A 57,671-nucleotide genomic window follows, 5' to 3' on the forward strand; every position below is an offset into this window, starting at 1 on the left:
GTGGAGCAGGGACGAAAGTCGGGCTTAGTGATCCGGTGGTACCTCGTGGGAGGGCCATCGCTCAACGGATAAAAGCTACCTCGGGGATAACAGGCTGATCTCCCCAAGAGTTCACATCGACGGGGAGGTTTGGCACCTCGATGTCGGCTCGTCGCATCCTGGGGCTGAAGTAGGTCCCAAGGGTTGGGCTGTTCGCCCATTAAAGCGGCACGCGAGCTGGGTTCAGAACGTCGTGAGACAGTTCGGTCCCTATCCGTCGCGGGCGTAGGAAATTTGAGAGGAGCTGTCCTTAGTACGAGAGGACCGGGATGGACTGACCTATGGTGTACCAGTTGTTTCGCCAGAAGCATAGCTGGGTAGCTAAGTCGGGAATGGATAAACGCTGAAAGCATCTAAGTGTGAAGCCAACCTCAAGATTAGATTTCCCATAGCGTAAGCTAGTAAGACCCCTTGAAGACTACAAGGTTGATAGGTCAGAGGTGTAAGTATGGTAACATATTTAGCTGACTGATACTAATAGGTCGAGGGCTTGACCAATATATAATCAAGTTGTAAAATATACATTAATTCTATATGCAATTTTGAAAGAACATAGTTTTTTCAAATCTCGTGATGATGGCATAGAGGTAACACTCCTTCCCATTCCGAACAGGACAGTTAAGGTCTATTACGCTGATGGTACTGCACGGGTGACTGTGTGGGAGAGTAGGAAGTTGCGAGGTAAGATGGCTCGATAGCTCAGTCGGTAGAGCAGAGGACTGAAAATCCTCGTGTCACTGGTTCGATTCCAGTTCGAGCCACCATAAATGGCGCTATAGCCAAGTGGTAAGGCAGAGGTCTGCAAAACCTTTACCCCCAGTTCAAATCTGGGTGGCGCCTCCAAAGAACCTTGAAATTTATATTTCAAGGTTTTTTTATTGTCTTTATAAGACTAAATGTATATTGTGTTCATACCGTTGGATAAAACAATAAGGTGACAGAAGTATACATAAACAATGAAATAAAAAAATATAGGATATATATCGGTTCTAAAAATTAAAGAAGATATAGGACTTTGAAAGATATAAAATATACCATATAGAGTAGACTTTTTTTGATATCTACTCTATATGGTATATTTTACTTAAACATATCTTTTTTATATAATACAAAGGCCACGAGACCACATATTCCAACCGTTAATCCCATAACTATTGAAAATCCATTTTCATTACTTGGAGATATTGGCAATTTTATATTCATGCCAAATATTCCGCCTATAATAGTAGGTATTGCCATGAGTATTGTGACTGATGCAAGAACCTTCATTACTATATTTAGATTGTTAGATATTACGGAAGCAAAAAAGTCCATTGTACTAGCTAGTATGTTACTATAAATTTCAGTCATTTCTATGGCCTGCTTATTTTCAATTATAACATCTTCTAAAACATCTTTATCTTCTTCGTATTTTTGCATTAATTCTAATTTCAACATTTTCTCCAATGTGATTTCATTAGCTTTTAAGGAGGTAGAGAAATAGACAAGAGATTTTTCTAAAGAATGCAATTGAATGAGTTCTCTATTTTTCATTGATTTATGAAGTCTTTTTTCAATCATTAAACTTTTTTTATCAATTTGTCGTAAATATAATAAGTAATATGTTGATATTCTGTTTAAGATTTGCAATGTAAATCTTGATTTTTTGAATGTGTAAAATGATTTAATTTTATCATTAGTAAAATCAGTCAATATTTTACTGTTTTTTAAACAGACAGTTATTAATTGTTTATTAGTATGTATTATTGCTAATGGATATGTATCATAGGTTAACGAGTTATCTTCCATTTCCGTAAAAGGAATATCGACTATAATTAATAATGCATCATCTTCAATATCAATACGTGAAGTTTCTTCATCATCTAATGCTGCTTTCAAGAATTCAAGATCAACTCCAGTTTTTTTTGATATTAATATTAATTCTTCATCAGATGGGGCAACTATATTTATCCAAGATCCATTTTCTATTGTATCCAGTGCCTTTAAAGTTGGCTTGAATTCACTTTGACTTTTATAAATTTGAATCAATTTACAACACCTCCTAAACAGTTCAACTAATATTATACTATTATAAGGTAGTTTGTAAACATAAAGTATTGGTGATTACTTTAACATAGTAATTATTATTTTAGAATTAAATATATTAAGTCTATGAAAGGAAAAATAAATGTGAATTTTATTTGTTAAGTTATTTTGGTTGGCTAATGACAAGATGAAAGCCTATGAAAATAAGAAATTCCATAGACTCTTAATGGTTAATTATAAATTTGTTACCTTAATTATTTCTGGTGTTAAAAAATTCATCTTTAACTTCGTTAAGCAAACACTCATTTTCTATTAAATCAATAGCTGTTGATGCAAGTGATGCGGCTACAATAGTACATTGTTTAATGGCAAATGGAGATATAGTTGCTTTCGCAAATTCTAAACTTCCATATTTTATATCAGTATTGTCTACTATAGATATATAAGGATGTATACATGGAACTTTATGACTTACATCACCAATGCTTAGGCCTGCATATATATCTTTTGCAGAGTTAATATTTATTATTCCATTTTCCTTTAAATTGTGACTAAACAACCTATTTAAGGTACGATTTGTAATTAACTCCTTATTTGGAGATTCATATAAGAAGAAGGTATTAGGTATGTCTAGTAGTTTAGTTATATAATTTGCAATTTCTCTTATTTTATCATAAGCATAGTTAGCAGTTTTTGTATCAGATGCACGGATACAAAATTTGATTTCAGAATTTGATGGTAATAATAATGTAGTATATCCTCCATTTGATATAATTGAGTTTATTTCTAAGTTATTTGGGAAACCTTTTTTTATAGAATTTAAAATATTAATAGTTAATAAAACCGCATCTAGAGAAGTATAATCCTTTTTACTTAAGAAAGTTAATTTATTTTCACTCTTAAATTTAAGGCCTAGTGGAATAATTGCCGATGATGAACCACTTTCACAAGTAGAAATGTCAGGATGAGCCAACATTACCACATCGATATCATCAAAGACTCCTTGTTTAACCATAGTTCCTTTAGTTCCACCCAAGTATTCTCCAGGGCAGCCAATTAATATTACAGATCCTCCAAGTTTATCTATAACATTTCCTAAAGCTAGTGCTGCTGACACAGACATAGCAGTTACCAAGTTATGTCCAGTAATATGCCCTTCATCTTTTATTGCATCATATTCACAAAGGTAACAAATTTTTGGATGACCTACTCCCTTCTTAGCTATAAAAGCATTTTCCATATCTAAAAAATTTTTATCAATTTCAAAGTCATATTTATGGAGTAAATCGCAAATATATTTACAAGCTTCAAACTCATTGTAACTTGTTTCAGGATTTTCATATAAATAGGTACATAAACTTTCAATATCATCACTACAAGTAGATAAAAATGAAGTTATTCTTTGTTTCATAAATTTAATTTGTTACTCAAAACTTACAAAAGTAATTTACTAAATTTTGTATATAGTACATGTTTTGCTTTGTTTTACAGTAAGTTCTCCTTTCTCATTATTATTTTTATTGTTAAAATATTTATTAATGGGAGGAAATTTGTTTCATCCTTTATTATTGTTACCAACAATTTAAAAAATATCTATGTAGTAAATAAATTATTAAAATCCATAATTTGTATTAAAAGTAATTAATGTGGAGATGATTATATGAGAAGTACAAATATAAGGGGGAATATACATGGAAAATTTAAATAAATCATGTTTCGTATGTGGAGCAAGGGATTGTGATGGTATAATATTGAATGGGGAAAAGATTTGCAAAGCATGTGAAGAAAAAATTGTGGATACAACGATAATCAATCCAGACTATCATATTTACAAAGATCAGATTAAAATAATTTTGTTTAATCAACATGCTTAGGCACATTCAAAAATAACAAATCAGTATACTAGTCTATCTTGTGTTATACTACGTCGTAATATTAACAGATAGCTCATTATCAACTAATATTACCTCCTTGTTTAACACAAAATATACGTCGTATCTTTGGGTTGTTATTTTATATCATGTGCCTTAAGAGTGAATTATTTATACTTAAACATTCTTAAGAGTGAGGTATTTATATGAAAAAAGGTTTATTTATAGTTTTTGAAGGCGGAGAAGGCACTGGAAAAACAACAGCAATTGATGGAATATATAATTGGATTATAAAAAATAATGTTGAGTGTATAAAGACCAGAGAACCTGGCGGAATTAAGATATCGGAACAAATAAGACAAGTTATATTAAATAAAGAAAATAAGACTATGGATGGTAGAACAGAAGCTTTGCTTTATGCAGCTGCAAGGAGACAACATCTTGTAGAAAAAATAATACCAGCATTAGAAGAAGGTTCAATAGTTCTTTGTGATAGATTTATAGATTCGTCCCTTGCATATCAAGGTTATGCAAGAAATTTAGGTATTGAAGAAGTTATGAGCATAAACAGATTTGCAATTGGAGAATATATGCCTGATTTATCGATATTGTTTGATCTTGATCCTAAAATTGGGTTGCATAGAATTAACAGTAATGAACACAGAGAAATAAATAGATTGGATTTAGAAAAAATAGATTTTCATGAAAAGGTTAGATCTGGATATAATATTGTATATGAAAATAATAAAGATAGAATCATAAAGATAGATGCAGAACAATCAAAGGAAAATGTAATTGAGCAAATAAAAAACATATTGAAGCCTAAAATATGGACAAATATAAACTAAATGATAAAAAGAGTTCTATTTGTGGTAAAATAATGATAGTAAATTATATTATTTAAGGGTGGGGAATTATAATGAAGTTGATAATTGCAATTGTTCAAGACGAGGATTCAACAGATGTTATAGAAGCTTTAACAGAAGAAGATTATAGGGTTACAAAATTAGCAACAACAGGAGGGTTTCTTAAGTCTGGAAACACGACACTAATAGTAGGTATTGAAGAAGAGAAGGTGCAATCTGTTATTGATGTAATTAAGGAAATATGCAAAAAGAGAAAAGAGACATTAGTTACACCAACTACTTTAGGAGGTAGTGAAGGTGGATATATGCAGCAATATCCTGTACAAATTAATTTAGGAGGGGCTACTATATTTGTAATTGATGTAGATCAATTTGTGAAAATATGATTTCAAGGAGATATGAGCATTGAGAAAAATAATTGGACATAAAAGTATTATTGATAGTATAAATAAAAGGAAATTAAATGACTCATTTTCTCATGCTAATTTAATCGTTGGAAATGACGGTATTGGAAAGAGCATAATAGCTAAGTATATGTCAAATAACATTATAAAAGTAAAAGATAATTCAGAGAGTGTTGATATTGTAAAATATTATCCATCCTCTAGTTCTTTTGGAGTTGATGACGTTAGAAATGTTATAAATGAGGTTAGTAAAAAACCTTATGAGGGTGACAAAAAAGTATTGATATTATACAAATGTGATAAATTAACAACTCAGGCTCAAAATGCATTACTCAAAACTATTGAAGAACCTCCCAAGGGAGTATATTTAATATTATTGAGTGACTCTTTAGAAACAATTTTAGACACTATAAAATCTCGTTGTCAAATATATAAATTAACTCCATTAACAAAAGAAGAGATTTTAATTTATATTAAGGAGAAACATAATGATTTGACTTCGGAAAATGAAAAAGCTGCGTTAGCATATAGTGCAGGAATACCAGGAAAAGTAGATAGGTTTATAGGAGATCAGAATTTAAAAAAGTTAAGAGATATATGTATAGAATTATTCGAAGATATTTTAAAAAGAGAACAGGGGCTCGTATTAAAATATGGAGAGCTATTAAAGAATTTAAAAGAGGATAAAATTGAATTGTTGAATATACTTTTGGCATATATAAGAGATATTATGATTTTTAAGGAACTTAATAATAGCGAGCTTATTGTTAATTTTGATAAAGTATATAAAATAAAGGATATTTCAAGAGGAATATCTTATAAAAAGTTAAATAGTATGTTAGAATACATAACAGAAGCTAGAATAAATTTAAATAGTAATACAAACTATTCAATGACCATAAGTGTTTTACTTATGGGATTTGCGGAGGTATAATTAATGATAAATGTTATAGGCGTAAGATTCAAACAAGCAGGGAAGATTTATTATTTTAGCCCAGCTGAATTTCCTATTAAAAAAGGAAACTATGTAATAGTAGAAACAGCTAGAGGTATAGAATTTGGCGAATGCGTTATAGGAATTAAAGAAATAAAAGAAGAGGAAATAGTATCACCATTAAAGTGTGTTATTAGAATTGCTGATGAAAGGGACATTAATAAGCATAAGGAAAATAAAGATAAAGAAAAAGAAGCATTAGATATATGTTTAGAGAAAATTAAAGAACATCAGATTGATATGAAATTAATAGATGTAGAATATACATTTGATAATCATAAAGTTATATTCTATTTTACATCAGATGGTAGAGTAGATTTTAGAGAGCTGGTTAAGGATTTAGCCACTATATTTAAGACCAGAATAGAATTAAGACAAATAGGAGTACGGGATGAGACTAAGATGGTTGGAGGTCTCGGACCATGTGGAAGGTCTATGTGTTGTTCTACATTTTTAGGGGATTTTGCACCAGTATCCATAAAGATGGCAAAGGAACAAAATCTTTCATTAAATCCAACTAAAATATCTGGAATATGTGGAAGATTAATGTGCTGTTTAAACTATGAACAGAGTACATATGAAGATATAAGAAAGAGATTACCTAAGGTAGGGTCTATTGTTAAAACTGAAGAAGGAAACGGAGAAGTTGTTGGTAATTCAATAGTTAAAGAAATCGTCAAAGTTAGAGTTAAAAGAGGTGACGAAGAAGTTGTTCAAGAATTTAAAATAACAGATATAGAACTTATTTCAGGAAAATATGAAGATACAATTGAAGAAAGTAATATTAAAATAATAGCTGAATCAGAGGAAGATAAAAAATTAATAAAAAATCTTATTAAGGAGAAATAGGAGGAATTTCTATGAAATCTGTTATTAAGATTTGTAATATGGAATCTCATAAGGATACTAAAATAATTAGAGAAATTGTTGCTAATAATTCTGGAATAATAGCTAGTGAAATATCATTAACTAAGAAAGAAATAACATTAATATATAATGAAACATTTTTAAATATTCAAAAGGTTATTAATTCTATAGAAGATTTAGGATATATAGTTATTTAATTTTAAACTATATGCATTAATATTAAAAAATAAGTAGCCTAAGGTATAAAATGCTTTTAAAACATCAGAATACATGTTAAAATGTAAGAGGTTAATTACTACAATTTATTAGGAGGTGTTCTAAAAATGGCATTTGTTATTAATGATTCATGCGTTAGTTGTGGAGCATGTGCTGGAGAATGTCCAGTTAGTGCTATAACTCAAGGAGATACTCAATTCGTTATTGATGCAGATACTTGTATCGATTGCGGAAGCTGTGCTAATGTTTGCCCAGTAGGAGCTCCAAACCAAGAGTAATAAAAAGAGAGATCGTCTTTAAGACGGTCTTTTTTTGATTATATAAAAGTATAAAATATTTTAATATAAGAAGTTAATTTATTAAATAAGTTTTTTGTAATATTGCATTAATTGTAAGGTAGAGTTAATAATATACACTTGGATTTATAATTAAAGTCTAAATCTGAAGTATCTAATATATTCGAATTAATTTTTACTATATGCTTCATAGATATAATGAAGTTTTTGAGATCATCTAAGTATAAAGAGGTTTTGTTAGTTTTATATTGCATAGGGATTATATATTTAGGAGAAATCAATTTGCAAAGTTTTGCGGCTTCAAATCCATTCAAAGTAAAGTGTCCACCAATAGGGATAAGTAAAATATCAATATTTTTCAATCTTTCTAATACTAATGAACAAGGAATATGACCTAAATTTCCTAAATGACATAGAGAATATGTATCATCCCTAAAGATATAAATAATATTAGGTCCTCTCTTAAGACCATTACATTTATCCTGAAATGAATTAAGGCCTTCTATTTTTAAAAATTCCATATCAAAGGTTCCAATTCTATTAATTACTTTAGTTGTATTATTAGAATTATCTAAATATGAATTATCAAAATGATCGTGACTGGTAGTTATTAAATCACATTTAGGAAAATTGTTGTTATATCCGAGGTTATTATCAAAAGGATCAATTAAAATCCTTTTGCCAATGGATGTCTTTATAAGAAAACAGGAATGCCCGTACCAAGTTATTTGCATAAAAAACCTCCATGAATTAAATTTAAATGTCATCATATATTATTAACATATAAAATTATAAATAATCATAAATTTATATTGATACTTTAAAAAATAAAAAGATTATAGTATAATAATCTAAAGTCAAAGTAAGTCAAGAACAAATATTTTGATTAAAGTTTAAGTAGGTGATATTATGGCAAGACTTTCAGATATAATAGAAGCTTTTATAAAACAATTGTTCAATGAAAATATAGATAACGTAATATTTATACAAAGAAATGAATTAGCAGATCAATTTAGATGTGCACCATCTCAAATAAATTATGTATTAACAACTAGATTTACTTATGAAAGAGGATACTTAATTGAAAGCAAAAGAGGTGGCGGAGGACATATAGCTATTAAGCAATTAGAATATGATAGTTCTAATAAAAGAGAAGAATTAATAAACCAAAGTATTGGAGATGCGATGACATATCATAATGCAGATGCCTTACTCAAAGATTTATTAGAGTCTGGAGTTATTAAAGAAAGGGAATGTGAAATAATGAGAATAGCAATTAATGATAGAAGTTTAACTGGAACAGACAATAAAAATAAAGTAAGAGCTGATATTTTAAAGGGAATGATTATGATAATTTTATCTTAAAGGTGGGGATATATATATGCTATGCGAAAAATGTAAAAAAAATGAGGCGAAAATAAATTTAATTACAGTAGTAAGTGGACAAAAACATGAGATTTGGTTATGTGAAAATTGTGCAAAAGATATATCTAGCATTCCATTTTTCAGTTCGATTAGTCAAAATGCAAATTTCCCATTTCAAGGGATGCTTACAGAAATATTATCTAATGCAGATAGTAATAAAGTTAATATAGATAATAATAAAATAAACGAGATTGTATGTTCAAATTGTGGATTAACTTATGAAGAATTTAAAAAAACAGGAAAGTTAGGGTGCGCTGAGTGCTATGAAGAATTTAGGGTTGTACTTGAACCCAGAATAAAAAGTTTACAAGCAGGAGTAAAGCATATAGGTAAAATACCTAATATGAAGGGAAAAGAATTAGTTCGAAGACGAAAACTTAAAAATTTAAAAGAAGAAATGCAAAAATTGATTGTGACTGAAGAATATGAAAGAGCAGCAATTGTGAGAGATGAAATTAAAAAATTGGAACTTTATATATTAAACAGTAATGTTAAGGAAATAGTAAGTGTAAAGGGGGCGAATTGGGATGGACAGCTTAACTAACAAAGAAAGAGAAAAAGGTATAGTATTAAGTAGCAAAATATTATTGGCTAGAAATTTTAGCAATTTGCCTTTCCCTAATAAATTAAATTATATTAAAGGTAGAGACAATGGCAAAAGAATATATAGTGTACTTAAAAATGAAATAATTGATGAAGAACTTACATTATATGAAATTTGGAATAAAAAGGAAGAGTTTGGTAAACAATATTTAGAAAAAGATTTAATAAGCGAAGAACTTATTAAAAATTCTGATAAAGGATCATTTATATTAAATAAAGAAGAAACTATTAGTATTATGATAAATGAAAAAGATCATGTAAGAATTCAATATATAAGTGATGGATTAAATTTAGAAGAAGCGTTTGAGAAAGCAACAAGTATTGATGATAAAATAGAAAAGAACTTTGATTATGCATTTGATGAAAAATTAGGGTATCTAACAACATCGCCAGAACACATTGGAACAGGAATGAAAGCATCAGTAATAATACATTTACCTGCACTTACCATGAGTGAGGAAATTAAAAATATTTCAAAGAATCTTAGCAAAATGGGAATGAGCATAAAAGGAGTGTATTTAGAAGGCACAAATGTTTATGGAAATTTATATAGAATAACTAATAAAATATCATTAGGGCTAACAGAAGAAGACATTATAATTAATTTAAAAGAGGCGATTTTCAATATAATAGCAGAAGAAAATAAATTTAGAGAAATATTACTTAGCAAATGTAGATATGAATTAGACGATAAGGTTTATAGAGCATATGGGATATTAAAATGTGCAATTCTTCTAGATTCAAAGGAAACTATTGATTTGCTGTCTAATATTAGATTAGGAGCTGAACTTTCACTTATAGATATTGATAAAAATAAATTGGATAAATTACTTATACTTACAAGCAATTCATCACTTCAAGATTATTTGGGAAGATATTTAGATGATAAAGAGATTAAGTATGAAAGAGCAAAGCTTGTAAAGGAAATATTGAAATGAAGAAGGGATAGGAGGTCTGAGGCATATGGAATATAATAAATTAACAGAACGGGCGCAAGTAGTAATCTTAGAAGCTGAAAACGAATCTGAAAGGTTTAAGCATGGATATGTTGGAACAGAGCATATATTATTGGGTATTTTAAAAGAAGATGGATATTCAGCTGAATTATTAAAAAAACATGGAGTTGTTAGTGAAAATATTATAACAATGATACAAAGATATTTAGGCTATGGTGATATCAAGAAGTCAGATGATAATATATTATTAACGCCTAGAACTAAAAGATTAGTTGATGAAAGTTTTGCAGAAGCTAAAAAATTAAATCATAAATATGTTAGTCCAGAACATATTTTGTTAGCACTACTTAATCAAGAAGAAGGAATGGCATATACTATTTTAAAGAGCTTGAATCTTAATTTTACTATAGTAAGTGATGAGTTGCTTATATTTTTATCAGGAACTCATGAAGATAAGGTTAGCGATGGAAAAACAATAGAGAGCAGTAAAAAACAAAGTACTCCTATGCTTGATAAATATGGTAGAGATTTAACAGCATTATCTAATGAAAAGGGATTAGACCCTGTAATAGGAAGGGATGCAGAGACTCAAAGATTACTAGAAATTCTTTGTAGAAGAATTAAAAATAATCCGTGTTTAATTGGTGAGCCTGGTGTTGGTAAAACAGCAGTAGTTGAGGGATTAGCGCAAAGGATAGTTGAAGGGAATATTCCAGAGATACTCAAAAATAAAAGGGTTATTTCTTTAGATTTAACATCTATGGTTGCAGGAGCTAAGTATAGAGGTGAATTTGAAGAGAGACTAAAAAAAACAATGGAGGAAATTGTTAGAGATAAGAATATTATTATATTTATAGATGAAATTCATACAATAATTGGAGCTGGAGGAGCAGAAGGAGCTATTGATGCATCCAATATATTAAAACCATCTTTAGCTAGAGGAGAAATTCAATGCATTGGAGCAACAACTATTGATGAATATAGAAAATATATTGAAAAAGATTCTGCATTAGAGAGAAGATTTCAACCTATAACTGTAGGGGAACCTTCGAAAGAAGAAACTTTAGAGATTTTAAAAGGTTTAAGAGATAAATATGAAGCACACCATAGAGTTGAAATTACAGATGAGGCGTTAGAAGCGGCAGTAAATTTATCAGACAGATATATAACAGATAGATTTATGCCAGATAAAGCTATTGATTTGATAGATGAGGGGGCTGCAAAGGTAAGAATACAGAATTTAACGGCGCCACCAGATTTAAAAGACTTAGAAGGAAAAATTGAAAATATAGATAAAGAAAAGGAAGACGCTATAAGAGTTCAAGATTTTGAAAGAGCTGCAAGTTTAAGGGATAAAGAAAGAACATTAAAAGAGCAATTAAAAAGTATGAAGAAGAATTGGGATACTCAAAATTCACTTAGGACATTGATTGTAGATGCGGAAAAAATAGCTAGTGTAGTATCATCATGGACAAAGATTCCAATAGAGAAGTTAACTCAAGTAGAAAGTGAGCGATTATTAGATTTAGAAAACATATTGCATAAAAGAGTTGTTGGACAAAATGAGGCTGTAAAATCTATAGCTAGAGCTGTAAGAAGAGCAAGAGTTGGAATTAAAGATCCTAATAGACCAATTGGGAGTTTTATATTTTTAGGACCAACTGGAGTTGGAAAAACTGAGCTTTCTAAGGCTATTGCAGAAGCTATGTTTGGCGATGAAAACAACATTATAAGAGTTGATATGTCAGAATATATGGAAAGTCATTCTGTATCTAAATTAATAGGATCTCCACCAGGATATGTAGGATATGATGATGGTGGTCAACTTACAGAAGCTGTTAGAAGGAAACCATATTCAATAATTCTTTTAGATGAAATTGAAAAAGCTCACCCTGATATATTTAATATATTGCTTCAAATTATGGAAGATGGAAGACTTACAGATGGCAAAGGAAAGGTAGTCAATTTTAAAAATACAATAATTATAATGACTTCAAATGTGGGGGCTCATCAAATCAGAAAGCAAAAGAGTATAGGATTTAATAATACTAGTGATAATGATGAAACTGAATACGAAAAGATGAAGGAAAGTATATTAGAAGAATTAAAACAAAAGTTCAAACCAGAATTTCTAAATAGGATTGACGATACAATAATATTCCATAAATTAAGTGAGGAAGATTTAGATAAAATAATGGATCTGATGCTTGCATCTATAAGAAAAAGACTTGAGGGCAGAAATATTTATCTAAGTTTTGAAGATGATAGTAAAAGATTTTTATTAAACAAAGGAATTGACCTTGATTATGGAGCAAGACCACTAAGAAGGCTTATTATAAAAGAAGTAGAAGATCGACTAAGTGAAGAAATTTTGCAAGGAAATATACGAATTGGAGATAAGGTAAAAGTTAATGAATTAGAAAATAAGCTTGTTTTCAGTAAATCAGTTAAAGAATAATTTAAAGATTAATGGACTATTTCAGAAATATAAAATATTTGCATTTTGAAGTAGTCTATTTTGGTAAATATAAAATAATCTAATAAAGGACATATTTGCGATAAAATTAAGAAATATTTAGAGTAGGAGAAAATTGGTATGAGTAAAGAAAAAAAAGAATTAGATTTAATTATAATTGGTGGAGGTCCAGCTGGACTTACAGCAGCTATGTATGCAGGTAGAGCTAAATTAAATACATTATTATTAGAAAATGAAATTGTAGGAGGACAAGTTAGAAATAGTTATACTATAGAAAATTATCCTGGATTTAAGTCTATAGACGGTGGAGAATTAGCAGATATATTTCAAGCACAGGCAGAAGCACTTGGTGCTAAAATTGATGAATTTGATTCTATTCAAGATATAGATATTTCAGATGATAAAAAAATAATTGAAACTGAAACATATATATATGACACTAAAACTATAATAATTGCGACAGGAGCAGCACCTAAAAAAATACCAATTCCACAAGAAAGTCAATTTTCAGGAAAGGGAATTCATTATTGTGCTATTTGTGATGGAGCAATGTACCAAGGGAAAGATATAGCAGTTGTAGGTGGGGGAAATTCAGCATTAGAAGAGGCTATATTTTTAACTAGATTCGCTGAAAAAGTTTATTTAATAAGAAGATATGATTACTTTAAAGGGGAACAGGCATTAATAGATGAAGTCTTTAATAATCCTAAAATAGAAGTATTGCTAAATCAAGATTTAGTAGAAGCTAAAGGTAATAGTTTTTTAGAATCAGTAATGATTAAGAATACAAAGACTCAAGAAATTAGTACATTAAAGATGGATGCTGTTTTTGGATGTATAGGAACTAAGCCTAGAACTGATTTGATAAAAGATTATTTGAAATTAAATGAGCAAGGATATATAATCGCAGATGAAGATATGCAAACAAATATTAAAGGTGTGTATGCAGCTGGGGATGTTAGACAGAAAAAATATAGACAAATAACAACTGCTGTTGCAGATGGCACGGTTGCACTTTTGAATGCAGAAAAATATATTGAAAAAGAAAATTTGACGCCAATTAAGTAAATATTTATAGCAAGTCAGTAATTTGATATAATAATAAATATGATATTAAATATATAAAAGTTAAGAGGCGAAATTTCGCCTCTTAATTATTTGCCTAAAGCATTTAAAATAGCTGGTTTATCAAATCCTATGATAATGTTATTATTAATATCTAATACTGGAACACCCATTTGATTTGATTTTTTTATCATTTCTTCTCTAGCTTCCATATCATCTTGAACATTTAATTCTTGAAATTCAATATTTTCTGATTTAAGATAGTTTTTTACCTTAACGCACCAAGGACAAGTATTAGTAGTATATACTTTTATCATAAATATACCTCCTTAAGTAATAATTATTATTTTATAATTAATATTATAATATAATCTTTATAAGCTATCAACACAATTAAGAAATAATATCATGTAGTTATTATGACACATTGAAAAAATAATAAATAAAATATATACTAAATTCTTCACTTATTATTTTATTTCAAGTACCTTAAGTTAGAACTTAATATTATATATTCAAATTAATTTTGAGAATACGAATTGTACAATGATTTAGTTAAATTACACTCAATAGTAGTACGATGCATATTTGTTCATAGACTTGTAATATTATTAATATAATTTTTAGTTATCATAGTTATTAACTCCAATGTATTTGTTATAAATAGTTTCTGTAATAATTGATTAATCATGCTAAAAATTAAGAAAAATAAAATATAAATAGTATGTATAAAAAGTAGTACATAGTAATATAGAAAGTTTGATTGAATTAAAGTCAATATTAATTAAATATGTTAAAAGAACTAATATGCTATAATTAAAGTAATATTTCGTTGTAATAATATTGTGTGAGTATATCTGATATATATTGAGACCAATTAATTATTGAAGAGTTTAAATAACATCTATTAAAAAATAAAGGGAGATATTTATGAAAAAGAAAACACTATATAGATGCTTGAGCTGTGGCTTTGAAAGTATAAAGTGGCTTGGAAAATGTCCAACATGTAATAGTTGGAATACATTAGAAGAAGTCGTTGTTGAATCAAAAAGTTTGCAAACAAGAGTAAGGCAAGCATCTAAAAAGCCAATAAAAAAATTATTAGAAGTAGTTTCCAATAAAAGCGATAGAATAGTTACAGGAATAAATGAATTTGATAGAGTAATGGGTGGAGGAGTTGTAAAAGATTCAATTTCGATTATAACTGCTAGACCAGGTGCTGGAAAATCAACATTACTTCTTCAAATCTCAGATGCTATAGCGCAAAAGGGATATAAAGTAATTTATGCATCTGGAGAAGAAAGTGACACTCAAATAAAAAATAGAGCAGATAGAATTCTTGATAAAATTCACGAGAATATATGGGTAGTACAAGAAACAAGTCTTGATAATGTTTTAGATGCAGTTGAAGAAATAAATCCTGATATGCTGATTGTAGATAGTATTCAAACATTTACGATGGAAGCGTCATTACCAGCAAGAGCGGGTTCTCCGACACAAACTATGGAGTGTGCTAATGCACTACTTCAGATTGCTAAAAATGAAAAGAAACCAAGGGCAGTTATTGTGGTAGGTCAAATGACTAAGAATGATGAACTTGCAGGACTTCGGGCATTAGAACATTTAGTTGATACAGTTCTTATAATAGAAGATGACAATGATGAAGAATTACGTGTGCTTGTAAGCTCAAAAAATAGATTTGGCAGCATTGAAAATGGATTTTTTCAAATGTGTGAGAAAGGCGTTATCTCAATAGATAACCCATCAGAGTTTTTTATGACAAAGCGCGAAGAAGGAGAAATAGTTTCTGGAAGTGCATTGACTGTAATTAAAGAAGGAACACGAGCGATTATAACTGAGATAGAGAGTTTAGTATCTAAAAGCTTTACTCCATATCCTACACGTATAGGAGAAACATTAGGTAAAGATAAATTAAATACATTAATATCTATATTAGAACAACGTGGAGGTATTAATCTGTATGATAAAAATGTAATTATTAAAACTACTGGTGGTATAAAAATAAGAGAACAAGGAATTAATTTAGCTGTAATAATGAGCATAGTATCATCTGTAAAGCAACGAGGTATAGAGTCTAATATTGCATTTATAGCAGACGTAGGATTAACTGGTGAACTTAAAAAGGTACCATCGTTGGAAAGTAGAGTTAAAGAACTTGAGAGGATGGGATTTAAAAAAGTTTATGTCCCAAAGAATTCATTTATGAGAGAAAATAGCTTTGAAAAAATTGAAGTGATTGAATTAAAGACGTTAACAAATGTAATAAATCATGTATACAATGATTAAATAAAGAGTAAAGTGGAAATAATTTATACTAATATTTTTCTACAAAAAAATATATAATATTTAAATTTAATAAATATTATTGAGAGATTATAGTTATTATAGTATTATAGTTTTATAGTTTATGTTTTAAAATTTAGATTTTAAGGAATTAATTAGATATTAATAACGTTGAGATATAAGATTTTCAAAGAGAGTGGGGGAGTGTATGAGAATAGAAAAGGGAATAGGAATAAAAAATGTCTTAAAGATAATGTGCCCAGGCACTCAACTAAGGGACGGCCTTGAAAATATATTAAGAGCTAAGACAGGAGGACTAATAGTAATTGGGGACGATGAAGAAGTTATGAATCTAGTTGATGGCGGATTTTATATTAACTCAGAGTATACTCCTTCATATGCATATGAATTGGCTAAAATGGATGGTGCCATAGTAATAACTGGAGATTTAAAGAGAATTGTCTGTGCCAATGCTCAATTAATACCTGATTCATCTATTCCAACTTATGAAACAGGAACTAGACATAGAACAGCACATAGAGTAGCTAAACAAACTAATAAAGTAGTAATTGCAATTTCTCAACGAAGAAATATAATAACCATGTATAAAGGCGATATAAAATATGTATTAAGAGAAAGTAGCATAATTCTAAGTAAGGCTAATCAAGCAATTCAAACATTAGAAAAATATGTTGCAGTACTTGAACGTGTTATTAATAATTTGAATTTATTAGAATTTGAAGATTTAACAACACTTTTTGATGTAGTTACAGCAATTCAAAGAACTGAAATGGTAATGAGAATAGTAGAAGAAATTAATATGTATATATTAGAACTTGGAAATGAAGGAAGATTAATATCTATGCAACTTAATGAACTGATTAAGCACATAGAGAGAGATGGGATATTATTAATTAGGGATTATTGTGGGGATGGATTGCAATATAATGAGGTATATGAACATATTCAAAGATTAAATGCATCAGAACTATCAGATTTAGATGCAATTTCAAAGGTGATAGGCCATGGAGGGACTCCTCTCATGGATACACTAATATCTCCAAAGGGATATAGAGTATTAAGTAAAGTACCAAGGATACCATCAAATGTTATTGATAATCTTATAAAAGAATTTAAAGAACTAAGTAATATAATAGATGCAGATATAGCTGATTTAGATAATGTTGAAGGGATAGGAGAAACTAGAGCTACTGCTATTAGAAATGGCTTGAAACGTATAAAAGAACAAGTATCATTAAAAAAAGAAATATATTAAAAAGAAACTGTATTAAAATAAAGTTATTTAGAAATAGAAGGGAAGTCATCTATTTTAGTTTATTATAGCTACATTTTTGTCCAGTTTTTTTACTATTTATATGAAATTATTAATTAAACTTAATAATAATTTATTTTAGATAAACTTATTGTATGTTATAATAAAAAGGTATAGGCAAAATATTTAAGATATGATTAAATTTCTATAAAAGTGTAAATAATTAGAAGGAGGTGAAATATGTGTTAAAAAAATTATTAAGGGGAATTTTCTCTATAATTGGAATAATAATAGGATATTTTATATCTGAAATATTGATGACAATACCCCAGATTGCTAGTTTAGCTTACCTTTCAACTGCTATCGCTAGAATTATATTTGTTATTATTATGTGTTTTATTTTTGGAATTATATTGTATATTATTACGCCTAGTATATATAAGGGTATTTCTAATTTAATTGAATATATTGAAAAAAGTATGCAAAAAATGAGTATAACTGAGATAATTTATGGAACTGTAGGAGCTGTTATTGCTTTAATTCTTATGACACTTATTGCAAAACCAATAAGCGATATAAGCAAATCAATAGGACCAATTTTGTTAATTATAGGGAATGTAGTAGCAGCTATAATAGGTGCAGAAATAATGATTAAGAAGAAAGATGATATAACAGCTCTTCTTGTTAACATCAAAAAGCCTGCAATAAAAGAAAAGAAAGCTAAAGATGCAGTTAAAGAAGTTATCAAAGGAATTCCAAAGATATTAGATACATCAGTTATAATTGATGGAAGAATATTTGATATATGTGAAACAGGATTCGTGGAAGGTCCGTTGGTTATACCTAATTTTGTATTAGATGAATTAAGACATATCTCAGATTCCTCAGACTCCTTAAAAAGAAATAGGGGTAGAAGAGGATTAGATATATTAAATAGAATACAAAAGGAATTAGCAATAGAAACTCAAATCGTAGATGATGACTTTCCTAAAATTGCAGAAGTTGATGCAAAGTTGCTGAAACTTGCTCAAAAGATAGATGGAAAAGTTATAACTAATGATTACAATTTAAACAAAGTAGCTGAGTTTCAAGGCGTACCAGTATTAAATATAAATGAATTATCAAATGCAATAAAACCTGTTGTATTACCAGGTGAAGAAATGAGAATTGATATAGTAAAAGATGGCAAAGAATCAAGTCAAGGAGTAGCATATTTAGAAGATGGAACTATGATTGTTGTTGAAGGTGGGAAAAAATATATAGGACAAACAACAGATGTTATAGTTACCTCAGTTCTTCAAACAGCAGCAGGAAGAATGATTTTTGCAAAGCCAAAAGATAATTAGAAATTAAGGAGATTTTTCCGTATGGTTAGTGCAATAGTATTAGCAGGAGGAAGAGGTAAGAGAATGGGTTCTGTCCAAAGCAAACAATATATTGATTTGAATGGAAAACCCATTCTTTATTACACTCTTAAACAGTTTATAAAAAATGATTTAGTTGATAAGATTATTTTAGTAATTCCAGAAGATGAAAAAAGTTATTGTAAGAATGAAGTGTTAGATAAATATGGATTAATAGTTGATAGATTAGTATTTGGAGGAAAAGAAAGACAGGATTCTGTGTATAATGCTTTAGTCGAATTGGAAGGCTCAGATATAGTGTTAATTCATGATGGAGCAAGACCTTTTGTGTCACAAAGAATTATAAATGACGCTATTAAATATGCTAGAATCTATAAAGCTACAGCACCAGGAGTAATGCCCAAAGATACTATAAAAGTTAAAGATGAAAACAACTTTTCAATAGATACATTAATCAGAAACAATCTTGTTGCTATTCAAACTCCTCAAGCTTTTAATTTTAATATGATATATGAATGTCATAAAAAAGTTAAAGAAAGAGGAATAATGGTTACTGATGATACTAAGGTAGTAGAACTTTTTGGAAATAAGGTTTATATTTATGAAGGTGATTATACGAATATAAAAATAACAACACAAGAAGATTTGATTTTGGCAGAATATTTGGTAAAAAAGTAGTACAATGATAATATATTGACAGGTAAAATTCAAGAAGTTATAATGAATTAAAATAAAGTGAAATTTGATTGAGGTGGGAGGAATCCCCATCAGAGTCTTAGTTGAACTTATAACCTCAAGGATCACAATATCCATGAGTATGTAGCCGTTAGCTCCACTCAAAGAAGTGGAGTGCTACAAATACTAGATATCGGATAAAATGAAGTTTGTAGAGCGATGATGAAGAATAGTAGAAGTCGATTATTAAGAGAAAAAGTCCATAGGCTGTAAGACTTTTAAACAGACTTTGAACCAGCTTTTGAGTATAGGTAAAAACTATCGGTTTAATACCGTTATCATTATTAGAGAACAAATTTAGGTGGTACCGCGATAAAAAGTTCGCCCTAAGGCATTATTAGGGGGGACTTTTTTATTTTTTTAAAAGTTATAATGAAAGTATAACTTTCGCAATGTATTAATAATACTTGAAAAAATTAATAATAGTAAATGATAAACTTGAAATGAATAAATGCTCTTTTAGAATTCTAAAAATACGTTTTTAGCTAAATTATTTAGATACAATATAAATAAAATTATAGGAGGAAATACTAAAATGAAAATGTCTAATATGTTAATATCAACATTAAGAGAAGTACCAGCAGAAGCAGAAATCGATAGCCATAAACTTATGTTAAGATCTGGAATGATAAGAAAAATGGCAGCAGGAGTATATAACTATTTACCACTTGGATTAAAAGTTTTAAAAAACGTAGAAAATATAGTAAGGGAAGAAATGAATGCAGCAGATGCACAAGAGTTTTTAGCTTCAGCTATTATTCCAGCAGAATTATGGCAAGAGTCCGGTAGATGGGATGCATATGGAGCAGAAATGTTCAGATTGAAAGATAGAGGAGAACGAGATTTTTGTTTGGGACCTACTCACGAGGAAGTTTTTACTGATATAGCAAGAAATGAAATTAAATCATATAAGCAATTACCACTTAATTTGTATCAAATTCAAACTAAATATAGAGATGAGCGTAGACCAAGATTTGGAATTATGAGATCTAGAGAATTTGTTATGAAAGATGCATATAGCTTTGACAAAGATCAAGCAGGCTTAGATTTAACATATGACAAAATGCATGATGCATATGTTAAAATATTCAATAGATGTGGATTAGATGCTAAGTGTGTTGCAGCAGATTCTGGCGCTATTGGTGGGTCTAATTCAGCAGAATTTATGGTTAAATCAGAAGTTGGAGAAGATGATGTAGTATTCTGTACTCAATGTGATTATGCAGCAAATATTGAAAAAGCAACTTCTAAATTAGAAGAAGTTGAAAAGGAAGAATTAATGGCTGTAGAAAAGGTAGCAACTCCAAATAGTAGAGGAATAGATGAGGTATCAGAATTTTTAAATATATCTCCTAAAAAGACAGTTAAAACTTTACTATATAATGTTGATGGAAAAATCGTTGCTGTGTTTGTAAGAGGAGATAGAGAAGTTAATGAAGTTAAAGTTGCTAATGCTTCAAATGCTTCGGGAGATATAGAAATGGCTTCCCATGAAGAATATACAAATGCAACTGGATGTGATATTGGATTTGCTGGACCGATAGGAATAAAAGCTGACTTGATATTGGTGGATGAAGAAGTAAAAAGTATGTATAATTTTGTTGGTGGAGCAAATGAAACTGGATATCATATACAAAATGTAAACTATGGCAGAGATTTTGAAGGAACAATTGGTGACTTTAGAAAAGTAACTGAAGGTGAAATGTGTCCAGTCTGTGGTGGGAAAATTACTATTGCCAGAGGAACGGAAGTTGGTCATATATTTAAGCTTGGAACTAAATATTCAGAATCTATGAATGCCAATTTTATTGATGAGGATGGGAAAGAAAAACCATTTATAATGGGTTGCTACGGTATTGGAGTTACAAGAACAATGGCATCTATAATTGAACAACATCACGATGAAAATGGAATAGTATGGCCATTGTCAGTTGCTCCATATCATGTTTCAGTAATTCCTGTAAATGTTAAAGATGAGGAACAAATAAAAGTAGCAAATGAGATATATGAAGAATTAATAAGTATGGGAATAGAAGCACTTCTAGATGATAGAAATGAAAGAGCAGGAGTGAAATTTAAAGATTCAGAATTAATGGGAATACCAATGCGAGTAACTGTAGGTAAAAAAATTGGTGACGGAGAAGTTGAATTTAAGCTTAGAGATGGTGAAATGGAAGTAATAAAAATAAGTGATGTTAATAATATAGTAAAAAATCAATTTGAAAAAAACAATTTAAAACTAAGATAACTCTAGGAGGTAATTTAATGAGGATATATAATACTTTAACTAAACAAAAAGAAGAGTTTATCCCTATTATTCCAGGTGAAGTTAAAATGTATGTTTGTGGGCCAACTGTTTATAACTTCTTTCATATAGGTAATGGGAGAACATTTATTGTCTTTGATACTATCAGAAGATATTTAGAATACAGGGGATATAAAGTTACATTTATTCAAAATTTTACAGATATAGATGATAAGATGATTAATAAGGCAAATGATGAGGGTGTAACTGTAAAAGAACTTGGAGACAAATATATTAAAGAATATTATCAAGATGCTGATGCACTTCAACTACATAGAGCAACAGTTAACCCTAGAGCGACAGAGTATATTGAAGATATAATAAGATTTGTTGAAGAGTTAATTGAAGGTGGATTCGCTTATGAAGTAGATGGAGATGTATATTATAGTACGAAAAAATTTAGTGAGTATGGAAAATTAGCGGGTCAAAATTTAGATGATTTACAAGCCGGTGCGAGGATTTCTGTTGATGAAAGAAAGAAAGATTCAATGGACTTTGCAATTTGGAAGTCACAAAAGCCAAATGAGCCTGCATGGGAGAGTCCTTGGGGTCTTGGAAGGCCAGGTTGGCATATAGAATGTTCATGTATGGCAAAAAAATTATTAGGAGATACAATTGATATTCATGCTGGTGGAATGGATTTGAAATTTCCACATCATGAAAATGAAATAGCTCAAAGTGAAGCTGTAACAGGTAAACCCTTTGCACATTATTGGATACATTCAGCATTTGTTAATGTAGACAATAAAAAAATGTCAAAATCATTAAATAATTTTTTTACTGCTAGAGAGATTCTTGCAGAATACGATTCAGATGCAGTAAGGTTTTTAATGTTATCAGGGCATTATAGAATTCAAATAAACTTTACTAAAGAACTTTTAGATTCAGCAAAATCATCAATAGAGAGATTATATAATTGTATAAATAATCTTGAAAATTTAAAAGAAGAAGTTAATAAAAAAACAATGGATAAAGAAGAACAAGATTATTTAAAATCTCTAGATAAATATAGAGAAAAATTCGTTGAAAAAATGGATGATGATTTTAATACTGCAGACGCAATTTCAGTATTGTTTGATTTAACAAAGGATATTAATAATAATATTAATATAAATTCATCTATAGAATTATGTGAGAAAGCAGAAGATTTAATTAGAGAGCTTGGAAATCCACTTGGAATTCTTCAAAATCATATGAAGAAAGATTTGGAAGTTGAGATTCAAGAACTTATTGATAAAAGACAACAAGCGAGAAAAGATAAAGACTTCGCTTTATCAGATAAGATAAGAGATGACTTGAAGGCTAGAAATATAATTTTAGAAGACACACCACAAGGAGTTAGATGGAAAAAGATTGATTAATTAAGAATGGGGTTGCAATTCTGCAACCCTTAGACATATGAAAGAAAATAATGAGTAAAAGAGGCACAATTGCCTTAAAGTGTGATATTAAATGAACATACTGATATAGTATGACATAAAATAAAACTTCCGGTTGGAATTCTAAATTCTAGACGAATTTAGTAGAACTCATACTCACAAGGGGTACCTAATCTAGAGTCTGTAATATATCAGATGAAATAGACTAGCATACTAACTTGTTATTTTTTTTAATATGCTTTATTTAAAAGGAGAATTATAATGTTAGATGATTTAAGAGTTAGGGAATTTTCAAAAGATGAGGCAAGAATGTTAAATCCACTTCAATTAGCAATAATAGGGGATGCTGTATTTGAAATTTTTGTTAGAAATTATATTTTGACACAAAATACAGCGTTATCAGCAAACAAGATCCACGTTAAAGCTATTGGATATGTTAAAGCCAAAAGTCAATCCAATATAATGCATGAAATTGAAGGTCTTTTAAATGAGGAAGAAGAAGCTGTTTACAAGCGAGGAAGAAATGCCAAGTCGCCTACAGTTCCTAAAAATGCAGAGGTAAGAGATTATAGGATGGCAACAGGATTTGAGGCATTAGTAGGATATTTATATTTAACAGGAAATAAAGAAAGACTAGAATTCATATTTAATAAAAGCGTTGAAGGCGTAAAATAATTTAGAAATCACAAAGGGAGGTTCCATAATGCAAGGTAAGTCGAAAAATTTTAATTCAAAAGGTAGATTTATTAAAAACGAAAAGAATGATGAAAAAATTAAAGTAAGAGATAAAGATTATAGTGAAACTAAAAGTAAAATGAAAAAAGAAAATACTGCAGAAGTCAGTCTAAGTAAAGAAAACAGTCAAGTTGAAGAAAGAGAAGATATAGTTATTGGTAGAAATGCAGTAATTGAGACTCTAAAAGGAGATAGAACAATTGAAACGTTGTACATATCTAATAATAAACTGGAAGGGTCAATAAATACAATTATTAGTTTAGCAAAAGAAAAAAGAGTATTAATTAAAGAAGTTGATAAAAGAAAACTTGACACAATGAGTGATGGGGGAACGCATCAAGGAGTAATAGCAAAGGTAACACCTTACAAATATTTTGAAGTATCAGACATATTAGCTTTGGCTGAAGAAAGAGGAGAAACTCCATTCATTGTTATATTAGATGAAGTTGAAGATCCACATAATTTAGGATCAATAGTACGGACGGCAGAATTATTTGGAGTACATGGAATTATAATTCCAAAGAGAAGGAGTGCATCTGTAAGTGCAACAGTATACAAATCTTCAGTGGGTGCAATAGAACATGTAAAAATAGCTAAAGTAACAAATTTAAATGCAACAATAGAAGATTTAAAACAAAAAGGCATTTGGGTTTACGGAGCAGATATAAGAGCAAAGGAATACAGTTATCAAATAGACTTTAGCGGCCCTTGTGCGGTTATAATTGGAAACGAAGGCAGAGGTATTTCCAAATTAACAGTACAAAAATGTGATAAACTAATAAAGATACCAATGGTCGGAAAGATTAACTCTTTAAATGCCTCGGTAGCTGGTGGTATAATTATGTATGAAGTTTTAAAAGGGCGATTAAAATAGAAAGAGGTATATGGTGAAAACTATTTTTGTAGATGGGTATAATGTGGTAAATAGCTGGCCTAATTTAAAGCAAAAAAAAGATTCTAGCTTCGAGGGTGCAAGACAAACCTTGATAGATAAGCTGCATAATTATGGAGTTTTTAAAGCTTGTAAAATAATATTAGTATTTGATGCACATAAAGTTATAGGTAGTGTAGAAAAAAAAGAAGAAGTAAACAAAAATATTTCTGTGGTTTTTACAAAAGATGGAGAAACAGCAGATAGCTATATTGAAAAAAAAGTAAACTCATTAGGAAGAAAACATGAAATAGTTGTAGTTACTTCGGATAACTTAGAACAACAAATTATTTTTCAGCGAGGTGCAGTTAGAATGTCATCCTTAGAATTTTATAATGAGGTACTAGATATAGAAAAATCTATAAAGCTTAAAAGTGATAAAAATAAAAGCACACAAAAAAATAGTATAAGTGATAATATAGATGACAATATAGTGAAAATATTAGAAGAAATTAGAAGAGGCAAGTAAATTCAGTTGACTAACTTATTTTTACTAGAGTATAATTGACTAAATGAGTAGTCAGTTGAATGCAGAAGAGAGTTGAGAGTGAATAGTTGAAAAATTTTTTAGATTTCAGAGATAAATCAGATGAAGAAATTGTTGCACAAACTAAAAGTGGAAATAACAGAGCACAAGAATATTTAATTTCAAAATATGAAAACTTTGTAAAAGCCAAGGCTAAATCATACTTTTTAATCGGAGCTGACAAGGAAGATATTTATCAAGAGGGGATGATAGGTTTATATAAAGCTATCAGAGACTTTAATCCAGAAAAATCAACATCATTTAAATCTTTTGCAGAAATATGTGTAATTAGACAAATCATAACTGCAATAAAGACGGCTACTAGGCAAAAACATATCCCATTAAATACATATATCTCTTTAAACAAACCAATATATGAAGAAGAATCTGAGAGAACTCTTTTAGATGTACTAGCAGGACTGAAAATTACAGACCCGGAAGAATTAATGATAAGCAAAGAACAAATAGATTATATTGAAGAAAAAATATCAAAGGTATTATCTGGTTTAGAATTGGAAGTTCTCACATCATACTTAGATGGTAAATCATATCAAGAGATTGCAAGTGATTTAGAGAGACACTCAAAGTCTATTGATAATGCATTGCAAAGGGTAAAAAGAAAATTAGAGAAATGCCTAGATTTAAAGTGATAATTTGTATTGACAAATAAAAAAAATGATAGTAAAATTTATAATTGGTATATCAAAGAACATAAAGATTTTTGAACGCTCACATAGCTCAGTCGGTAGAGCGTCACCTTGGTAAGGTGGAGGTCGTCGGTTCAATCCCGATTGTGAGCTCCAAATAATAAAAATAAAACACACTAGGCAAAGTTTATTAGAAGATAATAAGGGAGGAAAATTATAATGGCAAAAGCAAAGTATGAAAGAACCAAACCACATGTTAATATTGGAACAATAGGTCACGTAGATCATGGTAAGACAACATTAACAGCAGCAATAACAACAGTATTATCAAAGAAGGGTTTTGCACAAGCCTTTGATTATGCAGCAATAGATAAAGCACCAGAAGAAAAAGAAAGAGGAATTACAATTAATACATCACACGTTGAGTATCAAACAGAAAATAGACATTATGCTCACGTTGACTGTCCAGGACATGCTGACTATGTTAAGAACATGATTACAGGAGCAGCACAAATGGATGGAGCTATCTTAGTTGTATCAGCAGCAGATGGTCCAATGCCACAAACAAGAGAACATATATTATTAGGATCAAGAGTTGGAATAGAATATATGGTAGTATTCTTAAACAAAGCTGATATGGTAGATGATCCAGAATTATTAGAATTAGTTGAAATGGAAGTTAGAGAATTATTAAGTGAATATGATTTCCCAGGAGATGATATTCCAGTAATAACAGGATCAGCATTAAAAGCATTAGAAAATCCAGAAGATGCAGAAGCAACTAAGTGCATAAATGAATTAATGGAAGCTGTAGATAGTTATATACCAACACCAGAAAGAGCTACAGATAAGCCATTCTTAATGCCAATAGAAGATGTATTCACAATTACTGGTAGAGGAACAGTTGCAACAGGAAGAGTTGAAGCTGGAGTACTTCACGTTGGAGACGAAGTAGAAATCGTTGGATTAAGTGAAGAAAAGAAGAAAGTTGTAGTAACTGGAATTGAAATGTTCAGAAAGTTATTAGACGATGCGCAAGCAGGAGATAATATTGGAGCATTATTAAGAGGAGTACAAAGAACTGATATCCAAAGAGGTCAAGTTCTAGCAGTACCAAACTCAGTACATCCACATACTAACTTCGTAGGTCAAGTATATGTATTAAAGAAAGAAGAAGGCGGAAGACATACACCATTCTTCGATGGATATAGACCACAATTTTATTTCAGAACAACAGATGTAACAGGATCAATAAAATTACCAGATGGAATGGAAATGGTAATGCCAGGAGACCACATTGACATGAAAGTAGAATTAATCACACCAATCGCAATGGATGAAGGATTAAGATTCGCTATCAGAGAAGGTGGAAGAACAGTAGGTTCTGGAGTTGTTACTAGTATACAAAAATAAAAAAAGTAATTACTATTTTAAAAGGGCTAGGTTGTATAACTTAGTCCTATTTAAAGGGTGATTGACAACTTGAATATTCTATGATATTGTATAAACGTGACAATTTAAGTCATACAAATTAGAGATGAACAAGAAATTAAATTTCTTGTTTAATATATGAAAACTGGAGGTGCAGTCATGAGAACAAAAGTAACTTTAGCATGCACAGAGTGTAAACAAAGAAATTATGATTCGATGAAGAACAAGAAAAATGATCCAGATAGATTAGAAATGAAAAAGTATTGTAAATTCTGTAAAAAGCACACTCTTCACAAAGAAACAAAGTAATTATCCGCAACAATGACATATAGTTATTAAATTTAAGGATGTGAAGATATGTCAGTAAAAAACAATGCAAAAACTGAAAAAACTATTAAAAACAATGGCTTATTTAGTTTTTTTGGAGAGGTTAAGGCAGAAGTTAAGCGAATAACTTGGCCTTCAAAAGATGAGACAAAGAAAGCATTTATTGCCGTTATAGTATTCACACTAATGTATACTATATTAGTTGGTGGATTAGATTCTATTTTCAGTAACCTCTTTGAAATAATTTTAAAATTGAAGTAAAAGGGAGGTTTGGGTGATGTAAGATCACCTAACAAGTATGAGTGATAGAGCAAGATGGTATGTAGTGCATACATACTCAGGATATGAAAATAAAGTTAAAGCAAACTTAGAAAAAGCAATTGAAAATAGAAATCTTGAAGCATTAATCCATGATATACAAGTACCTATGGAAGAAGTGGTTGAAGAAAAAGACGGAAAACAAAAGGTCTCATTAAAGAAAAAGTTTCCGGGATATGTGCTTATAAAAATGTTAATGGGTGATGAAGCTTGGTACGTTGTAAGAAATACAAGAGGCGTAACAGGGTTTGTTGGTCCAGGGTCTAAACCAGTTCCTCTTTCAGATGAAGAAGTTGAATCAATGGGAGTTTTAGAGAGTCCTATTGAAATTGATTTAGAGATAGGGGAAAGTATTAGAATTATCTCAGGGCCATTAAGAGAATCAGTAGCTATAATACAAGAGATAATTATAGAAAAACGTAAAGTGAAAGCTTTAGTAGACATGTTTGGCAGGGAAACTCTTGCTGAATTAGACTTTAATCAAGTTGAAAAATTAGTTTAATATATAGATAAACTAGTTTTAATTAAGTGGGAGAACTAAAAGTTCGTATATACCACAGTAATAGGAGGAATAACAAAATGGCTAAGAAAGTAACTGGAATGATTAAACTTCAACTTCAAGCAGGTAAGGCAACACCAGCTCCACCTGTAGGTCCAGCTTTAGGTCAACACGGTGTAAACATAATGGGATTCTGTAAGGAGTTCAATGCAAAAACTGCAAATCAAGCTGGGTATATAATCCCAGTAGTTATTACAGTTTACCAAGATAGATCTTTTAGTTTTATATTAAAGACTCCTCCAGCTGCAGTTCTAATTAAGAAAGAAATAGGATTAGAAAGTGGTTCTGGAGTACCTAATAAAACAAAAGTTGGTAAATTAACTCAAGATCAACTTAAAAAGATCGCTGAAACTAAAATGCCAGACTTAAATGCTGCAAATGTTGAATCAGCAATGAGAATGATTGCGGGAACAGCTAGAAGTATGGGAGTAACTATTGAAGAGTAATTCATAAAAATAAGTGGGAGGTCAAAACCGTTAACACCACAGAGGAGGCAAATTATGGGAAAAAAATATATTGAAAGTGCAAAGCTTATAGATAAGAGTGCATTATATAATCCAATGGAAGCATTAGAACTTACATTGAAGACTGCAAAGGCAAACTTTGATGAAACTATTGAATTACATGTAAGACTTGGAGTAGACCCAAGACATGCAGATCAACAAGTTAGAGGAGCAGTTGTATTACCAAATGGAACAGGTAAGACAGTTAGAGTACTTGTGTTTGCAAAGGGAGATAAGGCTGCAGAAGCTCAAGCTGCAGGAGCTGATTTCGTTGGAGCTGATGAATTAGTTCAAAAAATCCAAAGCGAAAATTGGTTTGATTATGATGTAGTTGTAGCAACACCAGATATGATGGGAGTTGTAGGTAGAATTGGTAGAGTATTAGGACCTAAGGGATTAATGCCAAATCCAAAGTCAGGAACAGTAACATTTGATGTTGCTAAAGCAATCGAAGAAATCAAAGCAGGTAAAGTTGAATATAGAGTAGATAAAACATCTATAGTTCACTGTCCAATTGGAAAAAAATCATTTGGAACTGAAAAATTAAAACAAAACTTTGCAGCATTAATGGATGCATTAATTAAGGCAAAACCAGCAGCGGCAAAGGGACAATATTTAAAATCAGTATCTATTTCAAGTACAATGGGACCTGGTGCAAAAATTAATCCTACAAAAACTTTAGATTAGTATTGACTTAAGTAAACTTAAGTAGTATAATTTCTAATGTTGTAAAAAAGAATATTTTTTCCGTAGACAGTGGGTGCGAAAGCGTAAAGATAGACTACCTACTTAGGTTATATATAATAGATGATATTATTGGCCTTCCTAGTCTGCGGAAGGTCTTTTTTAATAAAATAAGCAGTTTGAAACTGTGAGGAGGTGGATTACAATAATGAATAAAAACAGAGAACTTAAAGAAGCAAAGGTTGCTGAAATTAAGGAAAAATTAGAAAAATCAAAAGCTGTTGTTCTTGCTAAGTATCAAGGCTTAACTGTTGAAGAAGATACTACTCTTAGAAAAAATTTAAGAGAAGCTGGAGTTGAATACAAAGTATATAAAAATACTTTAGTTATTTTAGCAGCTAAAGAATTAGGTTTAGATGGTATAGTAGAATATTTAGAAGGACCTGTATCTGTTGCATTCAGTTATGAAGATGTTACAGTAGCAGCTAGAGTTCTAAATGATTTTGCTAAAGATCATAAAAAGCTAGAATTGAAAGCAGGTATTATAGAAGGAGAAATCTATGATGATGCTAAGATTAAACAACTAGCAACAATACCATCAAAAGAAGTTCTTATTGCAAAACTTCTTGGAAGTATCAAGTCTCCAATATCAAGCTTTGCACGTGTATTAAGTGCTATTGCTGATAGTAAGGGAACTGACACTGCAGAATAATTAAAGAAAAATAAATAAATAAAATAAATTTCGGAGGTGCTATTAAAATGACAAAAGAAGATATAATTCAAGCAATAAAAGAAATGAGCGTTTTAGACTTAAATGAATTAGTAAAGGCTTGTGAGGAAGAATTTGGAGTAAGTGCTGCTGCTGCTGTTGTAGCTGGAGGTGCTGTAGCTGGAGCTGCTGCTGCTGAAGAAAAAACTGAATTCGACGTAGTATTAACAAGCGCAGGAGATAACAAAATCAAAGTTATCAAAGCAGTTAGAGAAATAACTGGATTAGGATTAAAAGAAGCTAAAGAAATAGTTGATGGAGCTCCTAAGACATTAAAAGAAGGCGTTTCTAAAGATGAAGCTGAAGAAATGAAAGCTAAGTTAGAAGAAGTTGGAGCTGGAATAGAAGTTAAGTAATTTATTTAAGGTAAAAGAGGTGCTTATAAAAGCACCTCTTTTAAACTCCAATTATAAAGCTATATAAAATGCTTGTTAAAGAATAAGTATTTTATATAGCTTTATAGCTAAGAATAATATTTAATAATGTTATTGACAAGAAAAACATCATATGATATTATAATAAAATGTATTATTCACTATGGGATAGTATATATTTGTAGTGGAAAAAAAGAGTATAATCTGGTGAATAATGGTTATACTATAAAAAAGAAGTTGTCCGAAAGTGAAAGTCCTTAGGGAAAGTATGCTTTTGGCTATTTTAGTTTATTTTAACAAGGGGTGAAAATTCATGGTACATCCTGTCCAAGTTGGAAAAAGAACAAGAATGAGTTTTGGTAAAGTTAATGACGTTACTGAAATGCCGAATTTAATTGAGGTACAATTAGATTCTTATGAATGGTTTTTAAGAGAAGGGTTGCACGAAGTATTTGAGGATATTAATCCTATCACAAACTTCACAGGAAATTTAGTACTTGAGTTCGTAGATTATAAACTTGATATGGAGAATATCAAGTATTCTGTCGAAGAATGCAAAGAAAGAGATGCAACTTATGCAGCGCCATTAAAAGTTTCAATTAGATTACAAAATAATGAAACAGGTGAAATTAAAGAACAAGAAGTATTTATGGGTGATTTCCCATTAATGACAGAGCAAGGTACTTTTGTAATAAATGGTGCAGAAAGAGTTATAGTTAGTCAATTAGTTAGATCGCCGGGAGTATATTATAATTACTCCGTAGATAAGACTGGTAAAAAATTATATTCAGCAACTGTAATCCCTAATAGAGGTGCATGGTTAGAATATGAAACAGATTCTAATGATATAATTTATGTAAGAATTGATAAGACTAGAAAATTATCAATTACTGTTTTAGCAAGAGCTATGGGATTGGGTAGTGATCAAGAGTTATTAGATTTCTTTGGAGAAGAAGAAAGATTTAGAGCTTCTATAGAAAAAGACAATACTAAAACAAAAGAAGAAGCATTACTTGAAATATATAAAAGATTAAGACCAGGTGAACCACCAACAGTAGATAGTGCTATATCTTTAATTGATACATTATTTTTTGATGCAAAAAGATATGATTTATCTAGAGTTGGTAGATACAAGTTTAATAAAAAACTTGCGTTAAGTGTAAGAATTGCTAATCATGTAGCAGCAACTGATATTGTTAATCCACAAACTGGTGAGATTATAATCGAAAAGGGACAAAAAATAAGTAGATTAATGGCTGAAGATATTCAAAACATTGGGATTAAATCAGTTGATTTACTAGTAGATGATAAAGTTATTAGAGTAATTAGCAATAACTTTGTTGATATAAAGAAACAAGTTTCTTTTGATATTTCAGATTTAGGAATAAAAGAATTAGTTCATTATCCTACATTAAAGGAAATATTAGATAACTTCTCAGATGAAGTTAGCATTAAAGAAGAGATAAAGAAAAATATTAGTAGACTTGTTCCAAAACATATTATAAGAGATGATATATTTGCAAATATTAGTTATGAACTAGGATTAGCTTATGGAATAGGTTATGTTGATGATATAGACCATTTAGGAAATAGAAGATTAAGATCTGTAGGAGAATTATTACAAAATCAATTTAGAATTGGTTTATCTAGAATGGAAAGAGTAGTAAAAGAAAGAATGACTATTCAAGACCAAGAATCAATAACTCCTCAAATGTTAATTAACATAAGACCAGTGGCAGCAGCTATTAAAGAATTTTTTGGTAGCTCTCAATTATCACAATTCATGGATCAAACTAATCCATTATCAGAATTGACGCATAAAAGAAGATTATCAGCATTAGGACCAGGAGGTCTTTCAAGAGAAAGAGCTGGATTTGAAGTTAGAGACGTTCATCATTCTCATTATGGAAGAATGTGTCCAATTGAGACACCAGAAGGTCCAAATATCGGGCTTATTAACTCATTAGCTACATTTGCTAAGGTTAATGAATATGGATTTATTGAAACACCATATAGAATTGTTGATAAAGAAAATGCAAGAGCCACAGAAGAGATAAGATATTTCACAGCTGATGAAGAAGATCAATTCTTAATTGCTCAAGCTAAAGAGCCTATGGATGAAACAGGACATTTTATTGATAAGAAAGTAACAGTAAGACATTTAGAAGATGTATTAGATGTACCAGCTACAGAAGTTGATTTAATTGATGTATCTGCAAGACAAATGGTATCAGTAGCAACTGCTATGATTCCATTTCTTGAAAATGATGATGCGACAAGAGCACTTATGGGATCTAATATGCAACGTCAAGCGGTTCCATTATTAATTTCACAAGCGCCAATTGTTGGAACTGGTATAGAATTTAAGGCTGCTGTAGATTCGGGAGTACTGCCAAAAGCAAAGAATGCAGGTGTTGTTACTTACGTATCAGGTAGTGAAATTCGAATTAAGAGAGACTCAGATGGCAGAACAGATATATATAAACTGCTAAAGTTTAAGAGAAGTAATTCAGGAACTTGTATCAATCAAAAGCCAATAGTAGATACAGGAGAAATAGTATTTAAAAACCAAGTAATTGCAGATGGACCATCTACAGATTTGGGAGAAATTGCATTAGGTAAAAATATCAGAATGGGATTTATAACTTGGGAAGGTTATAACTATGAAGATGCTATGTTAATTTCAGAAGAATTAGTTAGAGAAGACGTCTTTACATCTATGCATATAGAAGAATACGAATGTGAAGCTAGAGATACAAAACTTGGACCAGAAGAAATAACAAGGGATATACCAAATGTAAGCGATGATGCACTTAAAGATGTTGATGATAGAGGCGTTATAAGAATAGGTGCAGAAGTACGATCAGGAGATATATTAGTTGGTAAAGTAACACCAAAAGGTGAAACTGAACTTACAGCAGAAGAAAGACTATTAAGAGCAATTTTTGGAGAAAAGGCAAGAGAAGTAAGAGATACTTCATTAAGAGTTCCTCATGGGGAAGCTGGAATAATAGTTGATATAAAAGTATTTACAAGAGAAAATGGAGACGAATTAAATCCAGGAGTAAATGAACTTGTAAGATGCTATATTGCACAAAAAAGAAAGATTTCAGTTGGAGACAAAATGGCAGGACGTCATGGTAATAAAGGGGTTATATCTAGGATATTACCAGAAGAAGATATGCCATTTTTACCAGATGGTAGACCACTTCAAATATGTTTAAATCCACTTGGAGTACCTTCTCGTATGAATATTGGTCAAGTGCTTGAAGTACATTTAGGTTGGGCAGCTAGCCATTTAGGCTGGCATATATCTACACCAGTATTTGATGGTGCAACTCAACCTGAAATTACAGAATGTATGTTAAATGCAGGTTTTAGGGAAGATGCTAAAACTATATTGTATGACGGTAGAACTGGAGAACCATTTGATAATCCAGTAACTGTTGGTATAATGTATATTTTAAAGCTTCATCATTTGGTAGATGATAAAATTCATGCTAGATCTACAGGTCCTTATTCACTAGTTACGCAACAACCATTGGGAGGTAAAGCTCAATTTGGTGGCCAAAGATTTGGTGAAATGGAAGTTTGGGCATTAGAAGCATATGGAGCAGCGCATACATTACAAGAAATATTAACTGTTAAGTCAGATGATGTTGTAGGTAGAGTTAAGACATATGAAGCTATAGTTAAGGGTGAAAATATACCAGAGCCAGGAGTTCCAGAATCATTTAAGGTTCTTATTAAAGAACTGCAAGCTTTATGCTTAGATATTAAAGTTTTGAATAATGATCATGAAGAAGTAACCTTGAAAGAATTTGTAGATGATGATATGGCAAATTTAGAAGTTAATATAGATGGTGCTGAGGAAATGATTATCCAAGAACCAGAAATCGTAGATGATAGTTATGACCAAAGTAAAGATGAAGATATAGACGAAATTGATTATGAAGATAATGTTGATATAAGCGAAATTGAAAGTGAATTAGAACTAGATGATTTTAATGATGAACACTAATTTGAAGGGAGGATTTACCCTTGTTTGAATTTAATAATTTTGATGCAATACAAATTGGATTAGCATCTCCAGAACAAATAAGACAATGGTCAAGAGGAGAAGTTAAAAAGCCAGAAACAATTAACTACAGAACATTAAAACCAGAAAGAGATGGTCTATTCTGTGAAAGAATCTTTGGACCTATGAAAGATTGGGAATGTCATTGTGGAAAGTATAAAAGAGTAAGATATAAAGGTATAGTTTGTGATAGGTGTGGAGTTGAAGTCACAAAAGCTAAAGTAAGAAGAGAGAGAATGGGGCATATAGAATTAGCTGCTCCAGTATCTCACATTTGGTATTTTAAAGGGATTCCATCAAGAATGGGATTAATTTTAGATATGTCACCAAGAGCTTTAGAAAAAGTTTTATATTTTGCATCTTATATAGTAATAGATCCTAAAGAGACACCATTGTTAAAGAAGCAACTTCTTAATGAAAAAGAATATAGAGAAGCAGTAGATAAATATGGTGATGAAAGTTTTATAGCAGGTATGGGCGCGGAAGCGGTTCAAGAATTACTTAATGAAATTGATTTAGAAAATGGTTCAAAGGAATTAAAAGAAGAACTTAAGCAAAGCACTGGACAGAAGAAAGTTAGAATTATAAGAAGACTAGAAGTTGTAGAATCATTTAGAAAATCAGGTAATAGACCTGATTGGATGGTTATTAATGTAATACCAGTAATTCCTCCAGATCTAAGACCTATGGTTCAATTAGATGGTGGTAGATTTGCAACATCTGATTTAAATGATTTATACAGAAGAGTAATAAATAGAAATAATAGATTAAAGAAATTATTAGATTTAGGTGCTCCAGATATCATAGTTAGAAACGAAAAAAGAATGCTTCAAGAAGCAGTAGATGCACTTATTGATAATGGTAGAAGAGGAAGGCCGGTAACTGGACCAGGAAACAGACCTTTAAAATCTCTTTCAGATATGTTGAAAGGTAAACAAGGTAGATTTAGACAAAATTTACTTGGAAAAAGAGTTGACTATTCTGGTAGATCAGTTATAGTTGTTGGACCAGAACTAAAAATGTATCAATGTGGACTTCCTAAAGAAATGGCTATAGAATTATTCAAGCCATTTGTAATGAAGAAGCTAGTACAAGATGGATTAGCTCATAATATAAAAAGTGCTAAAAGGATGGTAGAGAGAGTATTACCTCAAGTGTGGGATGTATTAGAAGAAGTTATTGCAGATCATCCGGTATTACTTAATCGGGCACCTACATTGCACAGACTAGGTATTCAAGCATTCCAACCAGTGCTAGTAGAAGGTAGAGCAATTAAACTTCACCCACTAGCATGTACAGCTTACAATGCGGATTTCGATGGAGACCAAATGGCTGTGCATCTTCCGCTATCAGTAGAAGCACAAGCGGAAGCTAGATTCTTAATGTTGGCAGCAACGAATATTTTAAAGCCATCAGATGGTAAGCCAGTTTGTGTTCCAACACAAGATATGATTCTTGGATCATATTATTTAACAATTGATAAAGATGGTGCTAAGGGCGAAGGAATGACATTTAGCAGTAAAAATGAAGCAATAATGGCATATGAAGTTAAAGAAATTGGAATACATGCTAAAATAAATGTTAGAATTTTTAGAGAATTCAATGGCGTAATGCAATCTAAAGTTATTAAGACTACTGTTGGAAAGATAATGTTTAATGAATCAATTCCACAAGATTTAGGATTAGTTAATAGAGAAAATGAAGAAGAAAAATTCAATTTAGAATTTGATGTCTTAGCTACTAAAAAAACATTAGGAACAATAATAGATCAATGTTATATGAAACATGGTCCAGTAAAAACATCTGTAATGCTTGATAATATTAAGGCATTAGGTTATCACTATTCATCTATAGGAGCTGTAACTGTTGCTACATCCGATATAGTAGTGCCAGATGCTAAGTATGTTCTACTTAAAGAAGCTGATGAAACTATTGAAAAGATAGAAAAGATGTATAAAAGAGGGTTCATATCTGATGAAGAAAGATATGAAAGAGTTATAGAAAAGTGGACTAAAACAACCGAAGAAGTAGCCAACGCATTAATGGATAGTCTTGATAGATTTAATCCAATATATATGATGGCTGATTCTGGGGCCAGAGGATCTAAATCTCAAATTAAACAATTAGCTGGTATGAGAGGACTTATGGCGAGTCCATCAGGTAAGATTATCGAATTACCTATCAGAGCATCATTTAAAGAAGGTTTAGACGTATTAGAATATTTCTCATCTACACATGGTGCTAGAAAAGGTAATGCCGATACAGCTTTAAAAACTGCCGATTCAGGATATTTAACAAGAAGACTTGTTGATGTATCACAAGATGTTATTGTAAGAGAACAAGATTGTGGAGCAGAAGAAGGAATCTATGTAAGTGAAATAAAGGAAGGCAGCGAAGTTATCGAAGAATTAAGAGAAAGATTAATTGGTAGATATACGGCAGAAGATATTGTTAATCCTAACAGTGGTGAAGTCGTACTTCAAAGAAATGAATACATGGATCCGGATATAGCTGATGCAATAGTTTCAACAGGAATTAAAAAAGTTAAAATAAGATCTGTATTTACATGTAGTTGTAAAGTTGGGGTTTGTGCAAGGTGCTATGGAATGAATATGGCAACTGCTAAAAAGATAGATATTGGAGAAGCTGTTGGAATCATAGCAGCCCAATCAATAGGAGAACCTGGAACACAACTTACAATGAGAACATTCCATACAGGTGGAGTTGCGGGTGCAGATATAACTCAAGGGTTACCTAGAGTTGAAGAATTATTTGAAGCTAGAAAGCCAAAAGGACTTGCAATAGTAAGTGAAATTGCTGGAAATGTTAAAATTGAAGACACAAAGAAGAAGAGAATAGTAATTGTTATAGGTTCAGATGGGGAAGAACGTAGTTATGATATTCCATTTGGTTCTAGACTAAAAGTAAGTGAAAATGATTATGTTGAAGCTGGAGATGAAATCACAGAAGGTTCGGTAAATCCACATGATATAATGAGCATAAAGGGAATAGATGGTGCAAGAAGATATTTACTTTCAGAAGTTCAAAAAGTTTATAGATTACAAGGTGTTGATATCAATGATAAGCATTTAGAAGTAGTTGTTAGACAAATGACTAGAAAGATAAAGGTTCTTGAGTCAGGAGATACAGAATTATTACCAGGAACATTAATTGATATGTTTGATTTTCATGCTGAAAATGCTAGAGTTAGAGAATTTGGTGGAGAAGAAGCAAAGGGAGAACAAACTCTATTAGGTATAACTAAAGCAGCATTAGCAACTGATAGTTTCTTATCAGCAGCTTCATTCCAAGAAACAACAAGAGTTTTAACGGAAGCAGCAATTAAAGGTAAAGTTGATCCTTTAGTTGGATTAAAAGAAAATGTTATTATTGGTAAGTTAATTCCTGCTGGGACTGGAATGATGAGATATAGGGATTTAAAGATAGAGGAAGAAGCAGTAGAAGAAACTGTTACAGAAACTATTGAAGAATAGAATTTAATTATATTGACATGTGTAAAGTTAAATGATAAAATACAATTTGTGTGATTTGAAATATAAAATCACACAAATAAATGTCAATATAATTGTTTTTATGTATTTAAATTGATAACTTATGATTGATACATCAATTTAATGTATAAAAATTAGACGTAATTGGATAAACTATATGACATAAGTATAGTGTATGTTATATAATCCAATAAAATTAGCTTTATCTTAATTTAAAAATAGATAAATAAATTTCAGGAGGTGAAAAAATGCCAACTATTAGCCAATTAGTAAGAAAAGGCAGAAAAACAGCAGTAGTTAAATCAACTGCACCAGCACTTAAAGAGTGTCCACAAAGAAGAGGGGTATGTACAGTTGTTAAAACAACAACTCCTAAGAAGCCTAACTCAGCGTTAAGAAAAGTTGCAAGAGTTAGATTAACAAATGGATATGAAGTAACTGCATATATTGGTGGTATAGGTCACAACTTACAAGAACATAGTGTTGTTCTTATAAGAGGTGGAAGAGTTAAAGACCTTCCTGGTGTTAGATACCATATTGTAAGAGGTGCATTAGATTGTGCTGGAGTAGCTAACAGATTACAAGGAAGATCAAAGTACGGTGCGAAAAGACCTAAACAAAAATAGGATTTTTAACTAAGTGTAGTGCTTATCTGTAACAGAATTTATAGATTTAAATTTTAGTTTATATATAGATGTAAAAGATGTAGCACTTTACGGTATTAAGAGTACCGAGTACCGATGAACTTAAATTTAAATTGTTAAGGAGGGAAGAAAAGTGCCAAGAAAAGGACATATTTCAAAAAGAGACGTATTACCAGATCCAGTATACAATTCAAAAGTTGTTACTAAGTTTATAAATAGTATAATGGAAGATGGTAAGAGGGGTGTAGCCCAAAAGATATGCTATGACGCATTTGAGTTAATGGCAAAAAGAAGTGGAAAAGATTCTTTAGAAGTATTTGAAGAAGCTATGAACAATGTAATGCCATTGCTAGAAGTTAAAGCTAGAAGAATAGGTGGCGCTACTTATCAAGTTCCAATAGAAGTTAGACCAGAAAGAAGACAGACTTTAGGAATAAGATGGATGTTAATAGCAGCAAGAAAAAGAGGCGAAAAGCTAATGAGTGAAAGAGTAGCTGGTGAATTACTAGATGCATCTAACAACACAGGAGCAGCTGTTAAAAAGAGAGAAGATACTCATAAAATGGCAGAAGCTAATAAAGCATTCGCTCACTACAGATACTAATATATATCAAAAACTGTTTTGGCTTATGCTAAGGCAGTTTTGTCAAATTAAATTATATTTACTCGATGAGAGGAGGACAAATAAATGGCTAGAAAATACCCTTTGGATAAATTCCGTAATTTCGGTATAATGGCTCATATAGATGCAGGAAAGACAACGACTACTGAACGTATATTGTTCTATACAGGAATGAGTCATAAAATAGGAGAAGTTCATGATGGTGCAGCTACAATGGACTGGATGGTTCAAGAACAAGAAAGAGGTATAACAATTACTTCTGCTGCTACATGTTGTATGTGGAAAGATCATGAATTAAACATTATCGATACTCCAGGTCACGTAGACTTTACAGTTGAAGTTGAAAGATCATTGAGAGTACTTGATGGAGCTGTTACAGTTCTTGATGCGAAGAGTGGTGTTGAACCACAAACTGAAACTGTTTGGAGACAGGCAGATAAGTACGGAGTACCAAGAATGATTTATGTAAATAAGATGGATGCAACAGGTGCAGATTTCTTTAGATGTGTAGGCACAGTTAAAGAAAGATTGAAAGCAAATGCAGTTCCAATTCAAATTCCAATTGGTGGAGAAGATAAATTTAAAGGTATGATTGACCTTATAAGAAATATTGCTATTTTGTATTATGATGATCTTGGAAAAGATATGAGAGAAGAAGCTATACCAGCAGAATATGCTGAACAAGCGGAAGAATACAGAAATGCAATGATAGAAGCTATTGCTGAAACTGATGAAGTATTAATGGAAAAGTATTTAGAAGGTGAAGAACTAACTGAAGATGAATTACATAATGCTTTAAGAAAAGCCACAATAGCTAATGAAATTTATCCATGTATTTGTGGATCTTCATATAAAAATAAAGGTGTTCAACAAATGATTGATTGTGTTGTTGCTTACTTACCATCACCATTAGATGTCCCAGCAATAAAAGGAACAACATTAGACGGTGAAGAAACTAAAAGAGAATCTTCAGATTCTGAACCTTTATCAGCACTAGCATTTAAGATTGCTACTGATCCGTTTGTTGGTAAATTAGCATTCACAAGAATATATTCGGGTGTAATGCAAAGTGGTTCATATGTTCTTAACTCAACAAAAGGTAAGAAAGAAAGAATCGGTAGACTTGTTAAGATGCACTCAAATTCAAGATCAGAAGTTGAAGCTTTAGAAGCTGGTGAATTAGGAGCAGTAATTGGACTAAAGAATACTACAACAGGTGATACTTTATGTTCAGAAGCTGATCCAATAATCCTTGAAGCAATGGATTTTCCAGAGCCAGTAATAAATGTAGCTATCGAGCCAAAGACAAAAGACGCTCAAGAAAAGATGGGAATGGCATTAGCTAAATTAGCTGAAGAAGATCCTACTTTTAAGACTTGGACTGATACAGAAACTGGTCAAACAATCATAGCTGGTATGGGAGAACTTCACTTAGAAATAATTGTTGATAGACTTACAAGAGAATTCAAAGTTGAATGTAATGTTGGAGCTCCACAAGTTGCATACAAAGAAACAATTAGAAATGCTGTTAAAGCTGAAGCTAAGTATGCTAAACAATCAGGAGGTAAAGGACAATACGGTCATGCTGTGATTGAAATGGAACCAACTGAAGGTGAATATGAATTTGTAAATGCAGTTGTAGGTGGTGCTATTCCTAAGGAATATATTCCAGCTATCGATGCAGGTATCAAAGAAGCTGCATTGACTGGTATAATTGCAGGATATAATGTTATTAATTTTAAAGTTAAGCTAGTACATGGTTCATACCATGAAGTTGACTCATCTGAAATGGCATTTAAAATTGCGGGATCTATGGCATTTAAGAATGCTATGGCTAAAGCAAATCCAGTAATTCTTGAACCTATGATGAAAGTTGAAGTAACAGTTCCTGAAGAATATATGGGAGATGTTATTGGAGATATTAATTCAAGAAGAGGTCAAATGGAAGGCATGGAAGCTCTTAATGGAGCACAAGTTATAAGAGCATTTGTACCATTATCAGAAATGTTTGGATATGCAACTTCATTAAGATCTAGAACACAAGGTAGAGGTGTTTACTCAATGGTATCTGATCACTACGAAGAAGTTCCAAAAAATATTCAAGAACAAATTGCTGGGAACAGAACTAAATAATTATTGATGATATATATTCAAATTATTTTTTATATAATATAGTAAAAAAATTTGGATAACAAATGTAGATATAAAAATATCTATCAGTTATAATATTTACGAAAAGATTCTTTTAATTAATGTCTATAAGGGAGGAAAATTATAATGGCAAAAGCAAAGTATGAAAGAACCAAACCACATGTTAATATTGGAACAATAGGTCACGTAGATCATGGTAAGACAACATTAACAGCAGCAATAACAACAGTATTATCAAAGAAGGGTTTTGCACAAGCCTTTGATTATGCAGCAATAGATAAAGCACCAGAGGAAAAAGAAAGAGGAATTACAATTAATACATCACACGTTGAGTATCAAACAGAAAATAGACATTATGCTCACGTTGACTGTCCAGGACATGCTGACTATGTTAAGAACATGATTACAGGAGCAGCACAAATGGATGGAGCTATCTTAGTTGTATCAGCAGCAGATGGTCCAATGCCACAAACAAGAGAACATATATTATTAGGATCAAGAGTTGGAATAGAATATATGGTAGTATTCTTAAACAAAGCTGATATGGTAGATGATCCAGAATTATTAGAATTAGTTGAAATGGAAGTTAGAGAATTATTAAGTGAATATGATTTCCCAGGAGATGATATTCCAGTAATAACAGGATCAGCATTAAAAGCATTAGAAAATCCAGAAGATGCAGAAGCAACTAAGTGCATAAATGAATTAATGGAAGCTGTAGATAGTTATATACCAACACCAGAAAGAGCTACAGATAAGCCATTCTTAATGCCAATAGAAGATGTATTCACAATTACTGGTAGAGGAACAGTTGCAACAGGAAGAGTTGAAGCTGGAGTACTTCACGTTGGAGACGAAGTAGAAATCGTTGGATTAAGTGAAGAAAAGAAGAAAGTTGTAGTAACTGGAATTGAAATGTTCAGAAAGTTATTAGACGATGCGCAAGCAGGAGATAATATCGGAGCATTATTAAGAGGAGTACAAAGAGCTGACATCCAAAGAGGTCAAGTTCTAGCAGTACCAAACTCAGTACATCCACATACTAACTTCGTAGGTCAAGTATATGTATTAAAGAAAGAAGAAGGCGGAAGACATACACCATTCTTTGATGGATATAGACCACAATTTTATTTCAGAACAACAGATGTAACAGGATCAATAAAATTACCAGATGGAATGGAAATGGTAATGCCAGGAGACCACATTGACATGAAAGTAGAATTAATCACTCCAATCGCAATGGATGAAGGATTAAGATTTGCTATCAGAGAAGGTGGAAGAACAGTAGGTTCTGGAGTTGTTACTAGCATACAAAAATAAAAAAATATTTTAACATATAAGAGTGAGAAATTTAATTTCTTACTCTTATTTTATAATAAATAAATATTTTGATATTAAATTACATTTTATTAATAAGATCATAGTTAATTTCATACAATAATTTTTTTAATAAAAAAATATATTGATATTTTATTAAAATTCAATTAAAATGATAGAAGAATAAGATAGAGGTAAATAAAAAATAAAAAAAGTTAAAAAAATGTAAAAAAAAGCTTGAAAAGGCTATGCAACAATAGTATAATTAAGAAGTTGCATAGCATACAGCGATGAATCAAGAGGTTGCCGGACTTCCGGGTAATTCTTGATGAGTAAGTTTGGATCTAGAATCCGACGACAGGGATTAGGTATACTGTTGGAACAATAAGAAACACCTGGAACAGTTTACAGAATAACCGCTGTTGTGCGTTAGAAGTAAAACGTACATAAAAAGGAGGGAAATGAAATGTCAAAGCAAAAAATAAGAATTAGATTAAAGGCTTTTGATCATACAATATTAGATCAATCAGCTGAAAAAATTGTTGAAACTGCAAAAACAACAGGAGCTAAGGTTGTAGGTCCAGTACCATTACCTACTGAAAAAGATGTTGTTACAGTATTAAGAGCAGTTCATAAGTACAAAGATTCAAGAGAACAATTTGAGATAAGAACTCATAAGAGATTAATCGATATTGTTAATCCATCACCTAAAACTGTTGATGCATTAATGAGATTAAATCTTCCAGCTGGTGTTGATATAGAAATCAAACTATAATACTGGAAATAAAATATAAAACGGCTAGTTATGATTGTTAACAATCCGCTAATTAGTTTGGGAGGTGTAAATACATGAAAAAAGCTATAATAGGAAAGAAAATAGGGATGACACAAATTTTCGATGAAAATGGCAAAGTAGTACCTGTAACTGTAGTAGAAGCTGGCCCATGTGTTGTTGTTCAAAAGAAAACATCAGATAATGATGGTTATGAAGCAATACAAGTTGGTTTTGAAGAAATAAGAGAAAAGTTAGTTAATAAGCCAAGAAAAGGTCATTTTGCTAAAGCTGGAACTACTTTAAGAAGAACTCTTAAAGAATTCAGACTTGATGATATAAGCCAATATGAAGTTGGTCAAGAAATAAAGGCTGATGTATTTGAAGTAGGAGATAAAGTAGATGTATCTGCTGTTTCTAAAGGAAAGGGGTTCCAAGGTGTTATTAAGAGATGGAATCAACAAAGAGGACCTATGACTCATGGTTCTAAGTTCCATAGAGCACCAGGTTCAATGGGAGCTTCATCAGATCCATCTAGAACATTCAAGAATAAGAGAATGCCAGGACATATGGGATCTGTTAATACAACAGTAATTAATTTAGAAGTTGTTAAAGTAATAGCTGAAAAGAATTTAATACTAATTAAGGGCGGAATCCCAGGACCTAATAAGGGTAGAGTAGTAATTAAAGATTCAGCGAGAGCTTAATTTCTTTGAAGAAAGGAGGAAATAGAATGCCTACAGTAGGAGTATTTAATAAAGAAGGAAATAAAGTTTCAGATATGGAACTAAGCGAAAGCGTATTTGCAGTAGAAGTTAATGAATATGCATTACATCAAGTAGTAGTAGCATTATTAGCTAACAAGAGACAAGGAACTCAATCAACTAAAACTAGATCTGAAGTTAGAGGAGGCGGAGCTAAGCCTTGGAGACAAAAGGGTACTGGAAGAGCAAGACAAGGTTCTATCAGAGCACCTCAATGGATTAAAGGTGGTATTGTATTCGCACCAAAGCCAAGAGACTACAGAGTTTCAGTTCCAAAGAGTATGAGAAAAGTTGCTATGAAATCTGCTTTAACTAGCAAGGTTCAAGATAATCAAATGATTATTCTTGATTCATTAAATTTTGAAACACCAAAAACTAAAAACATAGTAGAAATGTTAAAAGCTTTAGAAGCTAATAAAGCATTAATCATAACAGCAGAATCAAATGAATTTGTTTATAAATCAGCAAGAAATATTCAAGGAATAAGTATTATTCCAGCAAACAACATCAATGTTTATGATTTATTAAAATATGACAAATTAATCATAACTAAAGAAGCTGTATCAAAAATTGAGGAGGTGTACGCATAATGAAATTAACAAGCCATGATATAATTAGAAAGCCAGTTATAACTGAAAAAAGTATGGCGTCTATGGCCGAAAAGAAGTACACTTTCATAGTTCATGCTGATGCTAATAAATCTCAAATAAAGAGAGCTGTGGAAGAAGTTTTCAATGTTAAAGTTGAAGATGTTAATACTATAAACGGTTTAGGAAAAACTAAAAGAATGGGCGTACATGTAGGTAAAAGATCAGACTACAAAAAGGCTATTGTTAAATTAACTGAAGAAAGCAATGGAATTGAATTCTTTGAAGGAATGCAATAGTACATTAAGGCGATTATTGGTGATGAGCACCAGAGAAGCTTGAAAAAGGAGGAAATTTTAAATGGCAGTTAAAAAGTATAACCCGATTACACCATCAAGAAGACAAATGACTATGCCAACTTTTGAAGAAATAACTTCACAAGAACCAGAAAAGTCACTTCTTGTTTCATTAAAGGTTAAAGCGGGTAGAAATAATCAAGGTAAAATCACTGTTAGACATCGTGGTGGTACTGTTAAAAGAAAGTACAGAATAATAGATTTCAAAAGAAACAAAGATACAGTTCCAGCAACAGTTGCAACTATAGAATATGATCCAAACAGAACAGCGTATATTGCACTTGTTGTATATACAGATGGAGAAAAAAGATATATTCTTGCACCAGCAGGATTAAAAGTTGGAGATGTTATAGAATCAGGAGTTAACGCTGATATTAAACCAGGTAATGCTCTTCCATTAAAGAACATACCAGTTGGTACAGTTATTCATAATATCGAATTACAAAGAGGAAAAGGTGGCCAATTAGTTAGAGCGGCTGGTAACTCAGCACAATTAATGGCTAAAGAAGGAGATTATGCAACTCTTAGATTACCATCAGGTGAAATGAGATATGTAAGAATCGAATGTAGAGCTACAATTGGAACACTTTCTAATGCAACTAACGATATTGTTAATATTGGTAAGGCAGGTAGAAAAAGACATATGGGATGGAGACCAACAGTTAGAGGTTCTGTAATGAATCCTAATGATCACCCTCATGGTGGTGGTGAAGGTAAATCTCCAGTTGGTAGACCAAGTCCAGTTACTCCATGGGGTAAACCAGCACTTGGATACAAAACTAGAAAGAATAAGAAGTATTCTGATAAATTTATCATCAAAGATAGAAGAACTAAGTAGTCTGGGGAGAATAGTAATTTCTCTTCGAAACTTAGAACTTAGCATTTATGAAGGGAGGCATATTAGTGAGTAGATCAACAAAGAAAGCACCTTTTGTTCATGAAGGACTTTTTAAGAAGATAGAAGAAATGAATGGTAATGGAGAAAAAAAGGTTATTAAAACTTGGTCAAGAAGTTCAACAATTTTCCCACAATTTATAGGTCACACAGTTGCTGTGCATGACGGAAGAAAGCATGTACCAGTATATATATCAGAAGATATGGTGGGTCATAAGTTAGGCGAATTTGTATTAACTAGAACTTTTAAAGGCCATATTGCAGATAAAACATCAAAAAGATAGCCTGGAAAGGAGGATCATAAATGGAAGCTAGAGCTATAGCAAAATATATTAGAATGTCTCCAACAAAAGTAGGAGTAATTCTTGATTTAATAAGAGGAAAACAAGTTAACGAAGCTTTTGCTATTTTACAATTTACTCCAAGAGAAGCAGCAGTAGTAATTAACAAAGTTTTAAAATCAGCTGTTGCCAATGCAGAAAATAACTTGGAATTAAATGCTGATAACTTATATGTATCACAATGTTACGTTGGTTCAGGATCAACATTAAAAAGATTCCAACCTCATGCTCAAGGTAGAGCATTCAAAATTTTAAAGAAAACAAGCAATATAACAGTAATTGTTAAAGAAAGAGCTTAGTTTATAAAAGGAGGGAAAAGCAAGTGGGTCAAAAAGTAAATCCTCATGGCCTTAGAGTAGGTGTTATCAAGGGATGGAACGCAAAATGGTATGCTAATAAAAAGAATTTTGCGGATAATCTTATAGAAGATAATCAAATTAGAAAATTTGTTAAAAAAGAACTTTTTTCAGCAGGTATTTCTAAAATAGAAATCGAAAGAGCCGCTAAAAGAGTTAAATTAAACATATATACAGCAAAGCCAGGTGTCGTTATAGGTAAAGGTGGATCAGGAATTGAAAGCTTGAAAAATAAATTAACTCAATTTGTTAATGGCAAAAACATTTTAATTAACATAGTTGAAGTTAAAAGTGCAGAATCTGATGCTCAATTAATGGCAGAAAATATTGCAGCTCAATTAGAAAAGAGAATTTCATTTAGAAGAGCTATGAAGCAAACAATGCAAAGAGCTATGAAACATGGAATAAAGGGTGTAAAAACTGCATGCGCTGGTAGATTAGGTGGAGCTGAAATAGCAAGAACTGAACATTATCATGAAGGAACAATTCCACTACAAACATTAAGAGCTGATATTGATTATGGATTTGCTGAAGCAGATACAACATATGGAAAAATCGGAGTTAAGGTTTGGGTTTATAATGGAGAAGTTCTTCCAACTAAGAAAGTAGAAAAGGAAGAGGCTAACGCATAGGAAAGGAGGAATAGATCATGTTAATGCCTAAAAGGGTAAAACATCGTAAGGTGCAACGTGGTAGAATGAAAGGTAAAGCAACAAGAGGTAATTTCTTAGCTTATGGAGATTATGGAATCCAAGCACTAAATTGTGGATGGATTACAAGCAACCAAATTGAAGCTGCCAGAATTGCTATCAATAGATACATTAAAAGAGGTGGAAAACTTTGGATAAAGATTTTCCCAGATAAACCAGTTACAGAAAAACCAGCTGAAACAAGAATGGGTTCAGGTAAAGGATCACCAGAATATTGGGTTGCAGTAGTTAAGCCAGGTAGAGTACTATTTGAATTATCAGGAGTACCAGAAGAAACTGCAAGAGAAGCAATGAGACTTGCTTCACATAAACTTCCTGTAAAAACAAAATTTGTTTCAAAAAGAGATTTTGAGGAAATGGGTGGTGAAGAATAATGAAGGCTAGAGAATTAAAAGAATTGAAATCAAGCAATCCTCAAGATTTAACAGTTAAATTAGGCGATCTTAAAGCTGAATTATTTAACTTAAGATTTCAATTAGCTACAGGACAATTAGAAAATCCAATGAGAATAAAAGAAGTTAAGAAGTCTATAGCCCAAATAAAAACCATCTTAAGAGAAGAAGAATTGAAGGCATTGGAACAATAAAAGTTGGAAGGAGGTAAGCCCTAATGGAAAGATCGTTAAGAAAGAAAAGAATTGGTAGGGTTGTTTCTGATAAAATGGAAAAGACTATTGTAGTTGCAGTTGAAACTAAGGTTAGACATCCGCTATATGGAAAAACAGTAAATAAGACTACAAAGTTTAAAGTACATGATGAAAATAATGAAGCTAAAATTAATGATAGAGTATCAATAATGGAAACTAGACCTTTATCTAAAGATAAGAGATGGAGACTTGTTGAAATAGTTGAAAAAGCTAAATAGCTTTAAAACTGAAAGGAGGGTAATTTTATGATACAACAACAAACCAAATTAAAAGTTGCAGATAATTCAGGTGCAAAAGAGATTATGTGTATAAGAGTCTTAGGCGGATCTAAAAGAAAGTTTGGTAATATCGGTGATGTTATAGTAGCTAGCGTTAAAAGTGCAACACCAGGTGGAGTTGTTAAAAAAGGTGAAGTTGTAAAGGCAGTTGTAGTTAGATCAGTAAAAGGTGTAAGAAGAGCCGATGGTTCATATATTAAATTTGATGAAAATGCAGCAGTTATAATCAAAGATGATAAACAACCAAAAGGAACTCGTATCTTTGGACCTGTTGCTAGGGAGCTAAGAGATAAAGAATTCAATAAGATTTTATCATTAGCACCAGAAGTTCTATAAGAGGAGGTGGCTAACTTGAAGATACATGTTAAAAAGAATGATACAGTTATTGTTATATCAGGAAAAGATAAGGGCAAGACTGGTGAAGTGTTAAAAGCATATCCAAAAACAGGAAAAATTCTTGTTCAAGGAATTCATATAGTAAAGAAACATCAAAAAGCTAATAAGAGTCAAGTTGAGAGCGCTATAATTGAAAAAGAAGCAGCAATCAACAGCTCAAAAGTTATGTTATATTGTAACAAATGTAAGAATGCAACTAGAATTAGTAACAAAATCTTAGATGATGGTACTAAGGTCAGAGTATGTAAAAAATGCGGAGAAACATTCTAAAATTTGAAAGGAGGTAACTAATATGACAAGACTTCAAGAAAAATATCAAAAAGAAGTAATTCCAGCTATGATTGAAAAGTTCGGATACAAAAATATAATGGAAGTTCCAAAGCTTGAGAAGATTGTAATCAACATGGGAGTTGGAGAAGCTAAAGAAAATCAAAAGGTCTTAGAATCAGCAGTTAATGATTTAACTTTGATTGCAGGTCAAAAGCCTGTATTAACAAGAGCAAAGAAATCTGTAGCTAACTTTAAAATTAGAGAAAACATGCCATTAGGGTGTAAGGTTACTCTAAGAAAAGCTCAAATGTTTGAATTTGCAGATAAGTTAATGAGTATTGCATTACCAAGAGTTAGAGATTTCAGAGGAGTTTCAAGCAAGGCATTTGATGGTAGAGGAAATTATTCATTAGGAATTAAAGAGCAATTAATATTCCCAGAAATAGAATATGATAAGATTGATAAGGTTAGAGGAATGGATATAATCTTCGTTACTTCAGCAAATACTGACGAAGAAGCTAGGGAATTATTAAGATTCCTTGGAATGCCATTTGCTCAATAATAAGGAGGTAAACACATTGGCACGTAAAGCTATTATTGAAAAGTGGAGCAAAACTCCTAAATTTAAAACACAAGCTTATACAAGATGTAGAATATGTGGAAGACCACATTCTGTATTAAAGAAATATGGAGTATGCCGTATTTGTTTTAGAGAACTTGCTTATAAGGGCGAAATTCCAGGTTGTAGAAAAGCAAGTTGGTAATAGATACAATGTAACGAAAGGAGGCACATTAGAATGGTTATGACAGATCCTATAGCAGATTTATTAACTCGTGTAAGAAATGCTAACGCTGTAAGACATGAAGTGGTAGAGGTACCTTCTTCAACTATAAAGAAGGAAATTGCAAATATATTATTACAAGAGGGTTATATAAAAGAAATAAATGAATATAACGACGGAGTTGTTCCAATGTTAAGATTATCTCTTAAATATGGAGCTAACAAAGAAAGAGTTATAACTGGTATTAAGAGAATTTCTAAACCAGGATTAAGAGTTTATTGCAAAAAAGATGAAGTACCAAAGGTTCTTAATGGATTAGGAATCGCTGTTGTTTCAACTTCAAATGGAATAATGGTAGATAGAGAAGCTAGAAAAAACAGTTTAGGTGGAGAAGTAATCTGTTACGTTTGGTAATATTTTAGATAAATTAAACTAAATAAAATTGTGATGGATATACAATTTTTAAATAATACAGGAGGTGCAATTATGTCAAGAGTAGGTAGATTACCAATAGCTATTCCTGCTGATGTGACTGTTACTGTAACGCCAGAAAACCTTGTTACAGTTAAGGGACCAAAAGGTGAATTAGTTAAAACTATGCATAAAGATATTAGCATAGCTGTTGAAAACAATGAAGTAATTGTTACTAGACATAGTGAACAAAAAGAACACAGAGCTCTTCACGGTTTAACAAGAGCATTAATTAATAATATGGTAATCGGAGTAAAAGAAGGTTATCAAAAGACTTTAGATTTAGTTGGTGTTGGTTATAGAGCTCAATTACAAGGGAAAAAACTTGTAATGAACCTTGGATATTCACATCCAGTTGAAATTGAACCAATTGACGGAATCACATTCGAAACTCCAGCTGCAACTAAAGTAATAATTCGTGGAATAGATAAAGAAAAAGTTGGATTTGCAGCAGCAGATATAAGAAAATGGAGAGTACCAGAACCATATAAGGGTAAAGGTATTAAATATGAGAATGAAGTGATCAGACGTAAAGAAGGTAAGACTGGTAAGAAATAATAGAAAGGAGTGAGTTTTATGTTCAAAAAGGTAGACAAAAAAGCAAGCAGAGAAAAACGTCACCTTAGAGTTCGTAAAAAAGTTTTTGGAACTGCGGAAAGACCAAGACTTTCAGTTTTTAAGAGTGAAAAGAATATATATGCACAAGTTATAGATGATATAAATGGTGTTACATTAGTAGCTGCTTCAAGTTTAGATAAAGATTTTGCTGCTAAAGGCGGAACTAAAGAAGGTGCTAAACTTGTAGGAGAAGTAGTTGCCAAAAGAGCTATAGACAAAGGAATTGATGTAGTGGTATTTGACAGAGGTGGATACATATATCACGGAAGAGTTCAAGAATTAGCACAAGCAGCTAGAGAAGCAGGCTTGAAATTCTAATATACGAGGAGGGAAATAAATGAGAATCGATCCTAGTACACTAGACCTTAAAGAAAAGGTTGTTTTTATAAACAGAGTTACTAAGGTTGTTAAGGGTGGTAGAAACTTCAGATTCAGCGCTCTAGTTGTTGTCGGAGACGAGAACGGACACGTTGGTGTTGGAATGGGTAAGTCAATCGAAATCCCAGAAGCAATTAAAAAAGGAATAGAAGATGCTAAGAAAAACTTAGTAAGCGTTGCAATGGTAGGAACATCAATTCCTCACAGAGTTAACGGTAAATTTGGAACTGCAAATGTTCTAATTATGCCAGCTAAAGAAGGTACAGGAGTTCTTGCAGGAGGCCCAGCAAGAGCAGTACTTGAATTAGCAGGATTAAAGGATGTTAGAGCTAAATCATTAGGTTCAAACAATCCTAATAACATGGTAAATGCAACAATAAACGGATTAGCTAGTTTAAGAACAGCAGAAGATATCGCTAAATTAAGAGGTAAATCTGTAGAAGAAATATTAGGTTAGGAGGTATTGCAATGGCTAAATTAAGAGTTACATTAGTAAAGAGCTTAATCGGTAGAAAGAAAGACCATATCGCTACAGCAAATGCTCTTGGACTTAAAAAAATAGGTAAAATAGTAGAACCTGAGGCAACACCTCAAGTACAAGGTATGATAAAAAAGATAGAATATCTATTAAAAGTAGAAGAAGTATAGAATAAGGAGGTGTACTGAATATGAAACTTCACGAATTGAAACCAGCAGAAGGTAGCAAAAAAGCACCTAAAAGAATTGGTAGAGGTACTGGTTCTGGCACAGGAAGAAATGCTGGTAAAGGTGAAAAAGGTCAAAATGCAAGATCAGGTGGTGGCGTAAGACCTGGTTTTGAAGGCGGTCAAATGCCTTTATATAGAAGACTTCCAAAGAGAGGGTTTACAAACATTTTTGCAAAGAAAATTGTTAGCATAAATCTTGACAGATTAAATATGTTTGAAAATGGTACAGAAATTACTCCAGAAGTATTACTTGAAAATAGAGTTATAAGTAAAGTATTAGATGGAGTAAAGATTCTTGGAAACGGAACATTAGAAAAAAGCTTAACAGTTAAAGGATGTAAGTTCTCTAAGTCTGCTATAGAAAAAATTGAAGCAGCTGGGGGAAAAGTCGAGGTGATTTAAAGTGCTTCAGACTCTACGAAATGCATTTAAAGTTCCTGAACTTAGGAAAAAGATTTTATGGACTATATTACTAGTTGCAATTTTCAGGATGGGAAGCCATATTCCTCTTCCTGGAATTAATTCTGAGTATTTAAAAAGCCTATCTCAATCCGGAGGTCTATTAGGATTTTATGATATGATTTCTGGAGGTGCTTTTAGCAGATCTAGTATATTAGCATTAGGTGTTATGCCATATATTAATGCATCAATCATAGTTCAATTATTGACTGTTGCAATTCCTCAGTTAGAACAACTTTCTAAAGAGGGCCAGAATGGAAGAAAAAAGATACAAGAGGCAACACGTTACGTATCTTTTGTAATATCTTTTGTATTAGCATATGGAATATTTGCAACAATTTCAAGTAGTGGTGCAACAGCAGGATTACAATTAACACAAAAAGTAATTGTTGTTTTTGCATTAGTAGTTGGGTCAACATTCTGTATGTGGTTAGGTGATCAACTTACAGTTAAAGGCATTGGTAATGGAACATCTGTATTGATATTTGTTAATATTATTTCAAGGGTGCCAGTAACAATTGCTTCAATGATGACACTTAAAGAATCAGGAAGTGCAAGTATAGTAGAAATTGTATTATTTGGAGTATTCATTGTGTTAATGCTTGCAACGATTTTATATTTTTCTTTATCAGAAAGAAGAATACCTGTGCAATATGCTGGGAAATTCTCTTCTGGAAATAATAATATGGTAAAATCACAATCAACACATATTCCGTTAAGTATAATTGGTTCAGCTGTTCTTGCAATTATATTCTCTATGTCAGTAATGGAGTTTCCAAAAACAATAGCAACATTGTTTGGTGGAGATAAAGAATGGGCAAAGTGGATATTGACTAATAATACATCTATATTTAATCAAAAAAGTTGGATGTATATAGTATTATATGCAATACTTACAGTATTTTTTAATTGGTTTTATACTCAGATTACGTTTAAGCCAGATGAAATGTCTGAAAACTTACACAAATCAGCTGGTTTTGTACCAGGAGTAAGACCAGGCGAAGAAACCACAATATATTTTGAAAGAGTTCTTAATAGACTATCATTTATTGGAGGAATATTAGCAGCATTTTTAGCTATTACACCAACAATTATTCAAAATTATACACAATTTCAAAATATATCTTTTTCAGGAACTGGATTATTGATTGTTATAAATGTTGCATTAGATTTCACTAGAAAAGTAGAATCGCAAATGGTAGTTAGGCACTATAAGGGATTTCTTAAATAGAATAGAATAAATGGAGATGAAGCCGGTGAAGATAGTATTACTAGGTCCTCCTGGAGCTGGAAAAGGAACACAGGCTAAATCAATCAGTAATAAATATTTGATACCACATATTTCTACAGGAGATATTTTTAGAAAAAACATTTCTGAAAACACTCCTTTAGGAATAGAAGCAAAGAGTTATATGGATAAAGGACAATTAGTTCCTGATGAAGTTACTATTAACATGGTTAAAGATAGACTGCAACAGGATGATTGCAATGATGGATATTTATTAGATGGTTTTCCTAGAACTGTGATTCAAGCTGATGCTCTTAACAACTTTCTTATAGAAAGAGGCGAACAATTAGATACTGCATTATTAATAAAGGTACCTAATGAGTTTATCCTAGAAAGAATGACTGGTAGAAGAGTATGTCCATCTTGTGGAGCAAGTTATCATGTTAAATTTAATCCTCCAACAAATGAAGGAAAATGTGATTTGTGTGGAAGTGAAGTTATACAAAGAAAAGACGATACAGTAGAAACTGTAAAGGAAAGATTGGATGTATATCAAAGAGAAACACAACCATTAATTGAATTTTATAGTGAAAAACAATTGCTTTCAGAAGTAAATGGTACAAAAGCTATTAATGATGTTTTCAGAGGGATATGTGAAATATTGGGGAAAAATAAGTAATGATTATTATAAAGAATCATGATGAAATAACCCTAATGAAAAAGGCAGGCAGAATAGTAGGAGAAACATTGCTATTGCTTGAAAAAGAGGTAAAACCTGGTGTAAAAACTGCAGACTTGGATAGAATAGCAGAAGAATTTATAACTAAGCATGGAGCAAAACCTTCATTTAAAGGCTTATATGGTTTTCCTTCGTCACTATGTATTTCAGTAAATGAGCAAGTAATACATGGATTTCCAGGAGCATATGTTCTTAGAGAAGGAGATATAGTTAGCATTGACTGTGGGGCATTTTTTGATGGATTCCATGGAGATGCAGCAAGAACCTTCTCAGTTGGAAATATTTCAGTAAATGCTCAAAAATTAATTGATATAACAAAAGAAAGTTTTTTTCAAGGTATAAAGTTTGCCAAAGAAGGAAATAAATTAACTGATATATCATATGGGATACAAAGCTACGTAGAAGCAGCAGGTTTCTCAGTTGTAAGAGATTTTGTAGGTCATGGGATTGGAAGAAAAGTTCATGAAGATCCCAATGTACCTAATTTCGGTAAATCTGGTAGGGGTCCAAAGCTACTTGAAGGTATGGTTTTAGCAATAGAACCTATGATTAATGCAGGTACTCATAAAGTGAAAACTTTAAAAGATGGATGGACAGTTGTAACAACAGATTCTTCTCTGTCAGCTCATTATGAGAATACAGTTGCAATTTTATCAGATGGACCTGAAATATTAACACTGATTAAGTAGAAAAAAGAGTGTTGCTTAGTTATAAATTTGCATAATACCATTGTGGTAGTGTTGATTTATACTAAGGTAATCATAGAGGTGAAAAATTTGCAAAACAATGACTTGATTGGAAAAGTAGTACTTTCAAAAGCAGGAAGAGATATAGATCACTTATATGTTGTTGTTAGGCAGATAGATAACAATTATGTATTACTAGTTAATGGGAATACAAAGTTAATTAAGATGCCTAAGAAGAAAAAGATTAAACACTTAAGTATTTTAGAGGATATAGATGATGAATTATTATCATCAATACAATCATGCGACAAGAGTACTGATTTAAAAATTAAGAGATTCCTAAAGTTAAGAGGCATTGTTAAGGAGGGTTGATTACCTTATGTCAAAAGATGACGTTATAGAAATGGAAGGTAGAGTACTAGAATCTTTACCAAATGCCATGTTTCAAGTTGAACTTGAAAGTGGGCATAAGATTCTTGCACATATATCAGGTAAATTAAGAATGAACTTTATAAGAATTTTACCAGGAGATAAAGTTACAGTAGAGCTTTCTCCTTATGATTTAACAAGAGGTAGAATTACATGGAGAGCTAAATAAAGGTAGATATAATTAAAATTATTATCTATCACAAAAGTAATATGAGGAGGGTTAGCTATGAAAGTAAGACCATCAGTTAAGCCTATTTGTGAAAAGTGCAAAGTAATAAGAAGAAAAGGGAAAGTCATGGTAATCTGTGAAAACCCTAAGCACAAGCAAAAACAAGGCTAATGATCAAGTTTACAATATTATTTACATTAAATAAATGTAAATAATATTGACATTTCAGCAAAAGTCAAATATGATTATATAGTCGTTTAATTAATCAACAATAAATTTTAGGGCGGCTGACAATAGAAATTATCTATTGACCTAGAATTTTATTATAAATATAAAATCAACTTTTATACATTTCAATTATCAGGAGGTGTAAATTTTAATGGCAAGAATATCAGGTATTGACCTACCAAGAGAAAAAAGAGTTGAAATAGGTTTAACTTATATATATGGAATAGGGTTAACAACTTCACAAAAAATCTTAACTGTAACTGGAATTAATGCAGATACAAGAGTTAAAGATTTATCAGAAGAAGAAGTTAATGAAATCAGAACTTATATCAACAAGAATTTAATGGTTGAAGGTGACTTAAGAAGAGACATCGCTATGAATATCAAGAGATTAGTAGACATAGGAACATACAGAGGAATTAGACATAGAAAAGGCCTTCCAGTAAGAGGACAAAAAACTAAGACTAATGCAAGAACAAGAAAAGGTCCTAAGAAAACAATGGCAAATAAGAAGAAATAGTAAGGAGGGAAGATAATGGCAGCTCAAAAAAAAGTTAAGAAAACTAGAAGAAGAAAAGAAAGAAAGAATGTTGAGCATGGTGCTGCACACATTAAGTCAACTTTTAATAATTCAATAGTTACTTTAACAGACGCAGTAGGAAATGCTTTATCATGGTCAAGTGCAGGCGCATTAGGCTTTAGAGGATCAAGAAAGAGCACTCCATTTGCAGCTCAAATGGCAGCAGAAACTGCAGCTAAAGTAGCAATGGAACATGGCTTAAAAAGTATAGAGGTTTATGTTAAAGGACCTGGTT

At 31.3% G+C, this 57,671-nt stretch carries 69 protein-coding genes, 3 tRNA genes and 2 rRNA genes (2 of these 74 only partly in view); 70 read left to right on the plus strand and 4 right to left on the minus strand.

The window, feature by feature from the left end:
• From DIC82_04835 to DIC82_04850, 4 genes are all read left to right on the plus strand, one after another.
• Nucleotides 1-538 (plus strand): 23S ribosomal RNA (locus tag DIC82_04835); it begins 2,375 nt to the left of the window's first position.
• Nucleotides 539-605: 67 nt separating this feature from the next.
• Nucleotides 606-722 (plus strand): 5S ribosomal RNA (gene rrf / locus DIC82_04840).
• Nucleotides 723-727: 5 nt separating this feature from the next.
• Nucleotides 728-803, plus strand: a tRNA-Phe gene (locus DIC82_04845).
• 5 nt (nt 804-808) lie between these two features.
• A tRNA-Cys gene (locus tag DIC82_04850) sits at nt 809-882 on the plus strand.
• A gap of 237 nt (nt 883-1,119) precedes the next feature.
• On the opposite strand, the gene DIC82_04855 is transcribed toward DIC82_04850, so the two are convergent.
• Nucleotides 1,120-2,067, minus strand: coding sequence for a magnesium transporter (locus tag DIC82_04855; GenBank protein AWK50395.1), 948 nt, complete (start codon nt 2,065-2,067; stop codon nt 1,120-1,122).
• A gap of 247 nt (nt 2,068-2,314) precedes the next feature.
• A complete protein-coding gene (locus tag DIC82_04860; GenBank protein ID AWK50396.1) occupies nt 2,315-3,475 on the minus strand; it encodes an amidohydrolase in 1,161 nt (386 codons plus the stop codon).
• Between the two features lie 280 nt (nt 3,476-3,755).
• On the opposite strand from DIC82_04860, the gene DIC82_04865 reads away from it, so the two are divergent.
• The 7 genes from DIC82_04865 (at nt 3,756) to DIC82_04895 (ending at nt 7,560) form a co-directional block, all read left to right on the plus strand.
• Nucleotides 3,756-3,938 carry a CsfB protein gene (locus tag DIC82_04865; protein AWK50397.1) on the plus strand — a complete coding sequence of 61 codons (183 nt, stop codon included), beginning with the start codon at nt 3,756-3,758 and terminating at the stop codon, nt 3,936-3,938.
• 203 nt (nt 3,939-4,141) lie between these two features.
• Nucleotides 4,142-4,783 (plus strand): dTMP kinase, encoded by a 642-nt coding sequence (locus tag DIC82_04870; protein AWK50398.1) that lies wholly within the window; start codon nt 4,142-4,144, stop codon nt 4,781-4,783.
• A 71-nt stretch (nt 4,784-4,854) separates the two neighbouring features.
• On the plus strand, nt 4,855-5,187 hold the full coding sequence (locus DIC82_04875; GenBank protein ID AWK50399.1) for a hypothetical protein: 333 nt from the start codon (nt 4,855-4,857) through the stop codon (nt 5,185-5,187).
• Between the two features lie 19 nt (nt 5,188-5,206).
• Complete coding sequence (locus tag DIC82_04880) at nt 5,207-6,139, plus strand: DNA polymerase III subunit delta' (GenBank protein AWK50400.1); 933 nt, start codon at nt 5,207-5,209, stop codon at nt 6,137-6,139.
• 3 nt (nt 6,140-6,142) lie between these two features.
• Nucleotides 6,143-7,048, plus strand: coding sequence for a stage 0 sporulation protein (locus DIC82_04885; protein AWK50401.1), 906 nt, complete (start codon nt 6,143-6,145; stop codon nt 7,046-7,048).
• 11 nt (nt 7,049-7,059) lie between these two features.
• Complete coding sequence (locus DIC82_04890) at nt 7,060-7,263, plus strand: ferredoxin (GenBank protein AWK50402.1); 204 nt, start codon at nt 7,060-7,062, stop codon at nt 7,261-7,263.
• Between the two features lie 126 nt (nt 7,264-7,389).
• Nucleotides 7,390-7,560, plus strand: coding sequence for a ferredoxin (locus DIC82_04895; protein ID AWK50403.1), 171 nt, complete (start codon nt 7,390-7,392; stop codon nt 7,558-7,560).
• Nucleotides 7,561-7,667: 107 nt separating this feature from the next.
• On the opposite strand, the gene DIC82_04900 is transcribed toward DIC82_04895, so the two are convergent.
• Nucleotides 7,668-8,312 (minus strand): Zn-dependent hydrolase, encoded by a 645-nt coding sequence (locus tag DIC82_04900; protein AWK50404.1) that lies wholly within the window; start codon nt 8,310-8,312, stop codon nt 7,668-7,670.
• A gap of 175 nt (nt 8,313-8,487) precedes the next feature.
• On the opposite strand from DIC82_04900, the gene DIC82_04905 reads away from it, so the two are divergent.
• The 5 genes from DIC82_04905 (at nt 8,488) to trxB (ending at nt 14,106) form a co-directional block, all read left to right on the plus strand.
• Complete coding sequence (locus DIC82_04905; GenBank protein AWK50405.1) at nt 8,488-8,943, plus strand: CtsR family transcriptional regulator; 456 nt, start codon at nt 8,488-8,490, stop codon at nt 8,941-8,943.
• 16 nt (nt 8,944-8,959) lie between these two features.
• Nucleotides 8,960-9,547 carry an excinuclease ABC subunit B gene (locus DIC82_04910; protein AWK50406.1) on the plus strand — a complete coding sequence of 196 codons (588 nt, stop codon included), beginning with the start codon at nt 8,960-8,962 and terminating at the stop codon, nt 9,545-9,547.
• Nucleotides 9,531-10,544, plus strand: coding sequence for a protein arginine kinase (locus DIC82_04915; GenBank protein AWK50407.1), 1,014 nt, complete (start codon nt 9,531-9,533; stop codon nt 10,542-10,544). The genes DIC82_04910 and DIC82_04915 overlap by 17 nt, the downstream gene beginning before the upstream one ends.
• Before the next feature lie 25 nt (nt 10,545-10,569).
• A complete protein-coding gene (locus tag DIC82_04920) occupies nt 10,570-13,020 on the plus strand; it encodes an ATP-dependent Clp protease ATP-binding subunit ClpC (protein AWK50408.1) in 2,451 nt (816 codons plus the stop codon).
• 138 nt (nt 13,021-13,158) lie between these two features.
• Complete coding sequence (trxB, locus tag DIC82_04925; GenBank protein ID AWK50409.1) at nt 13,159-14,106, plus strand: thioredoxin-disulfide reductase; 948 nt, start codon at nt 13,159-13,161, stop codon at nt 14,104-14,106.
• An 86-nt stretch (nt 14,107-14,192) separates the two neighbouring features.
• Here trxB and DIC82_04930 read toward each other — a convergent pair whose 3' ends face one another.
• Nucleotides 14,193-14,420 carry an NrdH-redoxin gene (locus DIC82_04930; GenBank protein AWK50410.1) on the minus strand — a complete coding sequence of 76 codons (228 nt, stop codon included), beginning with the start codon at nt 14,418-14,420 and terminating at the stop codon, nt 14,193-14,195.
• Nucleotides 14,421-15,033: 613 nt separating this feature from the next.
• Here DIC82_04930 and DIC82_04935 point away from each other — a divergent pair.
• From DIC82_04935 to DIC82_05200, 54 genes are all read left to right on the plus strand, one after another.
• Nucleotides 15,034-16,410, plus strand: a complete 1,377-nt coding sequence (locus DIC82_04935; protein ID AWK50411.1) for a DNA repair protein RadA — start codon at nt 15,034-15,036, stop codon at nt 16,408-16,410.
• 205 nt (nt 16,411-16,615) lie between these two features.
• Complete coding sequence (locus DIC82_04940; protein ID AWK50412.1) at nt 16,616-17,683, plus strand: DNA integrity scanning protein DisA; 1,068 nt, start codon at nt 16,616-16,618, stop codon at nt 17,681-17,683.
• 239 nt (nt 17,684-17,922) lie between these two features.
• Complete coding sequence (locus DIC82_04945) at nt 17,923-19,026, plus strand: PIN domain nuclease (GenBank protein AWK50413.1); 1,104 nt, start codon at nt 17,923-17,925, stop codon at nt 19,024-19,026.
• Between the two features lie 21 nt (nt 19,027-19,047).
• Complete coding sequence (gene ispD, locus DIC82_04950) at nt 19,048-19,722, plus strand: 2-C-methyl-D-erythritol 4-phosphate cytidylyltransferase (GenBank protein AWK50414.1); 675 nt, start codon at nt 19,048-19,050, stop codon at nt 19,720-19,722.
• 592 nt (nt 19,723-20,314) lie between these two features.
• Nucleotides 20,315-22,027 carry a proline--tRNA ligase gene (locus tag DIC82_04955; GenBank protein AWK50415.1) on the plus strand — a complete coding sequence of 571 codons (1,713 nt, stop codon included), beginning with the start codon at nt 20,315-20,317 and terminating at the stop codon, nt 22,025-22,027.
• A 17-nt stretch (nt 22,028-22,044) separates the two neighbouring features.
• Nucleotides 22,045-23,445, plus strand: coding sequence for a cysteine--tRNA ligase (locus DIC82_04960; protein AWK50416.1), 1,401 nt, complete (start codon nt 22,045-22,047; stop codon nt 23,443-23,445).
• 279 nt (nt 23,446-23,724) lie between these two features.
• Nucleotides 23,725-24,138, plus strand: a complete 414-nt coding sequence (locus DIC82_04965; GenBank protein AWK50417.1) for a Mini-ribonuclease 3 — start codon at nt 23,725-23,727, stop codon at nt 24,136-24,138.
• Nucleotides 24,139-24,166: 28 nt separating this feature from the next.
• Nucleotides 24,167-25,072 carry a 23S rRNA (guanosine(2251)-2'-O)-methyltransferase RlmB gene (locus tag DIC82_04970; protein AWK50418.1) on the plus strand — a complete coding sequence of 302 codons (906 nt, stop codon included), beginning with the start codon at nt 24,167-24,169 and terminating at the stop codon, nt 25,070-25,072.
• Nucleotides 25,073-25,085: 13 nt separating this feature from the next.
• Nucleotides 25,086-25,598, plus strand: a complete 513-nt coding sequence (locus tag DIC82_04975; protein AWK50419.1) for an RNA-binding protein — start codon at nt 25,086-25,088, stop codon at nt 25,596-25,598.
• A gap of 86 nt (nt 25,599-25,684) precedes the next feature.
• Nucleotides 25,685-26,305 carry an RNA polymerase sporulation sigma factor SigH gene (locus tag DIC82_04980; protein AWK50420.1) on the plus strand — a complete coding sequence of 207 codons (621 nt, stop codon included), beginning with the start codon at nt 25,685-25,687 and terminating at the stop codon, nt 26,303-26,305.
• Nucleotides 26,306-26,382: 77 nt separating this feature from the next.
• Nucleotides 26,383-26,458, plus strand: a tRNA-Thr gene (locus DIC82_04985).
• Nucleotides 26,459-26,521: 63 nt separating this feature from the next.
• The gene (gene tuf, locus DIC82_04990; protein AWK50421.1) at nt 26,522-27,715 is read left to right on the plus strand and encodes an elongation factor Tu; all 1,194 of its coding nucleotides are present in this window, start codon (nt 26,522-26,524) and stop codon (nt 27,713-27,715) included.
• A 177-nt stretch (nt 27,716-27,892) separates the two neighbouring features.
• Complete coding sequence (gene rpmG / locus DIC82_04995) at nt 27,893-28,042, plus strand: 50S ribosomal protein L33 (GenBank protein AWK50422.1); 150 nt, start codon at nt 27,893-27,895, stop codon at nt 28,040-28,042.
• 48 nt (nt 28,043-28,090) lie between these two features.
• A complete protein-coding gene (locus DIC82_05000; GenBank protein AWK50423.1) occupies nt 28,091-28,321 on the plus strand; it encodes a preprotein translocase subunit SecE in 231 nt (76 codons plus the stop codon).
• A 37-nt stretch (nt 28,322-28,358) separates the two neighbouring features.
• On the plus strand, nt 28,359-28,880 hold the full coding sequence (locus DIC82_05005; protein ID AWK50424.1) for a transcription termination/antitermination protein NusG: 522 nt from the start codon (nt 28,359-28,361) through the stop codon (nt 28,878-28,880).
• Between the two features lie 77 nt (nt 28,881-28,957).
• Nucleotides 28,958-29,383: a 50S ribosomal protein L11 gene (rplK, locus tag DIC82_05010; protein ID AWK50425.1), complete on the plus strand. Its 426-nt coding sequence runs from the start codon at nt 28,958-28,960 to the stop codon at nt 29,381-29,383.
• Nucleotides 29,384-29,437: 54 nt separating this feature from the next.
• On the plus strand, nt 29,438-30,127 hold the full coding sequence (locus DIC82_05015) for a 50S ribosomal protein L1 (protein AWK50426.1): 690 nt from the start codon (nt 29,438-29,440) through the stop codon (nt 30,125-30,127).
• A 205-nt stretch (nt 30,128-30,332) separates the two neighbouring features.
• Entirely contained in the window at nt 30,333-30,836 is a 504-nt protein-coding gene (locus DIC82_05020; protein AWK50427.1) for a 50S ribosomal protein L10, read from the plus strand.
• 47 nt (nt 30,837-30,883) lie between these two features.
• Nucleotides 30,884-31,249: a 50S ribosomal protein L7/L12 gene (locus DIC82_05025; GenBank protein ID AWK50428.1), complete on the plus strand. Its 366-nt coding sequence runs from the start codon at nt 30,884-30,886 to the stop codon at nt 31,247-31,249.
• Between the two features lie 331 nt (nt 31,250-31,580).
• The gene (gene rpoB, locus DIC82_05030) at nt 31,581-35,288 is read left to right on the plus strand and encodes a DNA-directed RNA polymerase subunit beta (protein AWK50429.1); all 3,708 of its coding nucleotides are present in this window, start codon (nt 31,581-31,583) and stop codon (nt 35,286-35,288) included.
• A 20-nt stretch (nt 35,289-35,308) separates the two neighbouring features.
• The gene (rpoC, locus tag DIC82_05035; GenBank protein ID AWK50430.1) at nt 35,309-38,839 is read left to right on the plus strand and encodes a DNA-directed RNA polymerase subunit beta'; all 3,531 of its coding nucleotides are present in this window, start codon (nt 35,309-35,311) and stop codon (nt 38,837-38,839) included.
• Between the two features lie 266 nt (nt 38,840-39,105).
• Complete coding sequence (locus DIC82_05040) at nt 39,106-39,483, plus strand: 30S ribosomal protein S12 (GenBank protein ID AWK50431.1); 378 nt, start codon at nt 39,106-39,108, stop codon at nt 39,481-39,483.
• Between the two features lie 151 nt (nt 39,484-39,634).
• Nucleotides 39,635-40,105: a 30S ribosomal protein S7 gene (locus DIC82_05045; protein AWK50432.1), complete on the plus strand. Its 471-nt coding sequence runs from the start codon at nt 39,635-39,637 to the stop codon at nt 40,103-40,105.
• A gap of 84 nt (nt 40,106-40,189) precedes the next feature.
• A complete protein-coding gene (fusA, locus tag DIC82_05050) occupies nt 40,190-42,256 on the plus strand; it encodes an elongation factor G (GenBank protein AWK50433.1) in 2,067 nt (688 codons plus the stop codon).
• A 144-nt stretch (nt 42,257-42,400) separates the two neighbouring features.
• Nucleotides 42,401-43,594 carry an elongation factor Tu gene (tuf, locus tag DIC82_05055; protein AWK50434.1) on the plus strand — a complete coding sequence of 398 codons (1,194 nt, stop codon included), beginning with the start codon at nt 42,401-42,403 and terminating at the stop codon, nt 43,592-43,594.
• Between the two features lie 463 nt (nt 43,595-44,057).
• Entirely contained in the window at nt 44,058-44,366 is a 309-nt protein-coding gene (locus DIC82_05060; protein ID AWK50435.1) for a 30S ribosomal protein S10, read from the plus strand.
• A gap of 74 nt (nt 44,367-44,440) precedes the next feature.
• Nucleotides 44,441-45,070 carry a 50S ribosomal protein L3 gene (locus tag DIC82_05065; GenBank protein ID AWK50436.1) on the plus strand — a complete coding sequence of 210 codons (630 nt, stop codon included), beginning with the start codon at nt 44,441-44,443 and terminating at the stop codon, nt 45,068-45,070.
• A 26-nt stretch (nt 45,071-45,096) separates the two neighbouring features.
• Nucleotides 45,097-45,717: a 50S ribosomal protein L4 gene (locus DIC82_05070; GenBank protein ID AWK50437.1), complete on the plus strand. Its 621-nt coding sequence runs from the start codon at nt 45,097-45,099 to the stop codon at nt 45,715-45,717.
• Nucleotides 45,717-46,013, plus strand: coding sequence for a 50S ribosomal protein L23 (locus DIC82_05075; protein ID AWK50438.1), 297 nt, complete (start codon nt 45,717-45,719; stop codon nt 46,011-46,013). The genes DIC82_05070 and DIC82_05075 overlap by 1 nt, the downstream gene beginning before the upstream one ends.
• Nucleotides 46,014-46,074: 61 nt before the next feature.
• Nucleotides 46,075-46,908: a 50S ribosomal protein L2 gene (locus DIC82_05080; protein ID AWK50439.1), complete on the plus strand. Its 834-nt coding sequence runs from the start codon at nt 46,075-46,077 to the stop codon at nt 46,906-46,908.
• 65 nt (nt 46,909-46,973) lie between these two features.
• Nucleotides 46,974-47,249 (plus strand): 30S ribosomal protein S19, encoded by a 276-nt coding sequence (locus tag DIC82_05085; GenBank protein AWK50440.1) that lies wholly within the window; start codon nt 46,974-46,976, stop codon nt 47,247-47,249.
• Between the two features lie 20 nt (nt 47,250-47,269).
• Nucleotides 47,270-47,605, plus strand: coding sequence for a 50S ribosomal protein L22 (locus DIC82_05090; protein AWK50441.1), 336 nt, complete (start codon nt 47,270-47,272; stop codon nt 47,603-47,605).
• A gap of 23 nt (nt 47,606-47,628) precedes the next feature.
• Nucleotides 47,629-48,294, plus strand: coding sequence for a 30S ribosomal protein S3 (locus DIC82_05095; protein ID AWK50442.1), 666 nt, complete (start codon nt 47,629-47,631; stop codon nt 48,292-48,294).
• A gap of 17 nt (nt 48,295-48,311) precedes the next feature.
• Complete coding sequence (locus DIC82_05100) at nt 48,312-48,746, plus strand: 50S ribosomal protein L16 (GenBank protein ID AWK50443.1); 435 nt, start codon at nt 48,312-48,314, stop codon at nt 48,744-48,746.
• The gene (locus tag DIC82_05105) at nt 48,746-48,958 is read left to right on the plus strand and encodes a 50S ribosomal protein L29 (GenBank protein ID AWK50444.1); all 213 of its coding nucleotides are present in this window, start codon (nt 48,746-48,748) and stop codon (nt 48,956-48,958) included. The genes DIC82_05100 and DIC82_05105 overlap by 1 nt, the downstream gene beginning before the upstream one ends.
• A 23-nt stretch (nt 48,959-48,981) precedes the next feature.
• Complete coding sequence (locus DIC82_05110) at nt 48,982-49,236, plus strand: 30S ribosomal protein S17 (GenBank protein ID AWK50445.1); 255 nt, start codon at nt 48,982-48,984, stop codon at nt 49,234-49,236.
• Nucleotides 49,237-49,263: 27 nt separating this feature from the next.
• Nucleotides 49,264-49,632 (plus strand): 50S ribosomal protein L14, encoded by a 369-nt coding sequence (locus tag DIC82_05115; GenBank protein AWK50446.1) that lies wholly within the window; start codon nt 49,264-49,266, stop codon nt 49,630-49,632.
• Nucleotides 49,633-49,647: 15 nt separating this feature from the next.
• The gene (locus DIC82_05120; protein AWK50447.1) at nt 49,648-49,962 is read left to right on the plus strand and encodes a 50S ribosomal protein L24; all 315 of its coding nucleotides are present in this window, start codon (nt 49,648-49,650) and stop codon (nt 49,960-49,962) included.
• A gap of 22 nt (nt 49,963-49,984) precedes the next feature.
• Nucleotides 49,985-50,524: a 50S ribosomal protein L5 gene (locus DIC82_05125; protein AWK50448.1), complete on the plus strand. Its 540-nt coding sequence runs from the start codon at nt 49,985-49,987 to the stop codon at nt 50,522-50,524.
• A gap of 16 nt (nt 50,525-50,540) precedes the next feature.
• On the plus strand, nt 50,541-50,726 hold the full coding sequence (locus tag DIC82_05130; protein AWK50449.1) for a type Z 30S ribosomal protein S14: 186 nt from the start codon (nt 50,541-50,543) through the stop codon (nt 50,724-50,726).
• 33 nt (nt 50,727-50,759) lie between these two features.
• Nucleotides 50,760-51,158: a 30S ribosomal protein S8 gene (locus tag DIC82_05135; GenBank protein ID AWK50450.1), complete on the plus strand. Its 399-nt coding sequence runs from the start codon at nt 50,760-50,762 to the stop codon at nt 51,156-51,158.
• Between the two features lie 72 nt (nt 51,159-51,230).
• Nucleotides 51,231-51,773 carry a 50S ribosomal protein L6 gene (locus DIC82_05140; protein ID AWK50451.1) on the plus strand — a complete coding sequence of 181 codons (543 nt, stop codon included), beginning with the start codon at nt 51,231-51,233 and terminating at the stop codon, nt 51,771-51,773.
• 18 nt (nt 51,774-51,791) lie between these two features.
• Nucleotides 51,792-52,151: a 50S ribosomal protein L18 gene (locus DIC82_05145; GenBank protein ID AWK50452.1), complete on the plus strand. Its 360-nt coding sequence runs from the start codon at nt 51,792-51,794 to the stop codon at nt 52,149-52,151.
• Nucleotides 52,152-52,170: 19 nt separating this feature from the next.
• On the plus strand, nt 52,171-52,668 hold the full coding sequence (locus DIC82_05150; protein AWK50453.1) for a 30S ribosomal protein S5: 498 nt from the start codon (nt 52,171-52,173) through the stop codon (nt 52,666-52,668).
• A gap of 11 nt (nt 52,669-52,679) precedes the next feature.
• On the plus strand, nt 52,680-52,859 hold the full coding sequence (locus tag DIC82_05155) for a 50S ribosomal protein L30 (protein AWK50454.1): 180 nt from the start codon (nt 52,680-52,682) through the stop codon (nt 52,857-52,859).
• A 20-nt stretch (nt 52,860-52,879) separates the two neighbouring features.
• The gene (locus DIC82_05160; protein ID AWK50455.1) at nt 52,880-53,320 is read left to right on the plus strand and encodes a 50S ribosomal protein L15; all 441 of its coding nucleotides are present in this window, start codon (nt 52,880-52,882) and stop codon (nt 53,318-53,320) included.
• Between the two features lies 1 nt (nt 53,321).
• A complete protein-coding gene (locus DIC82_05165) occupies nt 53,322-54,608 on the plus strand; it encodes a preprotein translocase subunit SecY (protein ID AWK50456.1) in 1,287 nt (428 codons plus the stop codon).
• Between the two features lie 25 nt (nt 54,609-54,633).
• Nucleotides 54,634-55,284, plus strand: a complete 651-nt coding sequence (locus tag DIC82_05170) for an adenylate kinase (GenBank protein AWK50457.1) — start codon at nt 54,634-54,636, stop codon at nt 55,282-55,284.
• The gene (gene map / locus DIC82_05175; protein AWK50458.1) at nt 55,284-56,033 is read left to right on the plus strand and encodes a type I methionyl aminopeptidase; all 750 of its coding nucleotides are present in this window, start codon (nt 55,284-55,286) and stop codon (nt 56,031-56,033) included. Before DIC82_05170 ends, map begins: the two co-directional genes overlap by 1 nt.
• A gap of 87 nt (nt 56,034-56,120) precedes the next feature.
• Entirely contained in the window at nt 56,121-56,402 is a 282-nt protein-coding gene (locus DIC82_05180; GenBank protein ID AWK50459.1) for a hypothetical protein, read from the plus strand.
• Nucleotides 56,403-56,409: 7 nt separating this feature from the next.
• On the plus strand, nt 56,410-56,628 hold the full coding sequence (locus tag DIC82_05185; GenBank protein ID AWK50460.1) for a translation initiation factor IF-1: 219 nt from the start codon (nt 56,410-56,412) through the stop codon (nt 56,626-56,628).
• A 57-nt stretch (nt 56,629-56,685) separates the two neighbouring features.
• Nucleotides 56,686-56,799 carry a 50S ribosomal protein L36 gene (locus DIC82_05190; GenBank protein ID AWK50461.1) on the plus strand — a complete coding sequence of 38 codons (114 nt, stop codon included), beginning with the start codon at nt 56,686-56,688 and terminating at the stop codon, nt 56,797-56,799.
• A 208-nt stretch (nt 56,800-57,007) separates the two neighbouring features.
• Nucleotides 57,008-57,376: a 30S ribosomal protein S13 gene (locus DIC82_05195; GenBank protein AWK50462.1), complete on the plus strand. Its 369-nt coding sequence runs from the start codon at nt 57,008-57,010 to the stop codon at nt 57,374-57,376.
• 15 nt (nt 57,377-57,391) lie between these two features.
• Nucleotides 57,392-57,671, plus strand: the 5' portion of a protein-coding gene (locus DIC82_05200) for a 30S ribosomal protein S11 (protein ID AWK50463.1). Its footprint extends 119 nt past the window's final position; 280 of the gene's 399 nt are visible here — the first part of the coding sequence; the start codon lies at nt 57,392-57,394; its stop codon lies beyond the right edge, outside the window.

Origin of the sequence: Clostridium beijerinckii (genome assembly GCA_003129525.1) — a bacterium.
Taxonomy (GTDB): Bacteria; Bacillota; Clostridia; order Clostridiales; family Clostridiaceae; genus Clostridium; species Clostridium beijerinckii_D.

Coding starts and splice junctions, on each gene's coding strand:
- DIC82_04860 (AWK50396.1), bottom strand. CDS start 3,475: ATGAAACAAAGAATAACTTCATTTTTATCTACTTGTAGTGATGATATT.
- DIC82_04865 (AWK50397.1), top strand. CDS start 3,756: ATGGAAAATTTAAATAAATCATGTTTCGTATGTGGAGCAAGGGATTGT.
- DIC82_04870 (AWK50398.1), top strand. CDS start 4,142: ATGAAAAAAGGTTTATTTATAGTTTTTGAAGGCGGAGAAGGCACTGGA.
- DIC82_04875 (AWK50399.1), top strand. CDS start 4,855: ATGAAGTTGATAATTGCAATTGTTCAAGACGAGGATTCAACAGATGTT.
- DIC82_04885 (AWK50401.1), top strand. CDS start 6,143: ATGATAAATGTTATAGGCGTAAGATTCAAACAAGCAGGGAAGATTTAT.
- DIC82_04890 (AWK50402.1), top strand. CDS start 7,060: ATGAAATCTGTTATTAAGATTTGTAATATGGAATCTCATAAGGATACT.
- DIC82_04895 (AWK50403.1), top strand. CDS start 7,390: ATGGCATTTGTTATTAATGATTCATGCGTTAGTTGTGGAGCATGTGCT.
- DIC82_04900 (AWK50404.1), bottom strand. CDS start 8,312: ATGCAAATAACTTGGTACGGGCATTCCTGTTTTCTTATAAAGACATCC.
- DIC82_04905 (AWK50405.1), top strand. CDS start 8,488: ATGGCAAGACTTTCAGATATAATAGAAGCTTTTATAAAACAATTGTTC.
- DIC82_04910 (AWK50406.1), top strand. CDS start 8,960: ATGCTATGCGAAAAATGTAAAAAAAATGAGGCGAAAATAAATTTAATT.
- DIC82_04915 (AWK50407.1), top strand. CDS start 9,531: ATGGACAGCTTAACTAACAAAGAAAGAGAAAAAGGTATAGTATTAAGT.
- DIC82_04920 (AWK50408.1), top strand. CDS start 10,570: ATGGAATATAATAAATTAACAGAACGGGCGCAAGTAGTAATCTTAGAA.
- trxB (AWK50409.1), top strand. CDS start 13,159: ATGAGTAAAGAAAAAAAAGAATTAGATTTAATTATAATTGGTGGAGGT.
- DIC82_04930 (AWK50410.1), bottom strand. CDS start 14,420: ATGATAAAAGTATATACTACTAATACTTGTCCTTGGTGCGTTAAGGTA.
- DIC82_04935 (AWK50411.1), top strand. CDS start 15,034: ATGAAAAAGAAAACACTATATAGATGCTTGAGCTGTGGCTTTGAAAGT.
- DIC82_04940 (AWK50412.1), top strand. CDS start 16,616: ATGAGAATAGAAAAGGGAATAGGAATAAAAAATGTCTTAAAGATAATG.
- ispD (AWK50414.1), top strand. CDS start 19,048: ATGGTTAGTGCAATAGTATTAGCAGGAGGAAGAGGTAAGAGAATGGGT.
- DIC82_04955 (AWK50415.1), top strand. CDS start 20,315: ATGAAAATGTCTAATATGTTAATATCAACATTAAGAGAAGTACCAGCA.
- DIC82_04960 (AWK50416.1), top strand. CDS start 22,045: ATGAGGATATATAATACTTTAACTAAACAAAAAGAAGAGTTTATCCCT.
- DIC82_04965 (AWK50417.1), top strand. CDS start 23,725: ATGTTAGATGATTTAAGAGTTAGGGAATTTTCAAAAGATGAGGCAAGA.
- DIC82_04970 (AWK50418.1), top strand. CDS start 24,167: ATGCAAGGTAAGTCGAAAAATTTTAATTCAAAAGGTAGATTTATTAAA.
- tuf (AWK50421.1), top strand. CDS start 26,522: ATGGCAAAAGCAAAGTATGAAAGAACCAAACCACATGTTAATATTGGA.
- rpmG (AWK50422.1), top strand. CDS start 27,893: ATGAGAACAAAAGTAACTTTAGCATGCACAGAGTGTAAACAAAGAAAT.
- DIC82_05000 (AWK50423.1), top strand. CDS start 28,091: ATGTCAGTAAAAAACAATGCAAAAACTGAAAAAACTATTAAAAACAAT.
- DIC82_05005 (AWK50424.1), top strand. CDS start 28,359: ATGAGTGATAGAGCAAGATGGTATGTAGTGCATACATACTCAGGATAT.
- rplK (AWK50425.1), top strand. CDS start 28,958: ATGGCTAAGAAAGTAACTGGAATGATTAAACTTCAACTTCAAGCAGGT.
- DIC82_05015 (AWK50426.1), top strand. CDS start 29,438: ATGGGAAAAAAATATATTGAAAGTGCAAAGCTTATAGATAAGAGTGCA.
- DIC82_05020 (AWK50427.1), top strand. CDS start 30,333: ATGAATAAAAACAGAGAACTTAAAGAAGCAAAGGTTGCTGAAATTAAG.
- DIC82_05025 (AWK50428.1), top strand. CDS start 30,884: ATGACAAAAGAAGATATAATTCAAGCAATAAAAGAAATGAGCGTTTTA.
- rpoB (AWK50429.1), top strand. CDS start 31,581: ATGGTACATCCTGTCCAAGTTGGAAAAAGAACAAGAATGAGTTTTGGT.
- DIC82_05040 (AWK50431.1), top strand. CDS start 39,106: ATGCCAACTATTAGCCAATTAGTAAGAAAAGGCAGAAAAACAGCAGTA.
- fusA (AWK50433.1), top strand. CDS start 40,190: ATGGCTAGAAAATACCCTTTGGATAAATTCCGTAATTTCGGTATAATG.
- tuf (AWK50434.1), top strand. CDS start 42,401: ATGGCAAAAGCAAAGTATGAAAGAACCAAACCACATGTTAATATTGGA.
- DIC82_05060 (AWK50435.1), top strand. CDS start 44,058: ATGTCAAAGCAAAAAATAAGAATTAGATTAAAGGCTTTTGATCATACA.
- DIC82_05065 (AWK50436.1), top strand. CDS start 44,441: ATGAAAAAAGCTATAATAGGAAAGAAAATAGGGATGACACAAATTTTC.
- DIC82_05070 (AWK50437.1), top strand. CDS start 45,097: ATGCCTACAGTAGGAGTATTTAATAAAGAAGGAAATAAAGTTTCAGAT.
- DIC82_05075 (AWK50438.1), top strand. CDS start 45,717: ATGAAATTAACAAGCCATGATATAATTAGAAAGCCAGTTATAACTGAA.
- DIC82_05080 (AWK50439.1), top strand. CDS start 46,075: ATGGCAGTTAAAAAGTATAACCCGATTACACCATCAAGAAGACAAATG.
- DIC82_05090 (AWK50441.1), top strand. CDS start 47,270: ATGGAAGCTAGAGCTATAGCAAAATATATTAGAATGTCTCCAACAAAA.
- DIC82_05100 (AWK50443.1), top strand. CDS start 48,312: ATGTTAATGCCTAAAAGGGTAAAACATCGTAAGGTGCAACGTGGTAGA.
- DIC82_05105 (AWK50444.1), top strand. CDS start 48,746: ATGAAGGCTAGAGAATTAAAAGAATTGAAATCAAGCAATCCTCAAGAT.
- DIC82_05110 (AWK50445.1), top strand. CDS start 48,982: ATGGAAAGATCGTTAAGAAAGAAAAGAATTGGTAGGGTTGTTTCTGAT.
- DIC82_05115 (AWK50446.1), top strand. CDS start 49,264: ATGATACAACAACAAACCAAATTAAAAGTTGCAGATAATTCAGGTGCA.
- DIC82_05125 (AWK50448.1), top strand. CDS start 49,985: ATGACAAGACTTCAAGAAAAATATCAAAAAGAAGTAATTCCAGCTATG.
- DIC82_05135 (AWK50450.1), top strand. CDS start 50,760: ATGGTTATGACAGATCCTATAGCAGATTTATTAACTCGTGTAAGAAAT.
- DIC82_05140 (AWK50451.1), top strand. CDS start 51,231: ATGTCAAGAGTAGGTAGATTACCAATAGCTATTCCTGCTGATGTGACT.
- DIC82_05145 (AWK50452.1), top strand. CDS start 51,792: ATGTTCAAAAAGGTAGACAAAAAAGCAAGCAGAGAAAAACGTCACCTT.
- DIC82_05150 (AWK50453.1), top strand. CDS start 52,171: ATGAGAATCGATCCTAGTACACTAGACCTTAAAGAAAAGGTTGTTTTT.
- DIC82_05155 (AWK50454.1), top strand. CDS start 52,680: ATGGCTAAATTAAGAGTTACATTAGTAAAGAGCTTAATCGGTAGAAAG.
- DIC82_05160 (AWK50455.1), top strand. CDS start 52,880: ATGAAACTTCACGAATTGAAACCAGCAGAAGGTAGCAAAAAAGCACCT.
- map (AWK50458.1), top strand. CDS start 55,284: ATGATTATTATAAAGAATCATGATGAAATAACCCTAATGAAAAAGGCA.
- DIC82_05185 (AWK50460.1), top strand. CDS start 56,410: ATGTCAAAAGATGACGTTATAGAAATGGAAGGTAGAGTACTAGAATCT.
- DIC82_05190 (AWK50461.1), top strand. CDS start 56,686: ATGAAAGTAAGACCATCAGTTAAGCCTATTTGTGAAAAGTGCAAAGTA.
- DIC82_05195 (AWK50462.1), top strand. CDS start 57,008: ATGGCAAGAATATCAGGTATTGACCTACCAAGAGAAAAAAGAGTTGAA.